Below are 53,518 nucleotides of genomic sequence, written 5' to 3'. Positions count from 1 at the left end.
TTTCTCACGATTCGTTAGAATCGTAAGGGCAGTTATTACTCGTTGTTCAGTTTTCAAAGAGCAATCTATTCTTTCGTTTGTCATGCTTGTTTTGCTTGCTGTCCGCGTGTGTCTCTCGGCCAGAAATAGAATATACCATGTACTCGTCTAGTAATGCAAGTGTTTTTTTGAAAATAGTTTATAAACTTTAAATATAGCGAGATTTATGTTCTATAGTCTTACTCTTCTTCTAATTAGAATGCTTCCATTATTCATACCACGCAAGCACCTTCCTTCATTAGAGGAAGGTGCTTGCGTGCAGCTATTGCAGCCTAGCACTTAATAGATAAGAACAAATTGAACGTCTGCTCTTAAGCATTCAAATTAAATATCAAACAACCTGCCTCCAGCAGCTTCATATAAACGAGAATACATTTTTAATGCATAGGTATCTGTCATTCCAGCAATGTAATCGCAAACCAATCTGGCATTCATCCGATCATCAGCTGCATGCCAGCTTAGCTTTTTATCTTCTGGAAGCAGGTTTGGATCATTGAACATCGCATCGAAGAGCTTTTCAATTATTTTGCCGCCGCGCCATTCAAAGGTTTGAACCTTCTGTGAGAAGATCACATGCGTTTCGACCAGCTTCTTCAAATCCTCCAGCAGCTCCATAGCATCCTCAGTAATTACTGCCTTATAGCGCAACCGGCTGGAGGAGAATGCAGGCTGGGTCTCAACAACCGTAATCTCATGTATGAATCCAGAAACCAAATCAGCGAAAAAACGCTTCGTCTGTTTATACCGCTCCCCGCTGTTCTCCATAAAAACCCGTAAAGACTCTGCAATTCTAGCGGATGAAATATGCTTATGCTTATTTGCTACCTCACATAGATCATCTATTTTGATCATGTTAAGCTTGAAGGCATCTTCTAAATCATAGGTTGCGTAAGCAATATCGTCTGCGAGCTCAATAATAGAGCATTCAAACGTTTTATTTAAAGTCTTCTTATGTTTACCAGCCTGCAAGTCAGAAACTTGCATGAAATAAGCCTTCTCTTCAGGCGAAAAGCTCTCAATCACCCACTGAAATACATGCTCGTCCTCTTCAAAAACACTGCATTTAGGCGGTTTGCCCGTGATCTCGGGATTATTAACTTGCTTCATGCTGGCTGGATATTTCAAAATGGACAATAAAACAGCTCTTGTTAAATCAAGGCCCGTTTCCATGTCCCCATCGCTATTCGTATTCGTCAAAAGCCTGAACGTATGCGCATTCCCCTCAAAGTTTAGTTCGAATGCGCTCATGCATTTATTCAATGCACGCTCGCCTTGGTGCCCGAATGGCGGGTGCCCCAAATCATGAGCTAAAGCAGCTGCCTCAATAAGAGAAATATCTATTTTACTTTCCGTCTCTTTAAAAATATTGTTTTTTTCATTTAAGGTTGTGGCAATTCCTCTTGCAATTTGAGATACTTCAAGGGAATGAGTAAGCCGTGTTCGGTGAAAATCTCCTTCGCTGATCCCAATGACTTGTGTCTTGGACTGTAAGCGTCGGAACGCAGCTGAATGAATGATTCTGCCAAAATCACGTTCAAAGTCATCCCGAACTGAAATTCTTTGCTTCGCATTTTCTATATTAATATGCCTCTGAATATCCGTATCATTATAAAATGAATTTGAAGAATGTTTATAGAGAATCATAGGCTCGCTCCCAGCTCCTTGTCATTTAGAAACATTTTAACAATATATGGTCTTTATTAGAAGAGATCGCTGAACAATTCATAAAGGAGAGCTTTCGTTTGGGGAAAATATTCGCATTTTATGGCCCTTCCGCTTCAGGTAAATCCGAAATCCAGAAAGAGCTGACCCTTAGCGGCTTTCAAAAAATTATTACTTCAACAACCAGACTCCCGAGGCCGAATGAGTCAGACGGGATTCATTATATTTTTATGGAAACGAGCCAGTTTGAAAATCACATTCGTGCAGATGCCTTTATTGAATGGACACGATACAACGAGCATTATTACGGTACACTAAAATCCAGCATTGAAGAAGTATTCGATCAAAATAGGAATGCCCATATTGTAATGGACCTTGCTGGCGTACTCGCTTTAAAGAAGCGGTATGATCATGTGATTGCGATCTATGTAGGTGCGGATGTTGAATCCATTAAAAGAAGATTGGCAATAAGAGGCGGAATGCCTGAGGAAATCGCCAAAAGGGTGCAACGCGCGGAGGAGATTGAACTAAAGAGCGAGTATATGCAGCATGCTGATGTGATCATATGGAACCATGATGACACCCGCTTTAATGATACAATGACGCAGGTTAAAGAGATCATAGCCGGTCATGGCTCATTTTGAGACCATCCAAAAAAAAATCAAAAGCTCAACTGCGCTTAGTATGCGTGGATGAGCTTTTTTGATAACTTTATTTAAGTAAATGCATAAGCAGCGCTTTTTGAACATGCATCCTGTTCTCAGCTTGCTGATAGATGATGGAACGCTCCGATTCCACTAACTCCTCCTCTATCTCGAAGCCCGGATGAATAGGCATGTCATGCATAAGATACGGTGAGTGTCCTGCAAGATTGCTTCTGTTCAACTGATAAGGCAGCATCTTTTCCATTCTTCGCTTCTTCTCATCTTGATAGTGGTCTTCATAAAAAAACTCCATATCGATCCAAGTGTCTGTATATACAAAATCAGATCTGGCTGCCGCACTAGGCAAATCAATAACCTTTTCAACAAATCCACTTTGAAAAGCCTTTTGCATAAGCTCCTCATCCCAAGATGGCTTGTTAATGATCGGAGTAACTAGCAACAGCTTGATTCCCACCGCCATACACCCTGCGACCAAAGAATTGGCAACATTGTTATGAATGCCAACGTACGTAAGCGTTATTCCCGTAAAAGTACCTGCGACCTCATAGATGGTCATCAAGTCCGCAAGAGCCTGGCAAGGATGATATTTGTCGCAGCAGCCATTAATGACGGGAACCTTGGAGTACTTCGCTAATTCGAGCACATCGGAATGTTTCTTTAATCTCGCCATAATCACATCACAATTTCTTGATGCATACTGCGCTTCATACTGGATCGGGGAAATGCTGAAGTTGCTGGCATCCCAATCCATAACGACTGAGTACCCGCCCATTTGGTTAATCCCGGATTGAAACGATAGATTCGTACGAGTAGAAGTTTTCTGGAAAAGCATAAGAAGACCTTTTCGCTCTGCTGCGTGGTAATAGCGTTCTGGGTTGTTCTTTATCTCGATTCCTTGCCTGATGATGGAGTGAATGGTGTCCGCGTCGTACTCTCTTAGTGATAATAAATGAGTCATGATTTCACCTCTCGCGAATATTTATACACTATAATGTATTTATATTCAATTTAAAGTGAAGAATACATTATGTCAACTACAGGAAAACAAACAATCCCGGAGTAGAATAAATTAAGTTAGCTGCGAAACTAAATCATAATAAAAAGCACCCTATCAAGCCATCATGAGTAATGGCTTTGACAGGGTGCTTTTAGCAATAGCGAAATTCTGCTTCAGTGGTTGAATAAATTATTTCATCACTCTTGATACGATCTTGTAAACCAGATTTCCCAGCCTGTAGTAATCCTTGAATTCCGTAAGTACCTTCGTACAAGTCTGACCGATCATCGTCTTAAGAATAGCGACACCAATTTCAAAGCGATAAACATCCCATACCGCATCAAGAGCATCGAGGACGTTATATCCAGAAAGAGCTGTCATAATGACGGAGTCCTTATAGTCCACTCTCTCTGTATTTCGCATTAGCTTAGTCGCCTCACCTATCCTTACTCTGTCGCCCCGAAGAGTCGTCAATGTAACGATAATGGCAATTTCATTATTGCTGAGCAGCATGCGTTCCGCACTGGACAGATCATCGTAAAAAGCTTGCTGCTCACGTGTCGATATTTCCTTAATAATCAGATACGTCTCATCCAAGTTGTTGTTGTTAGCCATCCGTATGGCATCGCTAAGCTCTACGAGAGTGATCAGCCCAGAATCAAGCATACCCTTGGCTATCTCCTTAAGCGACCAGTGACCCAGCTCAAGCAAATTGTAAGGAACCCATTGTACGTGGGCGTTTACCGCCAGCAGCGCTCTAGTAAGCTCAGCAATTTCCTTGAATCCTCCGTCGTACAAGAACTTGGAAATATAATAAAGACTGTAGCCACTGCTGTGCAAAGCCTTCGAGAGGTCGGCGGAAGGTATGTCCAACTGCCTCAAAATAGAAATCGTGTCGTTATCCCAATTGAAGGTGTATTTTAAGTATTCACCGACAGCGTATCCGTTTTTATGCAGCCAATATAGTTTATTTTCGAGCGTCCGCTCTTTCATATACCGCAGCGCCTCTTCTGCGTTATAACCATACTCCTTTAGAAGCGTAAAGATCGAATCTTCTCGCGCGTCATACCGATTCAGCGTGTTCAAAATCTCTCTACCGTCATAACCGCGATTTTTCATTTCCTTCGCAATATCGACCATAGAAACGTTCGGTAATGTCATTTTAACGGTTGTGAATACACGATAAGCATAGCTGGTACTGTTCACGTACCCATTCTGCCTCAACACGTCAATGATGTCTCCCGCTTTCGTATACCCCAGCTTGACGAACAGCGCCGATTGCTCCTCGATTGTTGTTGCCGTCCCTCTGCCGGCCGTGAAGAACATATAGAAAGCACGGATAATGCTGGCTCGATCAAAACCAAGCGTCAATAACGTGTCGATCAAATATCCGGAACGATCAGGACCAAGCAGGTTTTGCCGTTCAAGCTCGGTAGCAATCCCGGCGGCGTCCGTTCCTTTCGACTTCATACGGGCGAGGTAAGCAATTAGCGGATTGCCGCCGAATACTTCACCTGCGGCCATCCGTACCTGATCCTGCGGAATTAAGGTTTCCGGAATAGTTTCCATTATCGTTGCTGCATCCATTTGAAATACCAGCTTCATAGCGAGTACGATATCCGCGACAGTGAATTTGGCTTTCATAAACCGCACAACATTGAGTGGCACAAATGCGGTGGTTGCCGGGAAAATATCTTCCAATACCCTTAGGTTTGTGTTGGTATAATAGACTCCCACTATAGCAAGTCCAATTACTTCCGCCGGATAATAGGGAGAAAGCAATTCAGTAACTGCTCCTGAGTCGAGTTTATAGTCAAACCTAAGATATTGGACAATTTCCTTAATCTCATAGCCGGCATCCCGCAAGAACACAATCGCTCCTTGTGGCGTCGTAACACCTTTCAATTTAAGGACATCCTTGATAATGCTCACCGGAGTAAAGGCCTCTCCGTACACTTTATTAAGCGTTGATTGAATGGCCGTTTCTTGATAAACGGCAAGTCCCTGAAGAATCGCAAGCGCCTCTTCTCTCGTCTTGCCATATTGCTCCTTGCTCGCCTTAACGATGTCCTCCATGCGGTAACCTGCATGCAAGAGCTGATCCGCCATAGCTTCCGCTGATGTTACTCCTCCTGCTTTGATCACTTCGATTAAAGCGCCATTCACCGCTTGTCCGTACACTGCATTTACGCTGCTCAGAATGACGTTCAGCTCGAACAGCTGACTGCCAATAAGCAATGCCGCGGTTTCGCCGGCTGTCTTACCATAAAAGCCTTTCATCACGCGTACGATATCTATCATCGGAACGCCTGATTTCCACAAGTAAGGAATGGCCGCTGCTGCGTCCGTGATTCCTCCTTCTTCTAGATACTGCAGCGCCGTAGACTCTGATGACTGCCCATAAACGGCAGCTACTGTCACTTCAATAACCTTCTCGTTGTCTACTTGGAGAGCGGTTAGGACCGTTATCGTTTTGTCTGCTGCAAATTCAAAATAATCCTTGGCAGCACCCACAATATCATGGAGCGTATAGCCCATGCCTCTCAGGAGTGGAACAGCCTCCTCCAGCGTATAGATTTTGCTCTTCTTAAGCAGGCTGGACAAGCTTTCCTCGATCGGTTTGCCGTAAACTTCAAATACAGTTGCAACTAACTCATTAAATGAATATCCGTTTGTTTCGGAAAGAATGGCTAGTGTCTCGCCAGCAGTCATATGGTAATAATCCTTGGAAATGCGGATAATATCCCGCAAGCTATAGGTGAGCTTAAGCTGCGGAATCGCATCCGACAACTTTCCGATACCCAGATCGATCATGGCCTGAATCGTAACCTGCTCTAACGCTAAACCGTAAACAGCAGAAACTTCAGCCAAAATCCGGCTCTCCTCATCGACTGAACCATCCATTAAAGCTTGTACCACTTTAGAGGAATCGAGCTGGTAATAATCTTTCCCTACCTGAATCATATCCCGGAGGCTGAATCTCATCTTTGTCAGATAAGGTATTGCATCCTTTAACGTAACCAGATGCTGAGCCTCTAGAGAATCAACAATGCTTGCGTTTTGGGAGCTGCCGTACACATTCGATATAGCAGAAAGCACGTCACTCTGGCGATACCGGCCAGTATCCAGCAGTGCTTGAAGAGCTGTACCCGATGAAATACCATAACCGTCCTTTGCCATCTTCACGATCGAAACTAAGCTGAATTGCGCCTTATAAGCAAGTTCAATTCCACTGGCAAAGGATACTGATCCTTCTGCTGCCTGCCGCTGATACATCGTTAACTCAACGGATTGATTAAAAGCTGAAGCTACTGCCTGGATAAGCACATTGCTTGACGACAAGTATACCGCTGACATGCAGAGCGCGATTGCCCCAGGCGATTGGCCAAAATGGTTTTTGCCAACGCTCACGATATCTTTCATCGGGAAACCTGTGACGTATAGATAATTAACCGCTTCATCAAAGGTCGTGATGCCTTGCTGCTCCAACGCGCCTGCAACTGTTTCATCAAGTCCTTGACCGTATAAGGAAGCGAGGCCTATCAGAATATCGTCGATGTCGTTAGGATATTCTTTTGCCAGCAAATATGAAGCTTCGCTGGAAGTAAGCTGATAATAATCTTTCAAGCTGCGAGCAACAACGGATAAGGAATAACCGCTCATTCTAAGAAATGCAATACCGTCCTTAGGCTCCTTGCTGGACGAAGCGTCAAGCAGACCAGCAATCGTCACTTGCTCTTGTCCGTACAAAGACTGCAGAATCGCTATGGTCGATTTCATATTACCCATTCTTCGGGTGTGGATGAGAAGTCCTTCCATTACTTCTTCTTTCGAATATCCACCCTTAATCAGTGCCGGCCCAACCTTGCCTGAGTCAAAATAAGACGGATACAGCGCACCCAGCGTATTGATGACAGAAATGGCCGTTGCGCCTTGCTCCTTCAGCACTTTGATCCAAATCGTCATAGGGTCTCCGCCATAAGCTGAAGCGATGGCAGTACCTACTTCCTCTGACGAATAGCTGACAAGCAGAAGCGCAGACGCCTCTGACGATGGCAAGCCGTATTCCGTTCTAAGCACTAATGCAATATCCCTTACCGAATATGGAGCAAGGCGTGTGATGACTTGCCCTATCGTCAGCGGTTCGGTCCGTTGGTTCAGATAGGCAGCAACCTCACTAGCGGCTATGCCTTGTTTGCTGAAAGCACCAATCCATTCCGTCCAGCCCCGCGCTTCAAATGCCTGTGCAATTTCCGCAAATTTATACCCCGAGTTTTTCAGCGCTGCGGTCAAATACGGCAATCCTTTCGCACGAACTCCGCCAGTAGAGTAAAGGTTAATTGTTCCTTCAATAATGTCATCCAGCGTATAGAAGCTAGAGAGGCTCATCGCCACTGTCGCTTCCTGTATTGACGTTCCCGGGAACAAATATTGCGAGTCCTTTACAACCGTTGATACACTGCAAGGACATTTAAAATAATCGAATGCGTTAGTCCTTTCAAGCTCTACCCACTGCTGCAGCGTCAAGCCTAACTGAGCCTTTAGAGCTTGACCGATGGCTAGCTTCTCCCAGCTTTTGATGCTTGTGAGCGAACGGGCCAGAGTAGTGGCATCCGTACTCACCGTTTCATCACTTGCAAAAGTTGTTCGAAGCGCATGTAATACATCTCCAGCTTCGAAGCGGTCATAGCTGCGGAAGATAACTTCCACCGCATCCTCCATCGTGAAGGACGCGCCTCCGCGAATGACGGCATTACGAATTGTGCTTAATCCCTGCGCGGTAGACATACCCGACTGTCTCAGCAGCGTCAGAGCTTCCGAACGGCTGCTGGCCATTCGATTATTCAGAATATAAGCCGTAAGTTCCGCAGGCTCATAACCAGCACGAATTAATGACAACAGCATCGTCTTTCTTTGGTCGCCCTTCACCCCCGGATACAACACGCTGATGGTCGTTGCGATATCAGCCCCGAAGCTTTCTCGAAGCAATCCCGCCTTGCTTTCCATGTCATAACCATGATCCGTAAATCCTCTCATAGCCTCACTTAGGCCAGCCGCTTCGGAACCCCATGCGCCGAGTACGGCGCTGGCGATATCACCGATCTCGTATGATCCGCTCTTCATTGCGCCAACGATGACGGTTGCACCATCCCCGGAGGTTTGAATTCCTTTGGCGACCTGGGCAGAAGCAACACCTGCCGCCAGCATAGCTGAAGCTGTTTGTTGCTTATCGAAGGTGCTTTTTAAGATAACGTAAGCTTGTCCAGTCTCAATGCCTGCTCCCAAGTAAGTCAGAACAGCCTCGTTGACGTCGCTGAACGAATACAGATCTCGCAGCGCAATTCCTATATTGTTAGCAGGAAAACCAGCACTGCCAAGCAGTTTCGCATTATCTACGCTAGTTGCAGCATAAGCCTCTTTAATGACAACTGCGGTTTCTGCTGCCGTGAATTTCGCGGCAGCCAAAGCTTCGATGGTGCTCACGTTCGTTAAGCCGTAAACCGATTGAACGGCTTTCCTAGTCTCGCTAATAGTGTACTTTCCTAGCTTTAATGCCGCGGCTGCGTTGCCGCTAGTCTCCGCATACGTATAACGCAGAACATAGGCTGCTGCAGCGGCTGTTACCCCCGTTAGCTTAAACGGCGCCATTATATCTCGAGGTTGATAGCCTAAATTACGAAGCGGCAGCGCAATATCTTCAGCCTCATAACCTGCAGTGACCAGATCCGGTATAAGATTGACATAGTTGGAAATATAGCCCGACGCGCTTAAAGCCTGAAACAACGTAGGCGCATCTGTATCTATTTCGTATAATAGGCGGATGAACGCACTCCAATCCAAACCATATTCTTTCTTGACCGCTTTTGCGTAGTTCGCTGGGGTAAATCCAGCTTGCCGTAGTAGTCTTAATGACTCTAACGCAGTCTTGCCATAATCAACCCGCAGTACATGCACAGGGTAAACGGCATCGTACTGGGTGGAATGGCTTTGCAGGAAACCATCCAGCGTAGCGACATTAGCTACCTGGAATTCTCCAAAAGTGGCCAAATACGTCTGATTAACTGCCTTGACCCGGTTGATGCCGCTATAAGCGACGGCTATCGTCGATGTCGAACTGATAACCGCTCCGCTGCTGCTCCAAGTCAACTCGATTTTCGTTGCATCGGAGGTCAGTCTAGTCATAACCCCGCTTTGCCATTGATTGTTGATTTTCACAGAAAACGTTGACCCCGAATTAACAGCAGCCAGCGGCTTATCAAAGGTCAGAGTAATGGCTTTGCCGTTTTCACTCGATACGGCATCGATCAGCTCGGGAGGTGTACTCACGTTGCTGATGATCATATCCCCTCCAAAGTCATGCCCGTCCTTGCTCAGACGAAGCTTAAACTCCTTGTTATATCCGATATATTCATTAATAAAATAGGTTTGCCCAAAGTCCGGCGTTGAAACAGAGGTTGGGCGATACCAGACTGCGCTGCCATTGTGCATTTCGATATTCAAATTTTCTATCGGAGCACTAAGGAGCAGATTAAATCCATTTTCATTCACTCGAACAAACGTTGCAGTGATAACAATCGGCACATAAGCGGCATTTAATTTTTCCTGCCCAGCAAAGATATAGCCTAGCTTGCTAAAAGCTGCGGTGTACGTTTTCCCTCCAACCACATTCGCTTTAATTAAAAACGACCCTGTCTCTGCACCCGCTGTCACTCCAGTGACTGTGACCTCTGTCCCGTCTTTTGACAAGAGCTTCACATCTTCCGGCTGCAGATCTTTTGGCCCCGCTCCAACGAAAGTGACCGTCAAGCCGTTTCTAGCAGCAGCTAAACTTTTCGGATATTCCGTCATCGGAACATAAACATCTAGCGGCCCTTCCACCACACGATCCGGTATTTGAGCAATCAGCTTGTAATTCACACCTGCTGACAGCGGAGCAATGATGTTGTAGATTCGTCCTGCATCTGGCGCATCTGGACTGTTCCCGTTCGGATTTACAAGCTGGAATCCAATTCCACGTCCCTGGTCATCAAGCAGTGTAAGCCATGTGAGATCCAAATTAGGGACTGCTTTGCTTAATTCCAATGTGAAACCGTTAGTTGTCATATGGCTTGCTGTCATACGGATCGGCACCTGCGCTTCCGGAATAGGTGCAGCTGGAACAAGAACCGGAAGTCCGCTGCTGAATGCGTAGCCGCTCTTCGTTAAAGTCAGACTGTAAGCCGCTCCCTCTTCGAGTGAGGCATGTACCGCATATTCGATACCAGCGTTCTCGGCTGCAATAGAGGCGATGGCAACTGCAGCGCCTTGGCCATTACGCAAGCTAAAGTCACTTGCACGCAAGCCCGGAACAGCCGAATCAAGCAACACGTTAAACCCATCCTTACTGACACTTGATAGAGTTGGATTTACTGGTACCGGCACAAAAGCGTTCAAGGCCGCTCCAAAATCATATCCTGCTGCTGTTATGATCAGTTTGTATGTTTTCCCGCCTTCAAGTGCTGCGGATAATGTGTACGTTCTTCCACCGTTATTTGTTGTTGCAGCTATTATAATTACCGACTTGCCCTCGGCATCCTTTAGCGCGAAGCTGCTCGCAGACAGTCCGCTTAGTCCCGGTGCGACAGAGACGACAAGCCCCGACTCGGCAGCGCCTTCCAGCGTCACCGAAATCGCGCTTGGCAGCAAAGCCGACAACGCTTGTCCAAAATCATACCCGCTCTTGCTTAGCGCAAAAGAGTAAGTTTTGCCTCCTTTATAAGAGGCTTTGATCCGATAGGTTAGTCCGCCATCCTCCGTAATGACCGAAGCTGCAGTAAGCCGATTGCCCTCCTCGTCTGTGATAGCCACATGGCTTACATCCAAATCCGATACAGCAGGGCTAAGACCAATGACAATTTCCGAAGCGCCTGAACTTAGCACTGCGGCATTTGCTATGATTGGAACGTCAACCACAATCGGGCTTCCAAAATCATACCCGGACTTGGCAGCGGTGATTGTATACTGCTCCGCTCCCCAAAACTCAGCTTCAATAAGGTAAGTATTTCCCCCATCACTCGTAGTTGCGGAGGTAATTGCCTTTGTACCGCCCTCCACACGTTTAAGCTGGAAGTCACTTATTCGCAAATGAGGAACTGGCTGATCTAAATGCAATATAAAAGCTTGATTGTTCCCGCTAATCATCCCGCCAAAACGAACGCCTACAGAGCGAATGGAGAAAGCTAGCGGATCACCATAGTCGTAGCCCATTTTTGAGATGAACACCGAATAGACCTTATCAGGAACGATTGCGACGCCGAGCTCATACGAATAACCTCCATCGTTTGACACGTTCGTGCGAATCGAAACGTTTACCCCGTTCTCATCCACTATATGAATATCCGAAGTATTTAACATCGTTTGTTCCTTAAAATGCAATGTGACTCTCGAAGCCGTTGCTTGCACGGCCGAAATGGATCTTGAGTTTAGTGTAATCTTGTCGAGCGTAGAGAACATGTAGCCCTCTTTCTCTACACTAGCGGTATAGGTGATTCCTCCTTTTAAAGGAACCGTAACTGTATAGCTGGCTCCGTCATCACTCGAATGAATGGATTCAATTGCCACTGTATTTCCGTTATTGTCTTTAACCATCACATCTGCGGCTTGAAGATTCGGAATCGACGGGAAGAAATAGATGGTGAATCCCTGCTGCGACTGACGTAACAGTATCGCATCGGCACGAACCTTCAGCCCAACGGTCAGCGGATTTCCAAAGTCATATCCCGGATAAGTAATGACCAAGCTATATGTCTCGGATACATTAAAATCGCCAATGAGAGAATAGGATGCGCCTCCTTCGTAATGAAGCGTAAATCCGATCGGCCGACCTTTGCTGTCTGTCAGCTTAAAGTTGTCACCAGTCAAATCTGAAATAAGCGGGTAGACATCGACATAAATCTTCGTTGCTGTCGTACCTCTCAATTGAAGTGAGCCTGTTACCGGAATGTCCACCGAAATCGGCGACGCCAGCGTAAATTCACTTCGGTTCAGCTCAAGCGAATATTTTGCACCAGTCACGGCCTTAATCGCCACCATATAAGTTAAACCCTGATCTTTTGTTGATAAAGAGTATTCCGTGTACGGAATTTGCTGACCGTCTGGTTTTCGCAAAATAATGTCGGCTGGCTTCAAATCAGCAACTTTTTCGCTAAAGCTTAGTTTGAAGCTATCCTTCTTCATCTCGGATACAGAAGCGGTAATGAGCTTGGTAAACACAAAGGATACTGGCTCGTAACGTTGATAAGTCAAATCCGGCTTTACCAGAACGATATACGATTTACTAGGAATCAGCGCTGCTTCCAATACATAGCTGCTTCCGAAATCCGTTGTGTTCGCCGAAGCTACGTTTATCGTTTCCCCTTGAGCTCCCCGAATGACGAAATTTTTCTTCCCAAGTCCGATAACTGGAATGTCAAAATGCACGGTAACACCCGAAGCAGAAAATCCGGCAACGGTTGCTTCGGAAGGCACGGTAAAGGTCAGGTGGCTGAACGAATAACCATCCACCTCAATATCAAAGGCGTATGTTTGTCCGCGTGTCAAAGCAAACGTACCGCCAAAAGACATCTCGAAGCTCATTCCGTCGGCAGACATGACGAGCGTACTTGGGTGATAACGTTTGCCTTGTTCATCTTTCACCGCAAGACCCTGCCCGTACTCTATTTGCCTTAGAGGAGTAGAGAAAGTAACCGCTACTGCCCCGTCTTTGGAGACGTCAGTAATAACCCCGGTGACCAATTGATTGACATAGAACGTTACCAGCCCGTCAAACTTCACGTAATCCTTGCGGAAGGAAACCGTATAGTCGCGACCACTGATCAGATTTGCACTGACGCGATAGGATAATCCTCCATTGGCGGTTGTCAGCACCAGTCCGCTAACCCCATTGCCCTGATTATCTGTCAGTTGAATATGAGTAGGCAGTAATCCAGGAACCGCTTGTTCAAAGGTCAGATCAAAGCCATTCATGGCTATTTTGCTAATGGTCGCTTTCCCCGCGTTGATTGTTTCTCCCGCTTCAAAGTCGATCCCCTGCGATGGAAGATGACCAGGAAGACTCAGGTTATAGCTGCCGCCAAGCAAGTCAGCCTTCAGCCTGTAGGTAAGACCGCCATCCATTGTCACAGCGTCTTGTACCRTTACCCGCTCTCCTGTACTCTTGYGAGTAAGAAGAAACTGACCGGGCAATAACCCTGCAATGGCATAGCTAAGCTTAACCCGAAGTCCCGTATCGACTATCTGATCCGCCGAAATGGTTGTAACGACCGGAACATGAACGTTATAAATCGTCTGATCCATTGTCGCACTGACCTTCAGTACGTAATCACCAGGAGTCAGATCAGCAGCAATCCGGTAACTCCAACCGCCGTCGCTTGTCACTGCAGAGCGGAGTTTTATGCTGCTTCCGTCGGCCCGCTTGAGAACAAAGCCGTTGACCGTATCAATAGAAGCAGGAGGATTAAGAACAAAGGTGAATCCTGTATAGGAAATATCAGTTATTGTATTCTTCTCCGCGAGCGTAACCGATTTCGGTAAACCAAAGTCGAAGCCCTCACGTACAACGCTAATAAAATATGGTTTTCCTCTCAAACCGTTATAAGAGACAACATAAAATCTTTGCTGAGGATCCCACACGACATTCGTTATGGCTGCCGCATTCCCGAGCGCATCCATGACCTTGAAATCATTTGCGGTCAAACCTGCTATATTCGGGTTAAGCCCAACCATGACATTATTCGGACCAACGCCTATATACCATGGGTTAATCGTTGTTCGAACAACGTTTACACTGTTTCCGAAGTCATAACCCTCACTGCTTATTTTTAGTGTTAAGGGTTGATACTGCATGGCCGCCGATTTAACGAAATAACTGCTGCCATTATCCAGAGTCGATACACTGTCTATTGCCATTTGATCACCATTTGTATTCGCTAGAGAAAACGCTGCTTCGGTTAATCCCGGAACAGGTACGCTGAAGTGCACGATAATCCCTGCATTGGACGGATCAAACGCCGTTTGTTTCGATACGGCTATCTTCTCTGGAACGATAAGCGTACCGATCGTATAGCGGTCATCATCCACATCAATTCTATACCGATAGCTCCCAGCAGCCATTAAATCGGTTGATAGGATAGCCGAATGCCCATCCACGTTCGTTTTGACAGTAGTGACAGCAAGCGATTTGCCGTTTCCATCCTCTATTGTGATCAAGGCCTTAGCCAAATCGACCGTGTCGTTTGGGAAATTCAACTGAAAGCCTTGACGATTGACCCACTCTACACTTGATAGAATTGGGGAAGGTTCTACCTTTAAGACAATTTCGCTGCCAAAAGCATAACCTTCTTTATTTAGCAATAAGGTATACGTCTCGCCTTTCGTTAGGGAGGAATACACTTCATACTCTTTGCCGATAGATACTGCGCTTAGCATATTAATGCCTATGTCCGCTCCAGCAGCATTCTTTAAAATAAAGCTTAGAGCATCGATAGCTGGGACGGTACGATCGAGCTCCAGCATGAAGCCGGATGTCGAGATGTGGCTAACGGCCGCATGGACAGAAATACTGCTGGGCGGGGCAACCGCAACGATAAGCGCCGCGCCAAAGCTGTATCCAGCTTTCCGTATCGTTAGTGAGTATGTCTCGCCTTCGACCATTTCCGCTTTGACAGCATAAGTTCTGCCGTCATCATCAGTTGTGACCTCCGTCACTCCAATCTCAGTGCCTGGATCGTTTAACGCTAATGTCAAATGATCCTCTGTCAGCCCCGCGACAGGAGTATCCAGCTTGATTGTGAAGCCAGCTATACTTACGTCGGATATTGAGGCCACTACAGATACAACCTCTGGATCAGTAATCGGAACGAATATCGATACTGCGCTGCCGAAATAGTACCCTTCCTTGGCAACCGTAAGCGAATACGTTTCACCCTCGGCAAGTGACGCTGATAAATCATAAGCGCTGCCGCCCATACCCTCCGTTACGGAACCTACTGCGATGCTTTCGCTGCCGTGTTTGAGTGTAAACTCAGCTTGCGTCAATCCAACAACCGACGGACTCAGCAGCAACGAGAACCCCGTTTTGCTGGACCCATATACGGATGCTGCAACCGAAATGGCAGGCTGCTCCGTCTTTGGAACTTGAAATAAAATCTCAGATCCAAACTGAAACCCAGCCTTAGCTATCGTCAGCTTATAAGACTCGCCCTCCGTGAGAGCGGCTGTAATACAGTAAGAGCTGCCCCCATTAAGCGTAGCCACTGATGCAATGGTAATGTTTCCGTTCGCAGCGTTTTTTAGTGTCAGATGTGCTGCGGCGAGCCCCGGTACTGGCGAGCTAAACGCGAGTCTGAATCCTGTTACTCCTGCTTGACTCGCAATCGCGGTTACTGTTATATCAACCGGATCGGTTGGTTTTGGCGTTTCTGTTGGTTTGGGTGTATCTGTTGGTTTAGGAGGATCGGTTGGACCCGTTGGCCCGCCCGGCGAACCAGTTCCTCCGGATGCTCCACCTCCAATTAGGCCACCTTTCTCGGTTACTTCTTTTTGAGCAGGCTCCTTCTCAAAAACAACTCCCAGAGCGTCGACAATTGCTTTCTCAATCGTTCCTTTGCCTTTCACATTCGCTGGTCCATGCAGTTCCATGCTGCTAACGCTGACGCCTTCCGAAAGTGAAATGGTTGATGTCTTAACCTGCTCACTAACGGTTAATTTCTCTACCGATCCAGAAGCAATGGTTAACTGCACATCGCTCTTAACCTCGACTTGCTTAAACTTGCCGGACAAAATAACTTCGCCGGAAGAGGAGATCGTAATTCCCTCTATCCCGCTGCCTTCCGATAACGGAGATTCAATATTTGCCTCCGATTGCACATCCAACTGTCTTATAATCGTTGTTCCACCGATAACAACCCTAACTCGTCCATCTGCTTTGTCGACGATGACAGTTGCTAGCTGCGAATCATCAATATGTATGCTGTGCTGCCCGCCGCCGTTTACAAACGTGCTGCCAAGCACCTTCACACCTTTAAGGAACACATCTCCTTCGCCGACTTCTTTCCCTATAGTTAGATTTCCCTTAATCGTTACATTGCGAAGAGTTGTGCCTGGAGCCTGAATGGTCAAGTCGCCAGCAACTTCCAAGTTCCCTCGCGCCTTGCCCCATGTGCCGCCTGTTTCAAGAACCTTTGCGCTAACGGTTATTCCGTCTGCCGATCTAGTTGATTGCTTCAGCACTCTATCTAGCATCATGACGGCTTCCGCCCTTGTCATCGGCTGAACCGGCCGAAACGTGCCGTCCGTAAGACCGCTTATATAGCCCGCTTCAACAATGGCTTCCAATGCATCGCGTCCGTAACCCGGAATGCTAGCCTGATCCTTAAACTCGCTGAGCAGGCTAGCACCGTCTTTGCCTATTACCGGCACAAGGCGCGAAAGCACAACAGCTGCTTCTACCCGGCTTAACTTCTGCTCTGGCCGAAATGCTCCATTGCCATAGCCTTCGATGTACCCTGCTTCCGCGGCTGCTTGCACTTGCACTGCATACCAAGCGGTCGGAGCGACGTCCGAGAACTGCTTAGTCCCCGCCCCTTTGAAAGCGAATAGCCGGTTGATCAGCGTTACGTATTCAATCCGGCTTAGAGCTTGATTTGGCCTGAAGGTTCCGTCCTGAAAACCCTCAATTAAACCTTGGCCTGCCCACTCCCTGACGGTCTTTTCCGCCCAGTGGCCCGCTAGATCTGAGAATGCAGCGGGCACTTTGGCCGGAATTGCAGATGCCGCGAAGACTTGTCCGCTCGCATTGCCTATGCCGGGAGCTACCAGACCGACAACTAGGCTAGCAATCATCATCCACTTGAGCAGCAGGCTCCTTAACATTCTAACTTTTTGTTTCCTCACAATGATTTCCCCTTCCATCTTCGCCAATTGGCTTAAGAGCTTACTCTGTATTTGATAGAGCCCAAGTTCGGCAACGTTAACAGCACTTAAGCTTAAGTCTAATAGGCTGCGATGAAAGAATAATAAAAGATTTTCGCGTAAAACGACAAAAACCGCGCAGCATCAAGGCTTCGCGGTTTTTGCAACCTGTTCAAAATATTTATTTGCCTACTTCGGAAAGTCCGCTGACAAGAGAATCATACAGCATAAGCAGCTCTTGGGATGGACGAATGCCCAGTTCCCGCTTTAGAAGCCTCACATAGTCGGTGTATTGTGCGGTTAACCCTTTCTTATCCCCGTCCAGTCCATGCTTCCTCATCAGCAGCTCGACGACCGATTCTTCAAGCGGATTACGGGCATGCAGCTTCAGAAGAAGCTTCGACGCCGCAGCCGTGTTCGACAGGGTGAGCAGCGTCTCTGCTGCATTTTTGACAAAAGAAGCATACCGCTCTGACAGCCGATCTGTCTCATGAATCGCCCATACGTAAGCTTTGCTGCCGAACAAATCACCCGTATAGAGCCTCTCAACGATAAGTGCTTCTTCCACGTTGCCTGCGTCGATACTTCCCAGATTTTCCGTTTGGCGCTCAAATTCAACATAGTCAATAACTGCATCGTCCAGTTCCAGCGCATAACCGTCATTCTCAGAACGAATAGCTTCTCGGAGCCCTATCGGCTCCAATGATTTACGCAGCTGGTACACGGTTGTATTTAAATATTTTTCAGCATTCACGCTCGCCATACCCGCGAATATATCTGCAACCAGGCGGGAGCGCGAAATTCGTCTACCCCGATTCAGCAGTAAATAGGCGAAGAGTTCAGCACTCTTGCTGGAAATCCACTTTACGCGTCCTGATTCATTACGCACAAAAAAGTCGCCCAGCGTGGCAACGCTGACACGGCTCATACCCCGAATCGCAGTATCTGCTTGCTGCAGCGGTTGAACGGTTTTTCTGCTCTCCAGTGCCCGGTTAATCGTCCGCTCCAGCCGCTCCTGAGTCACCGGCTTCACCAAATAATCAAGCACGGACAACTCATAAGCTTCTAGCGCATAATCCTTATGCGAGGTAACAAACACGATTTGCGTCTTACAGCCTGCTTCGTCCAGCCTTGCAGCGAATGTAAGTCCACTATCACCGGGCATGGAGATATCCACAAACGCCAGCTCGACGTCGGGATTTTCACTCAGAAATGCAGCCGCAGCATCCGTATTTACAAACGTTCCCGTCACCTGAAGCTCAGCATATTTCACGAGCATCTTCCGCATGATCAAATGCATGACGGGCTCATCGTCAATCAATATGACTTTCATCAGCTATCACCGCCGTTCCTTCCCTTTCCATCGTTCCGCCGCGACTCGATGAGCCGGACAATGTGAAAAAGAATGTTGTACCTACGCCAGGCAAGCTATCGAACCTAAGACTGCCGCCATGCATGCGAAGAAATTCTCGGGTTAATACGAGACCAAACCTCATCTCTCCACCATCTTCTCCACTGGCAAATCCAGGCTCCTTGAAAAACAGTTCATCATGATGCAGCAGTTGTGCTGTTTCCTCGTCTATCCCGCTCCCATTATCGCGTACAGTCACCGTCACCTGGTCCCGATCGATCGATGCATTTATCGCAATTTCCCCGCCAATGTCCGTGTACTTAATCGCATTTGAAAGCAAATTTCGGAAAATGAGATCGAGCATTTCTTTATCCGCATTCACTGTCAGCCTCTCGTCGATATGCTCTGAGATACTGATGTTCTTCATGCCAGCCCTTGCTCCGGCTAACGAGATGGCTTGGCGAACGACCTGCTGCAAATTCCACGTGAGCGGTCGAAACGCTACTTCCCCATTTTGACTGCGATACCAGTCGAGCAAATTATCGACGAGATAATAGGTACCGCGCACTTGCCTCCTAATCTCTTGAAATACTTCAGCATTCGCGATGTCGGTGTCGCTCGGCTCATCGCCCAGCAGCTCAGTCAAGCTAACAAGAAGCGCGATCGGATCACGGATATCGTGAGCCATTACGGTAAACAGCTTGTCCTTGAAGGCATTCAGCCGAGACAGCCGTTCAGACTTCTCGCGCAGCCTCTCCTCGTTCTCCTTCAGCTCCGTAATATCGCTGAGCATCAACATTTTCCCGATAGGCGTCACACCTGTATCATAAATATAAGACAAGCTGCAAATATAATACCTTTGCCGATCGCCTTGCAAGCGCTGAAGCGAAAACCGATCATCTCGGAATTCCGTTGCGGCAATTCGCTCGAGCAGCTCAGGGCAGTCTGGCAGCAAGTCCTTGATGAAAGCAGGAAAACTTTTTGCCGAGCCAAGCTCAGGAAATACCTCTTCTGCTGCGCGATTGTGGTTCACAATTTGATCCTCATAATCGAGCAGGACAACACCGTCGCGGATCGTATCGAACATTTTGGCATATGCAAGCGGTGTTAAACGAAGCAGCCTAAACCGGAAAATGCCCCAAGCATAAACAACGCCCGATACAGCGAAACCAAGCGGCGTGAAATCGATGACTTTGCTGAACATGTAGGCGATATTGAACAGCATAGGAGCAGCCGCGCCCAAAATAAGGACAACAATCTGTGTCCGCACGATAGGCAATGCCCGCAAATACATGGGAATAAACAACAAAATGCCGAGTAGCAGAATCGTATAATTGTAAATTGCGTGTACGGAATACCACGGTCCCTTCACCGTATTGTACAAGGGAACCGTCTTAATCGTGTTCAAGACGTATTCTTTGTAAATAAGATGATGCCAATCGTTAGTGAGATGAAGGAGGAAAGTCGCAGTCGGGACGAGAAACAGCAAGACCGCAAGCTGCTTCCGATAGCGTGGCGCAAGTCCTGTAAACTGGATAACGAGCAGTAGCCAAAATGCAGAGACAAAGGGGATGCCGATGTACTCGACCTGAAGAGAAAACTTCACACCGCTTAAGCTGTCGCTAAAAATTTCAAACGTGTAGCCTAGAGCGTAAAAGGACGCCGCTGTCATCATGTAAATCATAGTTCTCGCCATCTGCAAATGACGTTTCCGGTAGGAGAGGAACGCCACGAACAGCATTACAGCGGTCGCAAAGCATAGCAATATTGACATCCATTGTCTTGTGTCCATGACGATGCCTCCCATTTTTTTGATTCGTCTATCATTCGACAAAGTTCCTCAAATTCCTTGTGAAGCCTAAAGCCAACCCTCTTCAAGCTCACGACAGCAAAATAGGCTGCCCGATACATTCTCGGACAACCTTTTTTCAACTGGAATCAGCATTCGCTTCATCCCATCTTCTTTATAGCATGCTCCTGCTTCAGCCGCTGCTGCTGCACTTCGTCCAAATAAAGCGTAAACTTGGAATCCCCGCTGTAGGAGATGTGCAGCCAATCCAATGCGCGTGTCATAGCAATATAAAACAGCGATACTTCCCGCTCCTCCACTTCTTCCAATGAGAAAGGCATGTTCTCGGCATTTACGATGAAGACCGCTCGGAAATCGAGCCCCTTCACACTGTCAATGTCCGATACATTAATCGCATCGCCGACTATGTCTGATTCCTGGTTCAAATCGGCATTTTCTGTGATCCAATAAACGGGAAAGCCTTGCCCCTTAAGCGCCCTCTTGATCATATCCGTGAAGGAGGAGTAGTAATTGTCCTTTACTCGGTATAAGATGACCATCTCTGAATAAGCAATCTTATGATGGTCATGCAAGGATCGCATTTGTTCAATGACAGTCTTCATCTCTTCCTGAAAGCTCCCGCGACGCTCCAATATTGGCTCAGGCCCGCTTCTCCGTGTACTCTGAGGAGGTATAATTTCTACCCCTTTCGACACTCCGTACTGAACCTTGTTCTGAAACAGAGAATGCCGTTGATAGAAATCCCAAGCAAACTGCGCGATTTGAGCCGTGTTGCGATAATTAATGGAGAGAATGCGCGAACGTCCGCGAAAATCAAGCCCCGTGTCCTGCAGCAAGCTCGATTTCCGTTTAAAGAACGATTGTGCCCGGTCCTCAACCAGCAGCAAATTTTGTGTCGCTGGATTAAGCAAATAACTTAGAAGCTTAAGCCATTCTGGCTGAAAATCCTGACCCTCATCAATAAGGATTGCTTCATAGGTAGGTAAAATAGCTTCCTTCTTCTCCAGCTTGCCAATAAGCTTAGCGACATCCGTATCTCTCACGTTCAGCACTGCTCGCAGCCACTCATGAAAATTATAGACCTCGACGTTTTGGTCGCGAGGCTTGCCTTCCTTTTGCTCCGCTAGTCTAATCCAGTCAAGCAAATCCTCCGGTTCCTCCATCTTCCGGTCAATCATTTGCCGAAGACTTCGGGACAAGGCGATACTGCTGCAGAGGACAAGAATCTTCCATTCTGGATGATGATTGGCCAAATGTTTGGCTCGGCTTGCGAGGACAAGCGTCTTCCCGCTCCCCGCCACGCCGCGGATAAGTCGATGGCGATCACCAAGCTGTTCTGCCATATTTTCCTGATGCAGATCCATACCCTTAATATTGTGATGCGACAGGACGAACTGCTCCTGCTGCTTCTGATTTGCAGGCTGCAGAAATTCCGCGCTGATCCGCGCCTCAGGTATGAGGTGATTACGAATCTGCCTGATCTCCYCTTGCGATAAAATGTAGCTGCTGCGCTTGCGTGCCGTAAACATGCCATGGATCTTCTCAATGAGGGCATCGGCTGTAAATCCAGCATCCTCAGGGTCGATCTCGTCGCGGCAAAGCACAAATTGCTCTGCAATGACATCGTACAAACCATTTTCTATAAAATCCTTCTGCTTCAGCCGTGTAAAAGCCGTTCCGAAGCCGTTCGGAAATTTGAGCTGTCCTTGAAATTTGCCTTTCTGTTCAATGAGGCTGTCATCATTTCTTAGCTCGCCCGCCACCTGCCGCAAGCTCTCCCTTGCTTCTTGAAAAGGGTTCATTACAGCTTCGATCTGACCTCCAGATGCATGCAAACGCCATTCGTCACGATCAACCTCGAATAGAGCAGACCTCGTATAGTCCTTCACTTCAAGAACGACCAATCCCAGATCTGGGCCTATGATTACGAAGCCAGGGCGATTCCCCCCAATTTCCGGTTCAAAATAAACCGCATAATCGCTCGGCAGATAATCCTTCAGCGTACGAAACAATAACCGCTCCCCAGCAGTCGCACTCGTCCGGATAACCTCTGGGACCATATAAGCCATTCTCTTTCACCTCGAATTCGATTTTTTCTGTTGTTTTTAGTATAAACCATCTTTGAGAGTTTGGCAGGAGAAAATGGGGAGAAGATTGTTATGACAAATTGAAGATTTTCATGGTACGATATTCCTAATAAGTAAACGAATGATCAAATCCAACCATTTGCGTTCGTTTTTGATAGGGGAGAAACGATGTATAGAAATCCATCTGTATTTTTTTTGGCAGTATTTTTGCTTGTCGGTATTATTGGTATGTTTGCGCGTCATGAAACCATCATGCTAATTGGATTTTCAGGTTTTATATTATTCACACTTACTGCCGCTAATCGGAAAAGTAAAAATTATTATCAATTATCGATAAATCTTGAAAAACAAATTAAAGATATGGTGCCAGGCATAAAAGATTTTAAACTTTCACAAGAATTTATGTCAGTTGATAAAGAAAGCTATATTGCATTGGATGAAACAAATAAAAAAATATGTATCATTTATAATCAGGAGACTAATACGGAGCCTTTATTAAGCAAGAATGAATACAATTACAAATGCGAGATTTTCTTCTATAAAGATATTTTACAGTCAACCATTCTTCATGACAGTTTTACAGTAACCTCTTCCTCACGAACGGACATCATTGGCAGAGCTTCGCTTGGCAGATCTATGGCTGGAAATACTGGAGCTATTATTGGTGGCCTAAGCGCTTCAAGAACCACTCTTGATCTAATCAAGAAAGTTCAACTTCTTATCGTTGTTAATAATATGTCAACACCATTCCATCTCATTACGTTTGAGAATTTCCCAAAGGGCATTACTAAAGACAATATAATGTTCAAATCCGTTGATAATGAAATTACGCATTGGCATGCTATGTTGAGTTTTTTAATTAAGCAAGTGGATGAAACGGATAAGCCGCCTAACGCTAATCAAATTTCAGTTGCCGATGAATTATTAAAACTTTCCTCATTGTTGAGAGATAATCTTATAACGGAAGATGAATTTAAGCAGCAGAAAATAAGGCTATTAGGATAGCAGCATGTTTAATCGTTGCTGCTATTAGCACGGAAAATCCCCCTGAATTGTACAGAATACGGGGGATTTTCTTTTTAGCTAGCTCTCCTCCACCTCCATAAGATATATCCGTTCCTTAAAGCTTCCGCGCTTTTCAGCCTTCTCCACACGAATTTGCTCCAGCTTCTCAATCGTTATGTCGTGGAATTCAGCAAGCGCATGAAGCAGCTCCATAATATCCGCTAGCTCCTCGACCGATTCCGTTTTAGAGTCTGCTTCAAGGTATTCATTCGTCTCTTCTACCAACTTCGTACGCAGCTCTTTCAGATACTCTTCGTTCTCAAGTATTCTCGTAGTGAACGTTTTGCCTTGCTGCTTTATAATTTCTGGAATCCGATCGCGGACTAATTTATTATAAATGGGCATAACTTGCCTCCTTGTCATATTAACTTTCTTAGCCTGCTTGGCTATAAAGCTTCCTAGAATAATTATACAAGAAAAAACGGCGACCATAATCGGTCGCCGTTCTTCTTTTTTGAGCGAACAACATCATTTAAAAGCTTTCCGTTTAAACAAAAGGTACATAAAGAACGGAGCGCCTATACCTGCGGTAAAGACGCCGGCTGGTATATCAAGCGGTTGGAAAAGCGTTCTCCCCGCCAGATCAGCCAATAGCAAAATCATCGCACCCAGAAGAGCGGATACTGGGATTACTAGTTTATAAGAATGGCCGATAAGCTTTCTAGCCATATGTGGCGCCAATAATCCTAAAAAGGAAATAGTTCCAGCAATTCCGACCGCTGCCCCTGCAAGCGCTACGCTATAGAACAGCAGGATCATGCGGCTTAATTGAAGTCGGCTGCCTAGTCCGATGGCTGTTGCTTCACCTAAGGATTGTACGTTCAGCTCTTTTGCATAGAGAATGGATAAAGGAATGAAGATGGCGACCCAAGGCCACAACACCTCAATATACTTCCAACTCGTCCCGTAGATGCTTCCGGTCATCCAGTTCAGCACTTGCGCAGCCAAATAGGCTGGTCCGCTAATAAGCAGAAATATCGTAAGTGCCCCCATAGCAGTCGATATGCCAATACCAATAAGCACGAGCCTGAACGGTGAAACCCCATTTTTCCAAGCTAGCGAATAGTTTAGAGCAGCAATAACGAAGGCCCCCGCGACAGCTATAAAAGGAATCCAGTGAACACTGTATCCTGTGAATAGCGTCATAAAAGCTACAACCGCAACTGACGCCCCTCCGGTCACACCCAGCAAATCTGGTGATGCAAGCGGATTCCGTATCACGCCTTGAAGCACAGCACCAGCAACCGCCAAGGCAGCGCCGACTAAAACAGCTGCCACAATTCGCGGCATACGGAACTGCATAATAATTAAGTCGCTGCCCTCTTTATTTTTACCCAGCAGTGAAAGGAAGATTTCCTTAATAGGAATGCTTACACCGCCTATGGATAAACAAAGAATAGACAAAGCAATCAGTACGATGCTTAATATTGCGAGTATTAAGATAGATTTCCCTATTCCTTTATGCATGTTTACTCCTTCTCGCCACATAAATCAAGAAAGGAACACCAATAAGCGCAGTAGCGACACCTACAGGCACCTCCTTGGGCATAAGGATAAACCGTGAAGCAATATCAGCGAATACGAGGAGAATTGCTCCTACCAGCCCACAATAGGGCAATAGCCAGCGATAATCATTTCCAAATATGTATCTGCAAAGATGAGGCACAATTAATCCAATGAACGCAATTGGTCCCGCCACCGCAACTGAGCTTCCTGCTAGTAGTACAACAGCAAGGACAGATACAACCCGTATAAGCATCATTCGCTGGCCAAGGCCTTTGGCACTATCATCACCCAAAGCCATGACGTTTAAAGAGCCTGCCAATAGCAGCGCTAAGACCCATCCTAGAAGCATATAAGGAAATACGATAGTTAGATGAGATAATTGTCTCCCAGATACAGAACCGACCATCCAAAACAATGCAGAATCAAGAGATTCTTTATTTATCAGCATAATGCCTGAGGATAAAGAGGAAGCAAATGCAGCTACAGAAGCCCCGGCCAACGTAAGCTTAATTGGCTCAAATCCGCTTCTACCCTGCATTCCCAGTGTAAAAACAAGCAAAGAAGTAGTGGCTGCGCCTGCTAAAGCAATCCAAACCATTCCATTCATGGTTAGTGACGAGCCCAGCATAGCCAAGCTGACAACAATAAATAGAACAGCGCCTGAATTGATGCCAAATATAGATGGAGAAGCTAACGGATTTTTGGTTAACACTTGCATGATTGCACCCGCAATAGCAAGACTCGCCCCTACTGCTGCCGCGATTAATGCTCGAGGAACTCGCGTATTTCTAATAATTAAATGTGCATCCGAACCATCAAATTGCGTATAGGCACGCCATAAATCTTTTAATTCGAATAGATGGATGCCATATAGGATACTAACGAGCATACCGATGAGCAGCAACACGGCGCCTGCCCCCAGGCTCACCAGCTTTCTTTTGCGGCTATGGAGCCTTAATGCCATGTTAACTTCACCCCTTTCATCAAAAACAAGCTGACGTCTGATAGTCACGACGTCAGCTTGCTGACTAACAATGCTAAGCTACTTTACATCAAAATAGGCAACAATCTCATCGAGCAATAAATTTGCAGCCTTGTAGCCTCCAGCAGAATTCCAAATCGCTTCATCTACTTTTATTACCTTGTTGTTTTGCACGACATTTAGTTTTTTGAATAACGGATCGTTCATCCACTCCTCTACCACCTTGGATGCATCTGTCTTCCCTGCTGCCTCCGTGACGAAGTAGAATAATACATCCCCATCCATGCTTGGAATCGTTTCTTTGGACATCACTTCAATAAATGAATCCTTATCCTGTGACTCAGGCCGTGCAAATCCTAAATCATTTAAGAGTACGCCCGAGAAGGTTTGCTTCTGATAGATTCGTACCTGAGAAGCAGAGAAGCGAGCAACCGAAATTTTGGTATCGGCCTTGGTGCCTAGCTTCGCTTTCACTTCAGCAACACGCTTGTCGAAATCAGCCATCGCCTTTTCGCCCTCTTCCGTCTTATCCACGGCTTCCATATAAAGCTTAAAGTTGATTTTCCAATCTCCAACCAAGTCCTCTGCGAATACGGTCGGCGCGATTTGGCTTAGCTGATCATATATTTTTTCCTGTCTCACCTTGTTCCCGATTATTAGATCTGGCTTCAGGCTCGCGATCATTTCAATATTCGGCTGAAGTTCATCGCCTACAACGGTAACGTCCTGCATCTCATCTTTGATATGGTCGTACCAAGGGTCGCCAATCCAAGATTGCACCGCGCCGATCGGTTTAATGCCAACGGCAAGAAGCGCTTCCGTTCCTTCGTTTGTAAGTATGACAACACGCTCAGGCGCGCCAGTTATCGTTGCTTCCCCCATCGCATGTTTTACTACGCGGGTAACATTTGCTGGTGTGGAGTCGGTTGCAGCTGCTTCAGACACATTAGTGGTTGGTGCAGACGATCCTCCATTTGTTGAACTCGTATTTGACGTACCCGCAGAGCAGGCGCTGAGAAATAAAACAAAGCAAAGCAATAATGATGCAGCCATTGGTGTTCTTGATCCTCTATACATTTTGAATATTCCCACTTTCTTGTATTGATAATGATTTTCATAACCATTACCACTATAACGCCTGATTCTGCGTGGGACAATTGTATATCTTGAACGATCCACAGGATTATTTTGAACCTTTGCTTTAAATTGACCAAGCGACATGCCTACATGTTTTTTGAACATACGATTGAAATAACTGTCATCTGAGAAACCTACGCTCTCGGCTATTTCTTGCAGCGTTGCATCTGTATTTTGCAAAAGTTCCTTAGCTTTGTCGATTCGAACAGCAATCAAATACTCAATGGGACTTTTACTTGTCGCATGCTTGAATTTTCTTGATAAGTAACTGACGCTGCAATCCAGCAGCTCTGCAAGCTCGTCCAATGTCACTCGGTCTGAAGAGTGCTCATGAATATAACGAACCACCTGTGACACGAGGTCCACCTTTTGGGTCTTCACGTTTTGGCTGCTCATTTGACTTAAAAGCTCATAGGCAAATTGATAGAATAGCATTTTTATATGTAATTTCTCCAACAGTTCTGGCTCACGCCATTCCTTGCTCATTAGCTCAACACTATGATATAAGGGGATCGGATAATGAGGTACAAAGCTATATTGCAGTTGGAATGGGTTCTCCGTCTCCATTAGCTTCATTAAAGGTTGGCGAGAAGGCAAAGAGAGAATAGCTTTATAAAAAATCATATAATATTCAAAAGCATCATGAGCGGTAATATCAAGGCACATTCCTTTGCCGCCATGCAAAACATGAAATCGATTCACCATGTGCATCGTTCCATCCGACCACATCTGCGCACTGCCGCGAATCGCATAAAAAAAAGCGCTGGTTGGCAAGCGATACGATCGCAGCTCCTCGCCTGGTTCCATGACCGTATGGCGTATATCCATCACTTTGATCGAAGCATGATTCCATAACATTAGGTGATCACTCATTTTCATCGTGTCGGATCACTCCCTTCTCCCTGTGAAAGCATTACATATAAACATTCATTATCATTATAAATGATAACGATTATCATTTGCAATGTCTGACAGCGTAAATCATGACATTATTTTCAGCAAAGAATCTACTATTGGCTCCAATTTGCGTTTATTTTACTTTTCGCCGTTTATGATGCATCAATGGCATAACATTTCTACATATCCAGCAGACCATACGTATCGCGCAGCATTCTGGCAAATTTTGTTCCAATATGTATTTTCTTCATATATACTATACTTCTTAAGCTATTGCGGGCAGGAAGAGAAACGGAGAGGAACAAGTATCATGTCTAAGAAAAGTATCGTTAATCCATTCACTCTGCTCTTACGTCAATTTCAATCCGATCGAACGGAATATAGCAAAATATTTTATTTATTCGGTTATCTGTTTTTCATCGTCGCTGCTTCTACTATCAGTCGAACAGCTGCAGATACTTTATTTCTCAGCAGATACGACGCATCCGTCTTATCGTATATGTATTTGCCCCAAGCAGCCACCCTTCTCTTAACCGGATTTATATACCAAAAGCTATGCGGACGCTTCCGCACCGATCAACTCGTTGTTAGAGTTATAATCATTGCTTCTATGCTCGCACTTCTTTCGCGACTTGCTGTCGGGATTGGCTTTAGCTGGATTTTCCCAGTCATCTACGTCGGATATGATGTACTAAACTTTTTGATGATCGTCTGCTTCTGGCAGTTTGCGACCTCCATTATGGATCAGCGCAAAGCGAAACACATGATTGGTTTTGTAGGAAGCGGTGGACTTGTTGGCGGTATTTTGAGCGGCTTTGGTCTAAAGCTGCTGGTACAGCCGTTAGGAACCGAAAATTTAATCTTCATCTATGCTGCTGCACAGCTGCTTTGCCTGCTATTTGTCCTTAAGCTTCTGCGAGGAGTGCCAAATCCTGCCGAGTTTTTCGCGATTAAAACTACTATTAAAAAATTATCTAAAGCACAAACGCGAGCCGTTGAAGAGAAACAAGGCTTATTCCAAAGCGTACCTCATCTTAAATATGTGGCGATCATGGCCGGAACACTTACAATCTCGCTAACGCTTATTGATTATCAATTCAAAGTTATTCTTCGCGGCACCTTGCAAAATGAAGAGCTCGCCAGCTTTATGGGCAGCTTTTATGGATTTGCGGGTTTGCTCGCGCTAGTTGTTCAATTATTCATTTCCGGCAAAATGATAACCCGCTACGGTGTCATGACTGCCATTCTTGTTTTTCCGATCGTCTTGTTTACAGGTAGCTTCGCTCTCCTCATCATGCCTGTACTTGCCATTGCAACTGCAGTTAAAGCAAGCGATAAGGTGCTTGGCGATACGATATACTCCTCCGTAAGTCAGCTCATCATGTTTCCCGTTGCTCCCGAATGGCGCGGCAGAGCCAAAGGTTTCCTCGACGGCATCGTACGAAATGGTGCCAAAGGGATCGCGGCAATCAGTCTCATTGTGCTTTCGCAATGGTTCGCGATTGAGCAGTTCAGTTATTTTATTCTTGCGTTAATTGGCTGCTGTATAGTTGCGGCGATAAAAATTAAGAAAAACTATTTAAGTATGCTTTTATCAACTCTGCAATCGAAAAGCATGGACCTGCAAGATGAGCCGGATTTCGTAGATCCAGCAAGTATTCAAATTTTAGCGGCAGCGCTGCATAGGCACGACAAGCAGCAAGCTTTATATGCTTTTGCGATTCTTAGCGGCATACAAGAATTTGATATGAATGAGCAGATCACGCCTCTGCTACAGCATCCCGTTCAGGAGCTGCAGATCGAAGCGTTAAAATACCTTCAATTAAGCACGCCTGCCCTTGGTGAACGGAAGCTTGAAGCCCATCTTTCTTCATCATCAGTCACCATTCGCGCCCATGCCATCCTTGCCTTATCTGCCTATGCGCTGGAAGAGCAATTAGATCGCATTACTGCCTATCTGCATGATGAAGATGTTCATATACTAGCAGCAGCCATCGTCGGATTAATTAAATATTACGGCATAGAAGGCATGTTCCAAGCCGTCGGCGTATTAAAGGAGCTGCTCAAAAATGGGCAGGAAGAAGAGCGTATTGCCATGGCAGGCCTGTTCGGACAAATTGGCATTGCCAGCTTTTACAAACCGTTGATCCCGATGTTCGAGGACTCCTCCCATCTCGTTCGTATACGGGCATTGGAGTCTGCTTCCACATTGCGAGTACCCGAGCTGGTTCAGTTCATTATTCCGCTTCTTGATGATAGCAAGGTCAGGCTTCAAGCTACTGCTGCATTAACAAGCTATGATGAGGCCATCATCATTCCTATACTTGAAAGCCGCATGACTGCGAAAGAGCTTAACCTTCATTTGCCACGCGTATTAGAGGAAATCGGAACACAAGCTGCACTAGATGCCTTATTGAGGCATTATTTGCTCTTTTCCAGCGAGCTTAGGGAGAAAACGCTTGAGTCTGCAACTCGGATTCATGCTGGAACCAATCAAGTTGACAAAAAACATGCTGAGCATTTGATCGATCAGGAGATTTCCTATTATTTTAAATGGGTGGAGCAACTTGTACTTATCGGTAATACAAATCGTATGAGTGATCTAGCTGAGGCGATTGAACAGATGCGGGTTCGTCATGTAAAAAGGATTTTTCAGCTACTGGCCTTTCTTTATGACTCAAGATCCATTCACGCTGTGTATGCCAATTGGCAGGATGGCAATGCTAGGCAGCAGGCTAATGCCATTGAGGTGATTGACCAGCTGCTTAAAGGGAAATTGCGGACTGACATGACAAAAATCATTTCATCGTCTCCCACTCCCGGAGAAGAAGCTCCCTCAGAATTGCATGTTAAAGAAGCAATACAGTGGTTTTATGATCAAAGCGATCCCTGGATTAATCTAAATATTGATTATTTAACACAATCAGACGATAAGCTTGAGCAGGATTCACTTATGAAACAAATTCATTTGCTCAAACGTGTAGCGTTGTTCGCTGGTTTAACAGGTCGTGATTTCTTCAACATCGCGATGCGCCTGCAAAAGGTATGGATAAGAAAAGGAGTCGAAATTGTTCGCGAAGGAGATCCTGGTGACTCTCTCTATCTTATTGAACAAGGCCGTACAGGCATTTATATCCATGGCCACAAAATTAATGAGCTCAGCGCTTACGATTATTTTGGCGAGATAAGCGTCATCACACAAAGAGTTCGCTCTGCAACCGTAATAGCGGAAGAGGATGTCGTCCTATACGAGCTGACTTCGAGTGCATTTTACGAAATGATTTTTGATCGAACCGAAATTGCTATGGAGCTGATGAAGCAGTTGTCGCTTCGATTGCGCACCACCAATGAGAAGGTTTCAAGAGCCGTTCTGGATGCTGCAATAGATGAAGCCACTATCGAGGATCATGCTCTTGCGTCAATTGAAGCTGAAGACCGAAACGAGACGATTATTAGGCGTATTCTTGTGCTGCAGAAGATTAGCCTTTTTGCCCACTGCTCACAAGAAGACTTTATAAAGCTGGCTCGAATGGTGGAAGAATCCGTGTATGAGCCCGGTGAGAGAATTTGTGGCATTGGTGAGGATGGTGACACCATGTACGGAATTATTGAGGGGAAAGTGCAAGTGCACAAAGGATCTGAGCAGCTTGCAACACTCGAGGTCGGACAATGCTTTGGTGAGATGGCCATCATCGACGGACAGCCGCGTTCCGCCGATTGTACAGCCATTAGCCGCACCATCTTGCTGGAGCTGACTAGAGAGCAGGTATTTGCTTTTTGCTTCCAAAAAATTCATGTTTTAAAAGGCTTAATGCGCGTGTTGGTTGAGAGAACGCAGGATACAGAGCGGTTGGTCTGAGTTTATTTTCCAAAAAAACGATAAGAATACTAGACCAAAGTCGAGCACGCTATCCAGTCTTTGGATCAATGCTTAAGTAGAATGATCCCTCTATACTGAAGGAAGTGTTGGTATGAGAGGGGTTTAAACATGCAAAAACAAAGTGCCTTAAAAGCTTGGGCCATGCTTCTAATGTCGCTTCCGAAAGGAATCATAGCATTTGTAATAGCTGTTACAGGTTTATCAGTAAGCTTGCCGCTGATCATCTTGTGGGTTGGGTTGCCCATGTTGTGGGCGACACTTGCAGCGTGTCGCTGGATGATGGTCAAGGAACAGCAATCTACTCTAGCTTGGTATCGAGGTAATTCCCAATCGCATCATCGGGTCGATGATCAACTATCCCTTCGCTGGGAAGGCTCTCGGTCATTGTTTCGTCTTCTTGGAAAGGGTCAAACCTACCAAGGTATTCTGTACAGCCTATTGCAGCTTCCGATTGGTATTACCGGGTTTACATTAGGGATTGTCCTGCCCGTTACCGCCTATGCAGTCATGCTTTCCCCATTTGCCTATAAGGTGAGTGCAGACTTCTTCAACTTCGATTTATTTCAGTCCACCTGGACCTTCTTTCCTTTTTACGCAGAGATTACTTCTGCTCAGCGCTCGTGGATAGCTGGCGGGATCGGCTTAGTGCTCGTATTTGTACAACCGATGTTATTGCGAGCGCTCGGACGTATGTATGCCGCATATATTCAGATGATTTCGAAGTCCATTTAGCCACTACGTTACAGCATATAAACAAACCCAGCACCTTATAAGTGTATTATCACGAAGGCAATTGYGGTGCTGGAACAGCTATTTTTTTAAGAATGCTGCATACTGCTGCATACTCGAAATAACGGACATGGATGCGGTTATTCTCAACAACCACAAGCTTAAAACGGTGCTGGGCACTTAGGCTTGCACCTAACGGACATAGGTTCCGTTATTTCCAATAATTACGTCTAATCTGGATTTTAACGGACATAGGATCCGTTATTCTAGTAAAAAGACAATAAATTCAAGCACTTTAGCCCAAATAGCGGAACATATGTCCGTTAGCTCTACAAAAACAGCCGATTCTACACAAATAAGCGCTCTGGTGTCCGTTACGCTCAAGCAGGTCTGCTTCATCCATCCACTTAGCAGCATTCTACAACGAATCATTTGCCACACACACAACATCCGCGCTGCTCCCGGCCCAAACACACCACCATTATTGTTCCACAACTAATTGTCCACTAACTACACACAACCCGCTAGCACAATTCCACACATGAGCGTCCGCTACAAACACACCACCATTGCCGTTCCACTCTTAATAGTCCACTACATACAACCCGCAAGCACAATTCCGCACATGAGCGTCCGCTATAAGCATACACAATTACTGTTCCACAACCAATTGTCCACTACACACAACCCGCGAGCATAGTTCCGCACATAAGCGTCCGCTATAAGCACACCACCATTACTGTTCTACAACCAATTGTCCACTACACACAACCCGCGAGCACAATTCCACACATGAGCGTCCGTTACAAACATACCACCATTACCGTTTCACACCCACTAGTCCACTACAGACTACCCGCTATCAAAGTTCCGCACATGAGCGTCCGACATTCATTCATTTAATCATTCACTTACTGAATTACTGACTTACTAACTATCTACTCACCGCCAACACCGCTCCATAAACAACATTCCACCTCGCAAGCACCACCCGCTCTCTCCCCCTTTTTATCTTGTTCATTCCACCCACCTCCTCCCCCATTCGCACCGCATGACCCATCACACAAAAAAAAGCCCGCAGAAGACTCTGCGGGCCAAGATCTTTATTTTTTAGAAACGGATTGGAACCACTCATTAACTTCTTTCGTGATTTGGTCTCCGCCATTTGCTTTCCAGCTGGATACAAACTCATCGAAAGCATCAACCGGCAATTTGCCGTAGATGATTTTGTTGAACGTTTCCATCTCGGATTGACGTAGCAAATTCCATTTCGAAACCATTGTTTCTGTTGCTGCACCTGTAAAGTAGTTTTGTTTGCGAATATCCTTTTGATCCATAACGACTTTTGCTGCATACCAGTTTTCAGGTTTGCGGAATTCAGCCGTTTGTTTCTCGTAAGGTGTTTCCGGAGCAACTCCGTCAGCAAGCTTAACCAAAGTTGTCATAAATAGATCAGGAATACGAGCCGGACCTGTAATGAACGGGAATTCGTTCGTAAATCCAGGGATTTTATCCTTGTTGCTCGTTGGTTGACCGTCTACGATATCCCAGTCATAGCCTTGAGCAAAGCCATGCTCATATTTGCTTCCAACCGTAGGATTCGCTAGGTTTTCAAGCAAGTAGTTGTAGTACAAGAAAATAGCTTCCGGATGCTTCGCATCCTTGTTGATCATAATACTAGCGTTTACGCCAGAGTTCTGCCATTTTGTACCCATGTAACCGTCCGGACCTGCAGGTACCGGGTAAGCTTTATATTTGGAGCCTGGTACGTTTTTCAACAAATCTGGAGCCGGCCAATCTGGTACCCAGTTTGCGCCTGGCAAGATGCCTGCTGCGCCTTTTGTCCAGCTTTCTGCTGACTTGCCTTCATCCCACAAAGCGGAGTCTGCATGGATATAACCTTTGTTCATCCATTCTTGAAGCTTCGCAAGTGCTGCTTTTGCTCCTGGATTTACGGAACCGTATTCAAGATTTCCGTCTTTATCTTTGTTCCATTGCTCTTGAACAGAACCGTAAGCACCGAATAACCAATCAAGTCCGCCCATCCAAGTGTTCGTAGCGCCTTTCAAAGAAATCGCTAGTGGATAAACATCTTTTGGCGCTAGGCCGTCAGGGTTTTCGTTTTTGAATTTGTCCATAATGACTTCTAGATCTGCAATTGTTTTTGGAGCCTCTAGTTTCAGCTTCTCCATCCAATCTTCACGAAGCCAAAGCAGCGTGTTGTCATTGTTCGTGTACTCCATCAATGGCACATTGTATTTCTTGCCGTCTCTTGTGAAGGGATACCAAAGCTCAGGGTTTTTCTCAGCATGGTCCTTCCAAACTTTTGTTGCGTACTTGTCAAACAGCTCATCAATTGCAATAAATTGACCAGAATCGATAAGTTGGTTAGTCAATACAGCGTTTGTTGGTACCTTTACAAAATCCGGAAGCTTCTCGCCTGAAGAAATAGCAAGTTGAAGCTTTTGTCTGTATTGATCATCACTTGCTGGATACCAAGTATCCTTATGTTTAATACCAAGTGTTTCAAGCATCCAACGATCGTGGACGTTGTTTTCCTTCGTATCGCCTTTACCGCCATAGTTCTTAATCGGCATCAATACGGTGCTGATTTCAATCGGTGGATCGTATTTGCCAGCGGCGAATGCGCTATCAGCTGTACTAGTACTAGTATTCGTTGAACCTGACTCTTCTTTGTTTACGTTCTTGCCGGTATTACCGCTGCAAGCTGTAACGAAAACGAGTCCCAAAGCTGCAAGTAGAAGCCCTGCTTTTTTGAATTTAGCCATTTTTCTTTTCCCCCTACGGTGTAAGATCCTTACATGAGTAACTTTAACAATTTGTACGGGGGGGTATCTATAGGACATTGTTAGTTTCCATAGGACTCTGTTAGGCTATTGATTGCCGTCCCTATATTCCTGCGGTGTTACACCATACTGGCGTTTGAACACTTTGATAAAATAAGCCGGGTCCAAATAGCCGATTTCCATGCTAATTTCATAAATCTTTTTGCTTGTTGTTTTTAGCTTATGGCAGGCTCGTTCCATGCGCAGACGTGATATATAATCACTTATGCCTTCACCCGTCTCAATCTTATATATTTTGGACAGATGGGTAGGATGCAAATTCACATGGTCAGCGAGCGCTCGCAAAGAAACGTCTTCGTGAAGATGCTCCTCCGCGAAATGTTGAATCTTCTTCACATAAGAAGAACGTATATCTTTAATTTCACTTGAGGTGCCGTCCTTCAGCTTCGAAAGCACGTTAAGCGACCATTTGCGCAGCTTGCTGATCGATGTAAAAGCTTCTCCGCTTTGCAAAGGCTCCATATCTGCCCCTAGCAGCTTGACCAGCGTATGCCCGTTCCGATGTGCCAGCTGTGTGAACGAGGAGGCGATCAAAAATCCAGCCTCCATGCAATGCTCCCATGAGTCGGACCATCTCTCGTCGAGCTCCGCGCAAACGCCCACCAGCTTATCCTCCGCAGCCTCCCAGCGCCCTGCCTCTAATAAGCTGATCAGAGACGGCGGCATATAAAGAGCGTCCAACGGACCATGCGATACGCTTGGCTCCATATCGCCAACCCGCATAACAAATTCTCGCTCGTCCCCTACGATTTGCCTAAAGTAAGCAAATGATTTGCGATAATTATCCTGAAGCTGTTCAGGAAACTTGAAAGATTCTGATAGTACGATGGATAAGGAGCCTTTCAAAAATTGTTTTACTTTATGCTGAAGCTGAATCGCAAGCTTCTCCAAAATCTTCTCTTTTCCAGGGATTGAAACCTTATCCTTCAGTTGAAGCAAAAACACTAAATAACCATGCTCCTCCTTTACTCCCCATACTTCAGAAAATTCACTGAAGATTTCTTCCGCCATATTGATAATGGCATATTCCATCAGCTGTTGACCGTTACTTGTATATTGCCCAAATTCCTCTTCCATACGTACAAGCAGCAGTGTGCAATCTCCATAGCTGAACGGCAAGCCGTAGCTTTCAAGCTTTCGAGTCCATTCATCAGCAGACATTCGGTAGCCTTTTAGCGCATCAATCAGCAACTGACCGCGCAGTAGCGGCAGATTCTCCCTCAGCGTATATTCTGTCCGCTCCTGTGAGCTGACCGCTTCCCACTCCGCTTGCAATTGGTCAATCGCAGTCTTAACCGCGCTGAACAGCTCGTTATCCGATGGCGGCTTTAGCAAATAATCTACGGTTTGATTTTGAACCGCTTTTTTGGCAAATTCAAAGTCCGAATGTCCTGATAAAATAATACATTTCATTCTTTTATCGCGTTCTCGTATTTTCTCTATGAGTTCAAGCCCCGTCATTTCGGGCATTAAAATATCGGATATGACAATATCAATGGGATTCGTTTCTATAATTTGAAGCGCCTCATGTGCAGAGTAAGCTTTATGAACCTGCTCAATACCAAGTGTATGCCAAGGCTTGTGCATCGATAAATTCTCTACCCAGTGTGCTTCATCATCTACGATTATCATCTGCATGTTGTGTATCTCCTTGTAAAGTAGGATAAGGTCTCTGTTCTTCTCCAGATGCTGTTTCCCATACGATTTCTGTCCGAAATCCTCCTAATGGCGATTTTTTGAAGCATAAATAAGATTTATCGCCAAATTGATGAATGATACGCTGATTCGTATTCCAAAGTCCGCAGCCCATTTCCTCTTTCAATGGCTCGCTCATTTTTGCATTCAAAGCTTCAAGCGCACTTGACTCAAGCTCTGGTCCATCATCATCGATATATATTTTGCATAACCCGTCTGACATCTCGCCGGTAATTCGAATTTCTCCAGATGTATAAGATTTTCCTATACCATGAATGACCGCATTTTCTACGATCGGTTGAAGCATAAGCGGCGGTATGCGCTGCTTCAGCATTTCTGATGGGATATCTATTGTATAATCAATTCTGCCGTTACGCAGCTTCTGAATGTCCAAATAATTAATAAGTAATTTAATCTCTTCGTCCAGCGCGGCGGTTTGTCTCTCCGTTCGAGTCGTATAGCGATAATAGGCGCTTAAGTTGTATGCCATCGACACAACCGCTTCCTGTTCTTTCATCTGTGCCATATTAATTATATAGCCCAGACAGTTATATAGAAAATGCGGATTAATTTGCGCCTGCAATTGCTTCAAGGTGGCTTCCCTTGACCGAATTTTTTCATTCAGCACATTTTCAATTAAGTCTTGGATTTGTCGTGACATATCGTTAAAACGGTAAAATAAAAATGAAAATTCATTATTTACACTTGAGCTGATCCGAAACGAGAAATCCCCCCGCTGTACGCTCTGCAAACCTTTAATCAATTGCCTGATCGGCCGCTGCACATTACGGTAAAGCAGGATGGAAGCAGATATGCCCACAACAAATAACAAAATCATCGAAACATAAAACAAATTGCGAGTGATCGATATCGGCTTCAATATTTGATCGAGCGGAACAACGTCAACCAAATGCCAGCCCAAATAAGTGGATTTAACCGAGCTCACCAAATAGTTCTCACCATGCAGCTTCACTACCTGCTGTGTTGTGTCTTCCAGCGACTGCTCGTCCAAGTAGGAAACCAACTCTCCTGAAAGCTGTTGATCCGCACTGCGGTTCGTAATCGGAGCGTCACCTTTATGATAAAAAATCGGGTCGCCCTGTCCGCCTGATTTATAGGTGTCCAGCATGTTTTGGATATTTTCATAACTGAAGCTTGCTTCAATGACCAGATTGCTTCCATTCAGTTTGCCTTGCTGGCCATATGATTCGGTATAAAACCAATGAAAGTAACTAGGTTCATTATCGGCCTTAGCTTCGCCATTGCCATAGGTCCATTTCCCGCTCATGTTTCGCTTTAAAAATTCCTCATCGTACTCAGCAGGATTGTTGTAATTTGATATCAACTCTTTGTTTTGTTGCGAGTATACGGTGTATCTGACTGGCCATATGTTAATGACGCCTGATTGCAGTGCCATCTTCTCTTGAACGATAAACCTAGTCTGCATGCGGTCATAACGATCTTCCCATATTTTAAGCCCATTAAATCTCTGCACATTCGGATCTTTCGAGAATGTATTGGAGAAATCGACCATCTGATTAATCCGCGAGTCAATTTGACTGGACAAAAAGGACAACTGTCTCGTGTTCGATAGCTTAAGCTCCTTGCTGACAACGTTAAAGGCCACGTCGTTTGAATACGTATACATGATCACAATGGGGATGAACAAAATTAAGATCAACCCATTCATTTTAGAAAACAGACTAAACCGAGCACCCATCTTTCTTTTGACAAAAGCAAGACCGTTACTAATCTCCATCATTCATTCCTCCAGACGATATCCCCTAACAAAACCATATCAATCCTAACATTATCCTATAGTCCAGTAAGAGAAATGCTTGTTACTATATATAGCAGGGTTTCTTATTATACACAAACCAATTTTATGGAACGGGGGATAGCTATGGAAGCAAACACAGAAAAGCAAGTGACTTTGGAGACCACACCACGAGCAAAAACAAAACACAAATATAAACAACCTTGGATGCTGCATTTCATGGTGCTGCCGGCGGTACTTTCGGTTTTCATCTTCTCCTATATACCGATGACAGGTATTATGATGGCATTTCAAGACTATAAAGCTTCACTTGGGATGATGGGCTCTCCATGGGTAGGCTTGAAGCATTTTGAATACATGTTTCAAAATGATTATTTCTTGCAAATTACGTGGAACACCCTATTTTTTGCTTGCTCCAAAATCGTGCTGAACTTAATCATTCCGTTCATTTTTGCTTTGCTTCTGAATGAAGTCAGGAACATGGGGCTCAAAAGATCCATCCAAACGCTCGTCTATCTGCCGCATTTCCTTTCCTGGGTCACGCTATCCGGAATTTTGATCGATATGCTCGCACAGACAGGAATTATTAATCAATTTATTAGCAATGTATTCGGCATTAAGCCGATTTTCTTTTTGGGCGATGGCGCCTGGTTCCGCTTCACCATTATTTTTAGTGATGTGTGGAAGGAATTTGGATTCAATACGATTATCTTCCTTGCAGCGCTTGCCGGTATTAATCCAGCACTTTATGAAGCTGCTGAAGTTGACGGTGCAGGCCGTATCAAGCAAACGACGCATATTACGATTCCATCTCTCATTCCAATTGCGATTGTAGTTGCAACCTTGGCGCTTGGTAACGTACTAAATGCAAACTTCGACCAAGTGTTCAACTTGTACAGTCCTTTGATTTATCAGCAGGGTGATATTATTGACACCTTTGTCTATCGTGAAGGTCTACTCAGCGGTCAATTCAGCTTTGCAACAGCAGTTAGCCTGTTTAAATCAGGGATCAGCTTGATTCTAATCGTAATTTCTTATCGTCTTGCTTATAAATTTGCCGGTTACCGAATCTTCTAGAAAGGGTGACAACGTATGCACCATAAAACACTGCCATACCGTATTTTCAGCATATTTAACAACGTGTTTTTGATTCTTCTTTCCATATTATGCTTGCTGCCGCTATATCACCTTCTCATGGTTTCCATGAGTGCGTCCGCTCCCGCCAACGCGGGATTGGTCACTTTTTGGCCGATCGGTTTCACATTAGAAGCCTATGCCAAGACGTTCAACAATAGCAATTTCCTAACTTCCTTGTGGGTGTCGACACAGCGGACTATCCTTGGTACGGCGCTTGCTATGCTAGTTAGTACACTTGCTGCTTATGCGCTGTCCAAAGATTCTCATATCTTCCGCGCTCGCAACGTTTATCTTTGGTATTTTGTCGTAACGATGCTATTTGCAGGCGGACTTATTCCAAGCTACCTCCTCATCCTTAAGCTCGGACTAATGAATACTTTATGGGCGCTTATCCTACCAGGTACAGTCGGCGTTTATAACGTTATTCTTTTGCTAAACTTCTTCCGTACTGTTCCTAAGGATCTGGAAGAAGCTGCTTTTATTGATGGAGCCGGCCAGCTGCGCACTTTCTTCATGATTTATTTGCCGATCTCCTTGCCTGCGATTGCAACGGTTTCCTTGTTTATTATGGTCGGACATTGGAATTCCTATTTCGACGGTATCATCTATATGAAGGATGCCGAGAAGCTGCCTCTTGCAAGCTTCATGCAAACGATTATCGTTCAAAAGGATATGACTAAGCTTGATCCGCAAATGGTTGCCAATATGTCGCAAAGAACCATTAGCGCATCGCAAATCTTTATCGGCGCATTACCGATTCTGTTGGTTTATCCTTTCTTGCAGCGTTACTTTGTAAAAGGGATTGTCATTGGTGCGGTTAAGGAATAAGCTCTTGCTGCTTCCCAGCTCCGATTAATAAAACTAAAAGCAGCCCGATTGGGCTGCTTTTTTTGTTTTATTCGGCAGGGCATCGTTTATATCTAATTGTTGTTATGATTCGCATTCGGTTTCTCCGGAGTGTAACTTGTGATATTCTAATGTTATCCAAATTTTCCAGGAAATGATACCGTTGTTCGATGAAGATATTGATGTTCAAGCGGCGAGCGAGAAAAAGAAAATTTTAAAAAAGCTGCTCATCATATTTATTTCTATCTGCACATTCTTCGCCTTAACTATTGGTGCTGGTGTTTATTGGCTCTTCTATGACATGGGCAGACTGCCGAAGGGGAAATTTCTTATAGAGGCCGCTTCCCCTGATGGGACTTACAGTTTAAAAGCGTACCTTATTAATGGAGGAGCGACTACTCCTTTGATGATTCGCGGTGAATTGGTATACAATAAACGCAATCATAAAACCAAAAATATTTATTGGAGCGCTCGCGAGGATCAAGCGGTCATCACTTGGAGCGATAACGATACCGTCATCATTAATGGTCACAGTCTTGATGTTCCTCACGATAAATTCGACTTTAGACATCCATAATGACGAGCTGGCTTACCTTACACAGCAAGCATGATCAAATCGAGCAACACTCATAAACTTAGACTTTTCTGCCATATGCCCTCTATACTCGACTCAAACAAATTTAGATCTACAATCTAGCCCTATTTTCATCAAAACAGCCCTCTTCGCAAAAATAGAACTAGAAAATAGGCTTATTATCGCTCGTGAGCTGCCAATTRCATCATTGTATCCGTTTCAAACAAATTTAGATCTACAATCTAGTCCTATTTTCGCCCAATCAGCCCGCTTAGTAAAAATAGAGCTAGAAAATAGGCTTATTTTCGCTCGTGAGCTGCCAATCGCCTCTTTGTATCCTTTTCGGACTAAAATAGATCTACAATCTAGTCCTATTTTCGCCCAATCAGCCTTCATCACAAAAATAGGTCTAGAAATTAGCCTTATTATCGCTCACAGCCTGCCCACTGAGCACACTATGTCTCACTATGCATATGTGAATCAATTAAAAACGGGGCTGTCCCAAGAGGTCTAAATGACCTCAGGACAGCCCCGTTTGGTTACTATGTTATTTACCGCCGGTAAACGTAATTCCTTTAATAAAGAATCGATTGAAGAACGCATAAATCAGCAGCGCTGGAAGCGTAAATACCATCGATGCAGCCATAATGTAGTTCCAGTGGCTAATGTACTGCCCTTTGAACGTATTCAGACCGAGCGTTAAAGTAAACATCGACTTATCGGACATGAACATGAGCGGCTTCAGGAACTCGTTCCATGCACCCATGAAAACGAAGATCGTTTGAGCTGCTAATGCAGGTATCGCAAGCGGCAATGCAATGCGGAAAAACACGCCGAACCGATTAAGTCCGTCCATCTCGGCTGCCTCCTCAAGCTCTTTCGGGAAGCTGAGGAAAAATTGCCGCATCATAAAGATAAACGTCGCATTCGCCATCATCGGCAAAGTCAGTGCGGCATAGGTGTTTAACAAATCGAGCTGCTTCATAATTAAGTAAGCGGGTACGATCGTCAGTTGGCCTGGAATCATCTGCACCGCTAAGATAAGGATGAACATGATTTTGTTGCCGGCAAATTCAATACGTGCAAGTGCATAACCCGCCATTGAGTTGAACAGCGTATTGCAAACCGTCGCAACAACTGCAATCAAGGCACTGTTGTACATCCACCTGAGGAAAAGCGGCTCTTTCACGAAAATATCATAATAGTTCTGCAAGGTGAATTCTTTCGGAATAAAGTTGATGCCCCCGGAAACAATCTCACTGAGCGGCTTAAACGAAGAGGAAAGCGCCCATAGAAAGGGAGCAACAGTGATGCAGCCGTATGAGAATAACAGGAAATAAAGAATCGCCTTTCCCCATTTGGATTGTTGAAATACCATCTAGTCGCCCTCCTAGTTCAGCTTTTCTTCGGCAAATAGCTTACGCTGTATCAGCGTCACGATCATAATGACAGCAGCCAGCATGACAGCGAGCGCAGAGGCATAGCCGAAGTCGAGATTTTTGAAAGCATATTGATAAATAAGCAGAGCTACGGTCAAGGTCGAGTTATTCGGTCCGCCTGAACCTGCTGAGAAAATATAAGATTGGTCGAAAAGTTGGAAGGTACCGATAATACCCATAACGACCGTAAAGAAGGTCGCAGGCTTAATTAGCGGCAGCGTGATGGAAATAAATCTCCTCCAGCCTCCTGCTCCGTCAAGCATAGCTGACTCGTACAGCGCATCAGGAATGTCTTGTAATGCAGCCAAGAAAACAACCATAAAGAATGGAGCGGTAGACCATATATTCATAAGCATGATCGCCTTCATGGCGACCGCAGGATCTCCAAGCCAGTTGTATCCATGCAAACCGATAAATTCAAGCACTCGGTTCAAAAGACCGTTTGAATTGTATATCCACATAAATATAAGTGATAGTACCGCCGACGAAGTAATGGTCGGCATAAAAAATACGATACGGAAGAAGTTTTTGAATTTGAGCTTAGCATTCAAAATAACAGCTAGTAAAATAGCAAACACCGTTTGCAGCGGCACAACAAACAAAGCAAAGGATGCCGTGTTCTTAAGCGCTATCCAGGCTCTTTCATCGCCTGCCATACGCGTGAAGTTTTTAAATCCTACCCATTTGTAACTTACTTCGCCAAGCAGATTGACCTTATGTCCCGATAAATAAAGGGAATAGAATACAGGCAAGAACAAAAAAGTGCCAAGAACTAGAATGGTTGGAAGCAGGAACAGATAGCCGGTTACGTTATTTTTCAGCTTTTTTCTCCATGAAGAGACATGGGTCATGCTGCACCTTCTCCTTTCATATCAAAATCAGAGATTGAAGGAGGGAGCGTCTTGCGCTCTCCCTCCTTCACCTCGCTTACTTCGCTGCTGCGATTTCCTTATTCGCAACCGTTTCTGCTTTCTTCATTGCATCTTCAAGCTTCGAATTACCCATAAATGTATCAACGAATTGGTTGTTGAAGTTGCTCATGATTGTAGGAAGTGTGGAGCCTGCTTGCCAAGGCGTTGCATAAGAAGCGCCTGCTACAATTGCACTGCGAAGCTCATCTTTATCGTAGCCAAGCTCTTGTGATACCGATTTACGAGTTGGAAGCGCGAAACCTTTGCTCGTCCACGTTTTCATTCCTTCTTTACCAGTCAAGAAGGAGATCAACTGCCAAGCTGCTTCTTTTTTCTTCGATTCCTTGTTCATTACATAAGCAACAGTGAAAGCCATAGTGCCTTGTTTGCCATTTACAGTTGGAAGCTCAGCTGTGCCGTAATCTAGATCCTTGTAGTTGGATTCCAAGAATGGAATTGCCCAGTTTCCTTCGAATACGATGGAAGCTTTGCCTTGACCGAACATTTCGCCACCCCAGCCAGCACCTACTTCTTTTGGCTCGCCGGATGATTTGTCTACATTGTGCATATCCGTTACAAGCTGCAAACCTTTAAGAGCATCTGGAGCCGCGAATGCAGCATTGCCATTCTCATCTGCAACTTTACCGCCGAATGCTTGAATCATGAACATTTGACGTGCAAGCTCAGGCGCAACACCAAAGCCGAAGCGAACCGTTTTGTCGCCTTCTTTTTTAGTAAGCTTAACTGCTGCTTCTTTCAGCTCATCCCAAGTTGTTGGGGGAGCAGTAATTCCTGCTTCTGCAAAGTCTTTTTTGTTGTAGAACATTGCAAGCGTAGAGAAATCTTTAGGGAAACCGTAGGAAACGCCATCTTGTTTGAAAGCGTCAACCATCGGCTGTTCAAAGTCTGCAACATCAAATTCTGGTGTCACATAGCTATCAAGCGGCTCTAGAACATTACGCTCAATGAGTGCAGGTGCTTCGAATGCATCCAGGTAGAAGACGTCTGGGCCTTCACCGCCAATAAGTCTTGTTTTGATAACATCCATGTATTGATCGGCAATTACTTCATAATTAACCTTTACATTTGGATATTTTGCTTCAAATTCCTTCAACGTTTGGTTTAGCAAATCCTGCTCTTCTGGACTTGCTCCCCAACCTGCAAGTGTAACGGTTACCTTCTCAGYGGCTGGCTCTTTTGTCGCCTCTTGTTCTGTACCGCCGTTCGTTGCTGTATTACCTGTGTTTTTGTTGCCTTCATTGCCCTTGCCACAAGCCGTTAACATAAGAACAACTACCAGCATTAAAGATAAAATTAAAACCCCTGTTTTCTTCATCTTACATACAACCTCCTTAGTAATATGAACTTTGTATATAAAGCATAAAGCGTGAAACCTATGAAATGAGAAGCTCATATCCTGTCAGATTAGACAGTATTTCCACCTCTGGGCCATTGATACCGCGAGTGACGCGCAGGCTTAGAGCGCCGCTACCAATTTGCATTTGCTCTACCAGAAGCTCGTTCATCCCTTGAAGCAAAGATGGCTTAATTGTAATCTGCTTCGTTAGAGCGTTAGGCTGAAGCCCAAGCAACGCTTGCACAAATGTGAGCGGTGTCCCTGCTGCCCATGCCTGCGGAGAACAAGCAACGGGGTAAGGAACTGGCGCACCAAGCGAATCATCATACCCGCAGAACAGCTCAGGCAATCTGTAATACTCAAACTTTGCTGCTGCATCCAATAGTCCTTGCATGACGGTAATCGCTTCTTCTTGGAAGCCTAAATGGCTAAGACCAAGCAAACAAACGGAGTTGTCATGCGGCCATACGCTTCCGTCATGGTAGCTCATCGGGTTGTAGCCGGCTGCTTCCATACTCATCGTACGAATGCCGTAACCACCGAACATGTCAGGAGCAACCAGTCTTTTCGCAACTGCGCTTGCACGCTCAGGAGAAGCAATGCCCGACATTAGAATATGTCCTGAATTCGAAGTGACGGAATCTACGCGCTTCTTATCCTTATCAAGCGCAATCGCGTAAAACTGCTCATCCTCCATCCAGAAGTCGCGCTCAAAGCGAACTCTAAGCTGTTCTGCATCTTGCTCCATGCCAGCGGCTTGTTCCTCATGGCCTAAGCTCTTGAATATAGGGGCAAGCCTTGTAAGCGCTTGGTAAACATAACCTTGAACCTCGACGAGCGCGATTGGAGCCTCTGCATAATCGCCGTTGCGGTGAACAACGGAATCCGCAGAATCTTTCCACCCCTGATTGGCAATCCCTTTAGAAGATTTCTGATAGTACTCCACAAAGGAATCATCGTCGCAGTCACCATATTCCTTCACCCAAGCGAGTGCTGCATTAAGATGAGGCATTAGCTCTTTAACAAACTGAGCATCTCCGGTCCAGTGATAATACTCGGCAGCTAATAGAAGGAATAGCGGCGTCGCATCAATCGTGCCGTAATACGGCGTAAATGGAACCTGATTTGTGCTTGCTAGTTCGCCATACCGAATTTCATGCATCACTTTACCTGGCTGCTCATCGCGCCACTCATCTTCATTCTGGCCTTGATAAGCGGCCATCGTGAGCAGCGTTCCCTTAGCAATTTGCGGGTTTAAGGATAACATCTGCAGCGCAGTAATTAAACTATCACGGCCAAATGGCACCGAGAACCAAGGCAAGCCTGCCACTGGGAATGCTCCATATCCGATATCCGTAAGCAGAACTCTTAAGTCTTGCACTCCGCGATGATGCAGCTTGTTAAATAGCGGTACATCCGTTTGGATGGATGTGGATGAACCATTCCAATCCGCATACGATTGTCTAAGCTTAACCATCGCTTCCGCCGGATCGTGCTGCTGCGGCTCATTGCCGTCAATGATTGGCGCAAAATAGAAAGCGATTGCATGGCTTTCCCGATGGTTCAGTTCCACATCGAAATGGAGCTCGCCTGTCTCGCCTATGCGACTTTCATTTGTATCCCATTTAATCTTCGTTTCACGGCGTACATCGTCAGCTCCAAGATAGCCAATTACTCTTTCCCGTTGGCCGCTTTTCTCTGCCGTCTTTCTTCCCAAATCGCCGTGCTGAAAGCCGCGAACGACAAACATATCTGCAAAATCCGCATCCAATAACACGGAGAAATCAAATTTAATGGCTTTAGGATAATAGCTGGTGAGCTTGAACGTCTCATACAATGCTCCATCATAAATGAAGCGTGTACGTTCAATTTCTACGGACTCACGCCACAAGATAAGCTCGCCCTTCTCTTCCATATGTGGATTGGTAAGGCGAATCGTAGAAATATAATTCTCATCCGCTGCTGAAGACAGCAGTATCGGCTTCTGACCGTTGATTCGGATTTCCATCCTGCTTATGAACCGGGTATCTTTTGTGTAAAGACCCTGACCTGAAACATCACCTTCCGGAATATCTCCATTCCGGTCCGTCATGAGGAATAGATCGTTTTCTTTGATGACTCGATAATCCAAGTGTTTCCCTCATTTCTTCTTGTAATAGCTTTTTTATTCCCTTAAATCAAACAAACATTCGTTTATCCGAAACGTTTCGGAAAAGAGGCAAAAAAATATGCTTACTCATTTTCGACGAAGCAATCTAACTTTCCAAAACGTTTCGGATAAGTTATAATCGAATTATAGATCATGATGAAAGCATTTACAAGAGTCAATTTATTTTTTAATTTTTATCATAATACATTACATGTTTTCAACATTTCGGAGGTATTGTATGGTTACGATTAAAGATATAGCTAAAGCTGCTAGTGTATCTGTTACTACAGTATCGCGTGCCTTGAACGGCTATGACGACGTTAACGAGGGCACTCGGCTCAAAATTAAGACTATAGCAGACCAGCTCGGTTATAGCCCTAATATGGCTGCAAGGTCGCTCATATCGAAAAAAACAAAGACACTTGGCCTCCTTCTCTCCAATGTTACAAGAGACAGCTCCAAAGACAATATCGCTTTCGAAGTCCTTTGCGGAATAAATGACCGTTCAGGCGAACTCGATTATGACCTTGTCCTATTCAGTACAACACCTCAGAAACAAAAGGTAAAATCATATAAAACATTATGCCAGGAACGAGGCGTAGACGGGGTTATCATCATGGGTATTCGATTAGACGATCCTTATTTGGAGGAAATCGTATCGTCTGATATTCCATGCGTCCTTATTGATATCACTCTCCAAGGTCCTAACGTTGGATACGTTACTTCGGATAATACAACGGGTGCTCTTGCGGCAACCAACCATCTGCTCGAATCGGGACATCGCCATATCGCCATGATAAACGGCCATGAGCAAGCAGCTGTAAGCCTGCTTAGGCTAGAGGGCTACCGTCAAGCACTGCAAAGCAGCAGTGTTCCCTTTGATGAAACACTTGTGCTGAATGGTTCATTTTCCGAGCATGGCGGAAGAGAGGCCGCACGCCAACTATTGTCCAGCCGTCCTGAAGTGACTGCTATATTTTGCTCAAGCGACTTAATGGCTCTCGGGGCTTTGCAGGGCGTTAAGGATATGGGGAAAAAGGTACCTGATGATATATCGATCATCGGCTTCGACAACATTGATTTGACGGCTTATTGCATACCCGCGCTTACTACCGTTCACCAGCATAAATACGAGTTAGGCTCCCAAGCGGCGCAAATTCTTATTGAAATGCTCGAAGGTAAAGAAATCATTCACCATGTCATGCTGGGTACAGAACTTATGATTAGAGACAGCGTACGCAGTATTTAATATGTGCTTTGACACGAGAGTGGCAAACAAAGTACATAGTCAAGCAGCAATAACCCAAGTCTACTTACCTTGGGTTACTGTTGCCTTTGAGCAGACTATATTTAGTTCTCAGCCGTTACCGCAAAATAAACTGGAAACACCCCCATTTTCATCCATTCTTTATGGGTGTGCACCTTCATGTCTCGAAATCCTGCAGCAGCCAGCTTCTCTTTCAAATCCTTTGCGGTCAAAAAATTCGCTTGCGCGCGGTTAAACTCCTTAGCCTTACTGCTTAAATGAAAAAACTTATGTATTGCAAATTTCAAACTTTTTTTATTCAATATAGCTCTTCGCGCAAATAAATAATCCAAAATATATCCCGAACCATGTACGAGAAAAAACACCCTTCCTCGCGGGGACAATACACGAAAAACCTCCTGCAGCACCTGCTCCACATGAAGATATTGCAGCGCTACTCTACAAACGACAAAATCAACTGAATGGTTTGCAAGCGGTATATGGTGCGCATCTGCTACTGTTGTGACTACTTTGTTAGAAGCTTCACTTCTATGGAGCAGTGCTTCTAGAAGGCCGATCTGGTGCGCGTCCGAATCGATTCCATATATAATATCCGGCTCGTTCTGAAGTAAAGAGAATACGGTAGCCCCTCCCCCACAGCATAAGTCCAGCATTTTCTTTCGATTTTTGGCCTCTGCGATAAGAAGGTGGTCAAAGGAATCGGGATCATAAAGCTGCCTGTAATATTCATAACAAGCGTAACCAAATGATTTTTCCACAAGCTTAAGATCTTCGGATACAATGCCGTTCATAAGGAGTGTATTCACTTCTTCTGCCGATGGTTTCTGTATCTTTACCCTTCTAATCCCCATTTCTCTGCAAAATAAATAAGCGACACCATCCAATAAACGCCGGTTAGACATAATCTCCGTTTTCGTGGTCACGCTAATGTATCCCCCCGATTTGAGGATCATATTTACTTATGGACATACAGTTGAAATCCGACAATAATTGTTTTATTTTTGCGTATGTATCCCTTAATCCGTAGTATCTTCGAATGCCATTTGACCAAGAGGTGTTAAAAATTTGCGGTTGATCGTAGTCTAAATCATAGGGATGGATATAATAAACGAAATAATCTTTATCGCCTATAATTTTTCGTGCTCCGCTATAAAAAAAACGATAAGGATAAATTCGAAAATACCCTCCTCCGCCCCATGGAATATTAACGCCGCCTAAGCGAAAAGCAGGCAAAGGCACTTCCCATAGATGATCTTTTATTTTAAAAGAATGCGCAACTTTCGAGGACAAATTAAACTTGGAATATAGGTTATTTGGTGTATTCGGACTAATACTAGAATCGTAAGAAAATCCTTCTTCTATTAAAATATCAAGTCCCCAATCTGTCATAGAAAAACAGGGGGCACGATACCCACTCACCTTTGAACCGATCAAATGCTCTAAAATATCTTTTGACAGCCTAATATCCGCTTTAAATTCTAGTTTTGATTGATTATAAACGAGACGATGTGAATAGCCGTGTGATGCAATTTCATGACCTCTTCGATATATTTCTTTCACCAAATCAGGCCTTTTCTCAGCGATCCAGCCTAGGACAAAAAAAGTGCCCGTCGCCTCATATTCGTCCAGAAGGTCCAATATTTGATGAACGGGCTGCTCAAGCCTTAATTCGCAGTCAGCCCATTCGGAAAGAGACAGGTTCGGACTGCAAAACCAATCCTCTACATCGACAGTAAAAGCCATTTTCATGACCATCCCCCCTTCTCCCCCTATTATTCATCAAACCTCACATTATGGCAACATTTGTATTTGATTGAATAATTTTGTATAGGATGGAGTAGAGTTTCTCGTATACTCCTTACCCCGGAAAATCGGTAATAACCCCATCCACTCCAAGCTTTTTCATCCGTATCATATCTTGCTCTGACTGTATCGTCCACGCCATGACCTTCCGGTTGCGATGATGAATTTGCTCTACAATCTTCTCGTCAAGCAATTCATGATTGTAATGAATGTAATCCGCGAAAGAAACAAGTTCATCCAGCGTCTTCTCTGACAGAGGATGCTGATCCTCCTGAATAAGCGCAGCAATTGGGATGTCCGGCAGCAGGGAGTGAATTAGACGGGTCGATTGAAAGTTATAGGATTGAATAATGATACCCACGCTATTTTTCACATGTTCAACCGCTGTAAAATTTCGGCCCTCCTCTAAGCCATTAACTTGGAGCAAAAGCTCATAACGACGTACGACCTCAGCCACCTTCTCTTCCACGCCAGGATAAAGCTTTGATTCTTTAATCTCGATAAGCATGCCTAGCTTTCCAGCAAAACGGTGCATAACTTCTTCGAATGAAACGATCTTCTCATCCGTATCGTCTGTTTTTTTATCATTTTTGGCATCCATATTTTCAAGTTCATTTAATGTATAATCGTCCACAGCGCCTGTATACTGCGTCGTTCTATCCACCGTATCATCGTGAATGACTACTAGTTCACCGTCTTTGCTCAGCTGTACATCAAATTCGATAAAATCAGTACCTAGACGCTCCGCTTGCTCGAAGGCGGCCATCGTATTCTCAGGAGCATCACCAGAAGCCCCGCGATGTGCGATAATTAAAAAACCTTCAGGGGTATTTGGATTAGAAGCAGATACGATTAACGTCATGCAGCAAAGCATGAGCAATAGCAAACCAATACTGCGCCAAACCCGTGATGTTTTCCATTTGCCCATGTTCTAATCTCCTTCTCTCTTAACTCTCACCCTGACTATATGCATAACCAATATTTGTTGCAGCAGGGTCTTACTTTATTAAACATTCAGTGTGTGATCCGAAACGCATTTTCCCAAAACAGTTGCTGCCAATGAACTCACACTCCGTCTTCCTCATGGGGTTTTTCAGAAAAAAAAGGATGTCCCTAAAGGTCATAGACCTTCAGAGACATCCCATCTAAGATTGATGCAAGACGTGCAAGAGAACACTGCTTAATCAACCTTCATTTACCTATGAGCGACTGCATCAGGCCTATTGCTCGCAACAGCATGATCATCTTGCTCAAAAAGCATACCGTCCTTGATCGTTACGATCCGGTCACATAAATCCAATACACGCTCGTCATGGGTGACCATAACAGCCGCCTTGACCCGTTGCTTAACCTCAGTAGCCATGAGCTCCACTACCGCTCTACCCCGTTTAGAATCGAGGCTTGCTGTCGGCTCGTCGGCTAGAATAACGCCGGGATCATTCATGAATGCCCTAGCAATGGCAACCCGTTGGCGTTCTCCGCCGGACAGCTTCTCAGGATAATAATTCATCCGATGCAGCAGTCCTACTTTCTCAAGAAGCGCTTTAGCTTTCACAAGCGCTTCTTTTCCATCAGTACCTGCTAGCTTCGATACGAGCAGCAGTTGATCCACTACTCTTAAATAAGGGACAAGATTGGATGCTTGAAAAATAAAACCAAGATTTTTGACTCTAACCTCACTTAATTCACTTGAGGATAAATTCGTAACATCCTTCTCATTAATTAAGATCCGTCCGCTTGACGGTGAGAGCAGCGCCCCCGCTATGGAAAGAAAAGTACTTTTGCCCGAACCCGATGGTCCGACAACAGCGACAAACTCACCTGCTTTTACGCTTAAAGAAACCTTTTGCAGCGCCGTAACAGCCGTTTCACCTTCGCCATACACTTTATTTACATGTTCAAGAATAAGTTTTTCCTTCATTATTCAACCCTCCCAATCGCTTCAATCGCATCTACTTTTGCAATCCGATTTAAGGACAGCAACGCACCGATAATCGAGACTAGAATAAGTAAACCGGAATATTGAGACAATATATTTACACCTAATTCAAAAGGCATGCTCGCTGGCAAAATCGCACTTACGCCAAAAGTAAGTCCGATACTGATTGCAACAGCCACAATGGCCAAAAGCAATACTTGACCCACTAAATTTGCTGCCAGATAGGACGTCTTTGCTCCGATTGCCTTCAACACTCCAAATTGGCTAATTTTCTGCAGTGTAATGACATAGAAGAAAACAGCTTGTATGAAAGCGGCAATAACAATTAAGAAAGCGATCATCATCGTCAGGGAGCCTTGCTCTTCTTTAAAGCCCGGAATGCCCTGTACCGCTTCTTTTTTTGTAATAACCTCCGTATCTGCTACACTTTTTTGCAATGATTCTTTGTTTAGATTATCTGTATGAATGACAATAGCGTTATAGGAAGCTGTTTGTTTACCAAAGGATGCTTGCATCAGCTTATTAAAATTTTGGATATCCATAAATGCAACCGGCGTATGACTGAACTTCTGATTAGTGGCAAAACCGACGACCTTCCATTCAATGCCGAGCTCTTGATCACCTAGCGTATCGCCAATTTGCACGCCTTGTTCTTTTAACGAGGAGTCAACGACCACTTCATTGCTCGCCCCCATGCTTTTCCCTTCAGTAATACTAGGCATTACCTTTCCACTTGGCTCGATACCAAACAAAGCAATATCTATCTTCTTCTTGGAATCATTCCGATATACCGAAAGCATCGTTTGCCCAAGCGGTTCGGATTGTGAGAGTCCTTCTAATTGCCTGACCTCCTCCAGCTTCTCGGTACCTAGTGCGGACCGCGTCAGCTTATGCTCGGAATCCGTCTGAAGCACGAAATAATCGGCGTCCATATTTTTTAGAATGGATGCATTATCTGATGAAAGCCCATTGGCTAATCCTGAAACCATAAAGGTTAACC

General features: G+C 45.1%; 31 protein-coding genes (1 of these 31 running past the window's edge). 8 read left to right on the top strand and 23 right to left on the bottom strand.

The window, feature by feature from the left end; translation table 11 throughout:
* Positions 1 to 363 precede the first annotated feature (363 nt).
* Positions 364 to 1,683 carry an anti-phage deoxyguanosine triphosphatase gene (locus AB4Z50_RS27490; protein ID WP_441884251.1) on the bottom strand — a complete coding sequence of 440 codons (1,320 nt, stop codon included), beginning with the start codon at positions 1,681 to 1,683 and terminating at the stop codon, positions 364 to 366.
* A 98-nt stretch (positions 1,684 to 1,781) separates the two neighbouring features.
* Here AB4Z50_RS27490 and AB4Z50_RS27485 point away from each other — a divergent pair, with 98 nt between their 5' ends.
* Complete coding sequence (locus AB4Z50_RS27485; protein ID WP_441884248.1) at positions 1,782 to 2,345, top strand: guanylate kinase; 564 nt, start codon at positions 1,782 to 1,784, stop codon at positions 2,343 to 2,345.
* A gap of 67 nt (positions 2,346 to 2,412) precedes the next feature.
* Here the strand turns inward: AB4Z50_RS27485 and AB4Z50_RS27480 are convergent, their stop codons facing one another.
* The 5 genes from AB4Z50_RS27480 to AB4Z50_RS27460 all read right to left on the bottom strand — a co-directional run bounded on the left by AB4Z50_RS27480 (position 2,413) and on the right by AB4Z50_RS27460 (position 22,543).
* Positions 2,413 to 3,324 (bottom strand): ornithine carbamoyltransferase, encoded by a 912-nt coding sequence (locus tag AB4Z50_RS27480; protein ID WP_441884245.1) that lies wholly within the window; start codon positions 3,322 to 3,324, stop codon positions 2,413 to 2,415.
* A gap of 228 nt (positions 3,325 to 3,552) precedes the next feature.
* On the bottom strand, positions 3,553 to 17,295 hold the full coding sequence (locus AB4Z50_RS27475; protein WP_441884242.1) for an S-layer homology domain-containing protein: 13,743 nt from the start codon (positions 17,293 to 17,295) through the stop codon (positions 3,553 to 3,555).
* Positions 17,296 to 17,494: 199 nt separating this feature from the next.
* Complete coding sequence (locus AB4Z50_RS27470; protein ID WP_441884239.1) at positions 17,495 to 18,646, bottom strand: response regulator; 1,152 nt, start codon at positions 18,644 to 18,646, stop codon at positions 17,495 to 17,497.
* On the bottom strand, positions 18,627 to 20,456 hold the full coding sequence (locus tag AB4Z50_RS27465; protein ID WP_441884236.1) for a histidine kinase N-terminal 7TM domain-containing protein: 1,830 nt from the start codon (positions 20,454 to 20,456) through the stop codon (positions 18,627 to 18,629). Before AB4Z50_RS27465 ends, AB4Z50_RS27470 begins: the two co-directional genes overlap by 20 nt.
* Positions 20,457 to 20,614: 158 nt before the next feature.
* On the bottom strand, positions 20,615 to 22,543 hold the full coding sequence (locus AB4Z50_RS27460) for a 3'-5' exonuclease (protein WP_441884233.1): 1,929 nt from the start codon (positions 22,541 to 22,543) through the stop codon (positions 20,615 to 20,617).
* Positions 22,544 to 22,729: 186 nt separating this feature from the next.
* Here AB4Z50_RS27460 and AB4Z50_RS27455 point away from each other — a divergent pair, with 186 nt between their 5' ends.
* Entirely contained in the window at positions 22,730 to 23,566 is an 837-nt protein-coding gene (locus tag AB4Z50_RS27455; RefSeq protein ID WP_441884230.1) for an SHOCT domain-containing protein, read from the top strand.
* A 78-nt stretch (positions 23,567 to 23,644) separates the two neighbouring features.
* Here the strand turns inward: AB4Z50_RS27455 and AB4Z50_RS27450 are convergent, their stop codons facing one another.
* From AB4Z50_RS27450 to AB4Z50_RS27435, 4 genes are all read right to left on the bottom strand, one after another.
* Positions 23,645 to 23,971: a nucleoside triphosphate pyrophosphohydrolase gene (locus tag AB4Z50_RS27450; RefSeq protein ID WP_441884227.1), complete on the bottom strand. Its 327-nt coding sequence runs from the start codon at positions 23,969 to 23,971 to the stop codon at positions 23,645 to 23,647.
* Positions 23,972 to 24,094: 123 nt separating this feature from the next.
* Positions 24,095 to 25,093 carry a FecCD family ABC transporter permease gene (locus tag AB4Z50_RS27445; protein WP_441884224.1) on the bottom strand — a complete coding sequence of 333 codons (999 nt, stop codon included), beginning with the start codon at positions 25,091 to 25,093 and terminating at the stop codon, positions 24,095 to 24,097.
* A complete protein-coding gene (locus AB4Z50_RS27440; RefSeq protein WP_441884221.1) occupies positions 25,086 to 26,096 on the bottom strand; it encodes a FecCD family ABC transporter permease in 1,011 nt (336 codons plus the stop codon). The genes AB4Z50_RS27445 and AB4Z50_RS27440 overlap by 8 nt, the downstream gene beginning before the upstream one ends.
* A 78-nt stretch (positions 26,097 to 26,174) precedes the next feature.
* On the bottom strand, positions 26,175 to 28,124 hold the full coding sequence (locus AB4Z50_RS27435; RefSeq protein ID WP_441884218.1) for an ABC transporter substrate-binding protein: 1,950 nt from the start codon (positions 28,122 to 28,124) through the stop codon (positions 26,175 to 26,177).
* 334 nt (positions 28,125 to 28,458) lie between these two features.
* On the opposite strand from AB4Z50_RS27435, the gene AB4Z50_RS27430 reads away from it, so the two are divergent.
* Together AB4Z50_RS27430 and AB4Z50_RS27425 are read left to right on the top strand one after the other, a co-directional pair.
* Positions 28,459 to 32,007 (top strand): Npt1/Npt2 family nucleotide transporter, encoded by a 3,549-nt coding sequence (locus AB4Z50_RS27430; protein ID WP_441884215.1) that lies wholly within the window; start codon positions 28,459 to 28,461, stop codon positions 32,005 to 32,007.
* A 129-nt stretch (positions 32,008 to 32,136) separates the two neighbouring features.
* On the top strand, positions 32,137 to 32,760 hold the full coding sequence (locus tag AB4Z50_RS27425; protein WP_441884212.1) for a sensor domain-containing protein: 624 nt from the start codon (positions 32,137 to 32,139) through the stop codon (positions 32,758 to 32,760).
* 258 nt (positions 32,761 to 33,018) lie between these two features.
* Here AB4Z50_RS27425 and AB4Z50_RS27420 read toward each other — a convergent pair whose 3' ends face one another.
* From AB4Z50_RS27420 to AB4Z50_RS27405, 4 genes are all read right to left on the bottom strand, one after another.
* Positions 33,019 to 33,189: a hypothetical protein gene (locus tag AB4Z50_RS27420; protein ID WP_441884209.1), complete on the bottom strand. Its 171-nt coding sequence runs from the start codon at positions 33,187 to 33,189 to the stop codon at positions 33,019 to 33,021.
* Positions 33,190 to 33,860: 671 nt separating this feature from the next.
* The gene (locus tag AB4Z50_RS27415) at positions 33,861 to 35,546 is read right to left on the bottom strand and encodes an ABC transporter substrate-binding protein (protein ID WP_441884206.1); all 1,686 of its coding nucleotides are present in this window, start codon (positions 35,544 to 35,546) and stop codon (positions 33,861 to 33,863) included.
* Between the two features lie 105 nt (positions 35,547 to 35,651).
* Positions 35,652 to 37,262, bottom strand: a complete 1,611-nt coding sequence (locus tag AB4Z50_RS27410; protein WP_441884203.1) for a response regulator transcription factor — start codon at positions 37,260 to 37,262, stop codon at positions 35,652 to 35,654.
* Entirely contained in the window at positions 37,240 to 39,078 is a 1,839-nt protein-coding gene (locus AB4Z50_RS27405) for a cache domain-containing sensor histidine kinase (protein WP_441884200.1), read from the bottom strand. The genes AB4Z50_RS27410 and AB4Z50_RS27405 overlap by 23 nt, the downstream gene beginning before the upstream one ends.
* A 144-nt stretch (positions 39,079 to 39,222) precedes the next feature.
* Here AB4Z50_RS27405 and AB4Z50_RS27400 point away from each other — a divergent pair, with 144 nt between their 5' ends.
* The 3 genes from AB4Z50_RS27400 to AB4Z50_RS27390 all read left to right on the top strand — a co-directional run bounded on the left by AB4Z50_RS27400 (position 39,223) and on the right by AB4Z50_RS27390 (position 41,656).
* Positions 39,223 to 40,173, top strand: a complete 951-nt coding sequence (locus tag AB4Z50_RS27400) for an ABC transporter permease (RefSeq protein ID WP_339207058.1) — start codon at positions 39,223 to 39,225, stop codon at positions 40,171 to 40,173.
* A 15-nt stretch (positions 40,174 to 40,188) separates the two neighbouring features.
* A complete protein-coding gene (locus tag AB4Z50_RS27395) occupies positions 40,189 to 41,061 on the top strand; it encodes a carbohydrate ABC transporter permease (protein ID WP_339207057.1) in 873 nt (290 codons plus the stop codon).
* Between the two features lie 181 nt (positions 41,062 to 41,242).
* On the top strand, positions 41,243 to 41,656 hold the full coding sequence (locus tag AB4Z50_RS27390; protein WP_441884195.1) for a DUF5412 domain-containing protein: 414 nt from the start codon (positions 41,243 to 41,245) through the stop codon (positions 41,654 to 41,656).
* 544 nt (positions 41,657 to 42,200) lie between these two features.
* Here the strand turns inward: AB4Z50_RS27390 and AB4Z50_RS27385 are convergent.
* From AB4Z50_RS27385 to AB4Z50_RS27370, 4 genes are all read right to left on the bottom strand, one after another.
* Entirely contained in the window at positions 42,201 to 43,031 is an 831-nt protein-coding gene (locus tag AB4Z50_RS27385; RefSeq protein WP_076271479.1) for a carbohydrate ABC transporter permease, read from the bottom strand.
* 12 nt (positions 43,032 to 43,043) lie between these two features.
* Positions 43,044 to 43,943 (bottom strand): carbohydrate ABC transporter permease, encoded by a 900-nt coding sequence (locus AB4Z50_RS27380; RefSeq protein ID WP_441884191.1) that lies wholly within the window; start codon positions 43,941 to 43,943, stop codon positions 43,044 to 43,046.
* Positions 43,944 to 44,019: 76 nt separating this feature from the next.
* Positions 44,020 to 45,339 (bottom strand): ABC transporter substrate-binding protein, encoded by a 1,320-nt coding sequence (locus tag AB4Z50_RS27375; RefSeq protein WP_441884188.1) that lies wholly within the window; start codon positions 45,337 to 45,339, stop codon positions 44,020 to 44,022.
* Positions 45,340 to 45,397: 58 nt separating this feature from the next.
* Positions 45,398 to 47,491: an amylo-alpha-1,6-glucosidase gene (locus AB4Z50_RS27370; protein ID WP_441884185.1), complete on the bottom strand. Its 2,094-nt coding sequence runs from the start codon at positions 47,489 to 47,491 to the stop codon at positions 45,398 to 45,400.
* A gap of 256 nt (positions 47,492 to 47,747) precedes the next feature.
* On the opposite strand from AB4Z50_RS27370, the gene AB4Z50_RS27365 reads away from it, so the two are divergent.
* Positions 47,748 to 48,758 (top strand): LacI family DNA-binding transcriptional regulator, encoded by a 1,011-nt coding sequence (locus tag AB4Z50_RS27365; protein WP_441884182.1) that lies wholly within the window; start codon positions 47,748 to 47,750, stop codon positions 48,756 to 48,758.
* A 101-nt stretch (positions 48,759 to 48,859) separates the two neighbouring features.
* Here the strand turns inward: AB4Z50_RS27365 and AB4Z50_RS27360 are convergent, their stop codons facing one another.
* The 5 genes from AB4Z50_RS27360 to AB4Z50_RS27340 all read right to left on the bottom strand — a co-directional run.
* Positions 48,860 to 49,699, bottom strand: coding sequence for a class I SAM-dependent methyltransferase (locus AB4Z50_RS27360; protein ID WP_441884179.1), 840 nt, complete (start codon positions 49,697 to 49,699; stop codon positions 48,860 to 48,862).
* A 1-nt stretch (position 49,700) separates the two neighbouring features.
* Positions 49,701 to 50,525 (bottom strand): polysaccharide deacetylase family protein, encoded by an 825-nt coding sequence (locus tag AB4Z50_RS27355; protein WP_441884176.1) that lies wholly within the window; start codon positions 50,523 to 50,525, stop codon positions 49,701 to 49,703.
* A 109-nt stretch (positions 50,526 to 50,634) separates the two neighbouring features.
* Positions 50,635 to 51,507, bottom strand: a complete 873-nt coding sequence (locus AB4Z50_RS27350) for a glycerophosphodiester phosphodiesterase (RefSeq protein ID WP_441884173.1) — start codon at positions 51,505 to 51,507, stop codon at positions 50,635 to 50,637.
* Positions 51,508 to 51,774: 267 nt separating this feature from the next.
* Positions 51,775 to 52,500, bottom strand: coding sequence for an ABC transporter ATP-binding protein (locus AB4Z50_RS27345; RefSeq protein WP_441884170.1), 726 nt, complete (start codon positions 52,498 to 52,500; stop codon positions 51,775 to 51,777).
* On the bottom strand, positions 52,500 to 53,518 hold the 3' portion of the coding sequence (locus tag AB4Z50_RS27340) for an ABC transporter permease (protein ID WP_441884167.1). It continues 154 nt past the right edge of the window; the window shows 1,019 of its 1,173 coding nt (coding positions 155-1,173); the start codon falls outside the window, past its right edge — the gene reads right to left on this strand; the stop codon is at positions 52,500 to 52,502. Before AB4Z50_RS27340 ends, AB4Z50_RS27345 begins: the two co-directional genes overlap by 1 nt.

The organism is Paenibacillus sp. 2TAB26 (genome assembly GCF_052115145.1).
Lineage (GTDB): Bacteria > Bacillota > Bacilli > Paenibacillales > Paenibacillaceae > Pristimantibacillus.
Note: the sequence above shows the minus strand (reverse complement) of the source record. Positions and strands in the feature narration are given on the sequence as shown.

What these genes read in the sequence shown, in the direction of transcription:
- AB4Z50_RS27415 (WP_441884206.1), bottom strand. Translation starts at nt 35,546, where the DNA reads ATGGCTAAATTCAAAAAAGCAGGGCTTCTACTTGCAGCTTTGGGACTC.
- AB4Z50_RS27450 (WP_441884227.1), bottom strand. Translation starts at nt 23,971, where the DNA reads ATGCCCATTTATAATAAATTAGTCCGCGATCGGATTCCAGAAATTATA.
- AB4Z50_RS27440 (WP_441884221.1), bottom strand. Translation starts at nt 26,096, where the DNA reads ATGGCATTAAGGCTCCATAGCCGCAAAAGAAAGCTGGTGAGCCTGGGG.
- AB4Z50_RS27420 (WP_441884209.1), bottom strand. Translation starts at nt 33,189, where the DNA reads ATGATTCGTTGTAGAATGCTGCTAAGTGGATGGATGAAGCAGACCTGC.
- AB4Z50_RS27425 (WP_441884212.1), top strand. Translation starts at nt 32,137, where the DNA reads ATGCAAAAACAAAGTGCCTTAAAAGCTTGGGCCATGCTTCTAATGTCG.
- AB4Z50_RS27480 (WP_441884245.1), bottom strand. Translation starts at nt 3,324, where the DNA reads ATGACTCATTTATTATCACTAAGAGAGTACGACGCGGACACCATTCAC.
- AB4Z50_RS27435 (WP_441884218.1), bottom strand. Translation starts at nt 28,124, where the DNA reads ATGAGTGATCACCTAATGTTATGGAATCATGCTTCGATCAAAGTGATG.
- AB4Z50_RS27355 (WP_441884176.1), bottom strand. Translation starts at nt 50,525, where the DNA reads ATGAAAATGGCTTTTACTGTCGATGTAGAGGATTGGTTTTGCAGTCCG.
- AB4Z50_RS27395 (WP_339207057.1), top strand. Translation starts at nt 40,189, where the DNA reads ATGCACCATAAAACACTGCCATACCGTATTTTCAGCATATTTAACAAC.
- AB4Z50_RS27385 (WP_076271479.1), bottom strand. Translation starts at nt 43,031, where the DNA reads ATGGTATTTCAACAATCCAAATGGGGAAAGGCGATTCTTTATTTCCTG.
- AB4Z50_RS27405 (WP_441884200.1), bottom strand. Translation starts at nt 39,078, where the DNA reads ATGGAGATTAGTAACGGTCTTGCTTTTGTCAAAAGAAAGATGGGTGCT.
- AB4Z50_RS27365 (WP_441884182.1), top strand. Translation starts at nt 47,748, where the DNA reads ATGGTTACGATTAAAGATATAGCTAAAGCTGCTAGTGTATCTGTTACT.
- AB4Z50_RS27430 (WP_441884215.1), top strand. Translation starts at nt 28,459, where the DNA reads ATGTCTAAGAAAAGTATCGTTAATCCATTCACTCTGCTCTTACGTCAA.
- AB4Z50_RS27455 (WP_441884230.1), top strand. Translation starts at nt 22,730, where the DNA reads ATGTATAGAAATCCATCTGTATTTTTTTTGGCAGTATTTTTGCTTGTC.
- AB4Z50_RS27380 (WP_441884191.1), bottom strand. Translation starts at nt 43,943, where the DNA reads ATGACCCATGTCTCTTCATGGAGAAAAAAGCTGAAAAATAACGTAACC.
- AB4Z50_RS27465 (WP_441884236.1), bottom strand. Translation starts at nt 20,456, where the DNA reads ATGGACACAAGACAATGGATGTCAATATTGCTATGCTTTGCGACCGCT.
- AB4Z50_RS27490 (WP_441884251.1), bottom strand. Translation starts at nt 1,683, where the DNA reads ATGATTCTCTATAAACATTCTTCAAATTCATTTTATAATGATACGGAT.
- AB4Z50_RS27410 (WP_441884203.1), bottom strand. Translation starts at nt 37,262, where the DNA reads ATGCAGATGATAATCGTAGATGATGAAGCACACTGGGTAGAGAATTTA.
- AB4Z50_RS27350 (WP_441884173.1), bottom strand. Translation starts at nt 51,507, where the DNA reads ATGGGCAAATGGAAAACATCACGGGTTTGGCGCAGTATTGGTTTGCTA.
- AB4Z50_RS27400 (WP_339207058.1), top strand. Translation starts at nt 39,223, where the DNA reads ATGGAAGCAAACACAGAAAAGCAAGTGACTTTGGAGACCACACCACGA.
- AB4Z50_RS27445 (WP_441884224.1), bottom strand. Translation starts at nt 25,093, where the DNA reads ATGCATAAAGGAATAGGGAAATCTATCTTAATACTCGCAATATTAAGC.
- AB4Z50_RS27345 (WP_441884170.1), bottom strand. Translation starts at nt 52,500, where the DNA reads ATGAAGGAAAAACTTATTCTTGAACATGTAAATAAAGTGTATGGCGAA.
- AB4Z50_RS27470 (WP_441884239.1), bottom strand. Translation starts at nt 18,646, where the DNA reads ATGAAAGTCATATTGATTGACGATGAGCCCGTCATGCATTTGATCATG.